Consider the following 47,228-nt stretch of genomic DNA (forward strand, 5'->3'; position numbering starts at 1 on the left):
ACAAGTCCAATTAAAATAAGAATGAAAATATAGGCAGCTGCAAGTTGCCAAATTTGGAGTTCAATAACGCCCTTCAACAGAGAGCACTTCCTTTCTAGTTGCACCGTTTGCTTTACTAATCTCAATAATGTCGTCTGCAATTTCTTCTGGAAGTTGTTGTGAGTGTGTGATGAAGATAATTGTTTTTTTCTTTTTTCGTGCTAGTCCAGTAAATTGTTTCATAACGCGGCGTTCTGTATCACTGTCTAATGCTGAAGTAGGTTCATCTAATAAATAGACAGGCGGATCCATAAGTACGATACGTGCAAAGGCAAGTCTTTGTTTTTCACCGCCAGATAGTGAGGAGGCGCTATCTTCTAATTGCTTGTCTAAGCTAACGGTTTGTAATGCACTCCGCAGGGCATCATCATTTGGAAATGGTTTTTCAGAAAGACGAAGTCCCATTAATAGGTTGTCTTTAACGGTTCCATCAAAAATAGGTGGAGTTTGCCCAAGCATAACTACGTCACGACGTAATTGAATAGGGTGATAATCAGAAATTAATTTTCCATTATATTCAATTGTGCCGGATGTTGGAGATTGTAAATCGTTTAACATGCGAAGCAACGTGCTTTTTCCGCTTCCGCTTTCACCGATAATGCAAGTAATCTTTTCTTTTTGAATCTGTAAATAAGGAATGTATAGTATATCTTTATATATAACGTTTTTTAATATAAACATAAATCGCTCCTTTCTGATTCTAGTTATATCGTATCAAAAAAGAGAAGATAACGGTTATAAAGAGCAACGTTTTTTCTTCGTCTTGAGTTTTATTAATAAGTTAAGTAAACGATCTAATTCTTGGCTGAAAGAAATCACTTTATCATGAGTCAATCCGTATCGTTCAACGAGATAGATTAACTCTTTCTTTTTCGCTTCTATTCGATTGTTTAGTTTCGATAAGTTCATAAGTGGAATGTAATGCCTCCTACAAAAGTATTTATCACATAAAAAATAAGACCGAATGAATTCGGTCTTCAAGGAAATAATAAAACAACTTACAAATAGCATACAATGTTTATCAATATTTTTTAATATAAAAATGAAAAATAAATCATTATAAATATTGAGAAAGATGTGTCTGATAATTTTTAAAAACTGATGCAAAGAGGCTGCCTACATAGTAGACAGCCTGTAAAGTATTAACCTTTATGATATTTGTACATCCAAAGAAGACCAGATTTTAATAATCTCGGTACACGCCCCATTAATGGTTGGTTTGCGAGTAAACCGAATCCATGCTTCTTACCAAGAGATCCTAGAACACCTTTTAATTTAATAACAGGTAGTTCATCCGGGAGTGGTTCATTATTCCAACGTTTTAATAATATTTGGACAATTTGTTCTCCTTGACCTTCAGCAAGTTGGGCAGATGGTGCATGTGGAAGTGCTGCGCAATCTCCTACAACATACACGTGCTCGTTGTTTGGAATATTGTGATATTTTGTTAAAACAACCCGTCCGCTACCATCTTGTTCAACTGGAAGGTTTCGAACAACTTCATTTGCTTGAATACCAGCTGTCCAGACGATTGCATCACATTCAAGTGGTTCATCGTGGTTGTACACAATATTTGGTTCTACTTTTGTAATGTTAGAGTTTCGTATAATGTTAACTTTATGCTTTACAAACCATTCTTCTACATATCTACTTAATTTCTCTGGATATGGGAATAAAATTCTATCTTTTCGATCAAATAAATAGATTTTTAAATCAGAACGGCTTTCACGAAGTTCACTTGCTACTTCAACGCCACTTAAGCCAGCACCAACAACAGCTACTGTTGCATTTGGTTCTAGACTATTTAATTGTTCATAGGTTTTACGTGTTTGTTCAATTGATTGTAGACTATGTGTATATTCCCTAGCCCCAGGAACGTTATGATATTTATCTTCACAGCCAAGTCCGATAATTAAGTCATCATATTGGATTGCTTCGCCGCCATCGAGATGAACAGCTTTTTCTTCGAGGTCAATATTTGTTATTGTGCCGTATTGAATATTGAGGCGTGGGTGTTCAGGAAACGGTATACGAATATGCGTTTCTGAAATAGTACCCGCAACTAATGCATAATATTCAGTTTTGAAGCAATGATATGGTACTTTGTCGATTAATGTCACTTGTACATCATCTGGAAGTTGGTTGCTTGGAAGTAGCCTTTGCAGAATTCTCATTCCACCGTAGCCGCCACCTAGTATTACGAGGTGTTTCATGATGGATTACCCCTTTTCTGTTGAAATATCCCCTAATCATAAAATTTTATATTAATAAAATATTTTGACTTTACTCAATCAAATTATATCGAATTTGTGAACAAATAACAATGCATGAATGAATACTCTGTTGTACAATAAGAAGAAAAGTAAAATAAACTGTTTTTCCTTTGTAGTTACTATTTCATTGGAAGTAGCATGTTATATAGAAGAAGTCATCTACTTTGAAGTGAAGTAATGAAGTAACTAAATAGTTTAGACTGTGTAACGAAAACAACAAGAAACAGCTTAGTTTTCTTCTTATAGATAAAGTGAAAAGGTAATTTGTTTTGTAGTACAGGGGGGAGAATTTTGATTAAACCATTAATTGAATTTTGTGTAGGTAACCTTGCAAGTGGTTCACAAGCAGCTCTAGAAAAATTAGAAAAAGATCCGAATTTAGATGTAATGGAGTACGGTTGTCTAGGGTATTGTGGTATTTGTTTTGAAGGACCGTTTGCACTTGTAAATGGTGAAGTTGTACAAGGTGCAACAGTAGAAGAGCTTGTTAATAATGTATATGAGTATTTGGATGAAAATCCAATGTTTTAAGGTGTTGCGAATTAGCAGCACCTTTTCCATTAGATAAAACTTTATTTTGTGGGGAAGGCTAATGCTGATTATTAGCCTTCCCCAATTGAAAATAGTGGGATAAATAAAAAAAGGCCCTTTTTAGAAGGGCTTTTTTCTTACACAAATTGTGTAAGAGTGGCTCATCGCCAAACGTTGTCAAATATGAGAAACGGGGGACATTCATATTGTGTTCTAAAAGCATGCATTTTATACTTAACATAACAAATTATTTTTGGAGTGAATATAAATGAGCCAATTTTCTTTTACAAAAATGCATGGTCTTGGCAATAGTTATATATATGTAAATATGTTTGAAGAGCAAATTCCTGAAGAAGATTTAGCCCTTGTGGCCGAAAAGGTTTCAAATATTAATACTGGTATTGGAGCAGACGGGATGATTTTAATTTGCCCTTCAGACGTAGCTCCGGTGAAAATGCGCATGTTTAATAATGATGGTTCTGAAGGAAAGAGCTGTGGTAATGGTTTGCGCTGCGTAGCGAAATATGCGTATGAGCATAAACTAGTAGAAGAAACAGTTTTCACAATTGAAACGTTAGCTGGTATTGTAACGGCTGAAGTAACAGTAGAAGATGGTGTCGTGACATTAGCGAAAATCGATATGGGGGCACCGCGTCTAACACGTGCAGAAATACCGATGCTTGGTGAAGGTGAAACGCCATTTATTCGTGAAAACTTCTTATATAATAATCATCGTTATGCATTTACAGCTGTTTCAATGGGAAATCCGCATGCGGTTATTTTGGTTGATGATGTAGAAAAAGCACCTCTTACAACACTTGGACCAGTCCTTGAGACACATGAAATGTTTCCAGAGCGAGTAAATGTTGAGTTTATCGAAATTTTGAATGATGACGAGATGAACTTCCGTGTTTGGGAACGTGGATCTGGTGTAACGCAAGCTTGCGGAACAGGAGCGTGCGCTGCAGTTGTAGCTGCTATTTTAAATGGAAAGATGGAACACGGTAAGGAAATTACTGTTCATTTAGCTGGTGGCGATTTAATGATTGCGTGGACTGAAGAAGGAAACGTGTTGATGAAAGGACCTGCGGAAGTAATTTGCCGCGGAGTGTATGAGTACAAGATAGAAGCGTAAAGATGTATAATGGACTAAGAACAGAAAGGAAGGTGTATTTCATGATTGAAGTAACAGAACAAGCAGCTTTTCAAATTAAAGATATGTTAAAAGATGCTGAAGATGGAGAGAAGTATGTGCGCCTTGCTGTACACGGCGGCGGATGTAGCGGTCTTTCTTACGGCTTAGGATTTGAAGTAGAACCAAAAGAAGACGACACAGTTCTTGAGTTTTTCGGTGTTGAATTTGTTATCGATACAGAAAGTGCTCCAATTGTTAAAGGAGTAAAAATTGACTATAAACAATCTATGCTTGGCGGTGGATTCACAATCGACAATCCAAACGCAATCGCATCATGCGGATGTGGATCATCTTTCCGTACAGCGACGAATGCTGGTAAACCAGAAGAGTGCTAAGTTTTTAGACGAAATAGAAAAGGCCTTTTTAGCGATGGAATAAAATCGTTAGAAAGGTCTTTTCTTTTGGCATTAAAACAGAAAATGCATGTAAAGTTACTTTGGAATTTAATTTAAATGTTATTATATATAGGATATGTGATTTATATTGTGAATTCCAGTTTCATATTGCTCGTTTTAAGATAAGATTTCGTAACGGAAATGTAAATAAATAGAAGAAATATACTATTTATTAGTTGTATTTAATGTTAATATTTGTAACGAAGATGATTGGCGATCGTGTTCGGACTAGCTGTAGTTTCACCGGTTATTACTAATAGGTAGATTTATCCCATAAAAGCCCGATTGGTGAGGGCTGATTAAAGTTTCACTTTATATAAAAAAGGTGTATGAGGGAGAAGGCTATAGCAAATTGTATAGAACTGAATAGTTCCGTATTCATTAAAATACGTTGATTACTAGATATTAAAAAACACCGGGGGGATTAGAATGAAGTTATTTAAGAAAGTACTTATAGTAGGGGTGGCGTTGACTACAGTATCGATTTTGGGGGCTTGTTCTAGCGATACAGACGTATTAACAAAAGTAGGAGCAAAGCAACCAGCGAAGTCGGAAGGTGACGTATTAAAAGATCAGAAGAAAACACCTATGACCACGAGCAAACGTGAAAGTATTAAAAATGAGGACGCTCCATCATCAAAGAAGCGTTATATTTCTCATGATGAATCTCAAAAGATTGAGGAAGGTATGACGTATACGGATATTCTTAATACGATTGACTACGGTGGTGAGAATATAAAACATTATAATAACAATGAAAAACGCGTATTTTATACTGAAAAAGATACGGATGGTACATATGAAATTATGGTTGAATTAAATACATATGGTTACGTTGTGAATATTGAACGTACTGCTATAAAGGATACAAATAAAGATAAAGATAAAGATAAAGAGAATCGGGTATCTACGAAACGTATTGAAGAGCCTGTAAAGGAATATGAAGAAAAAAACGATCGTGTACCGTGGTATAAAGATGTAAATAACAATTCGGCAGCAGTAATTTACAATCACTATTTGAAAATAAAAAAAGGTATGCCCGCGAATCAGGTAAAAGCTGCAATTGGACAGCCACATGTGATTGAGAAATATAAATCTTATTCAGTATATGATTATACTGGTTATGGTGGAGAAGGATCATTACGTGTAATTTTTGAACCGAATGGAACTGTTACGGATGTAGTGGAAGACGGTTTACCACGATAATAAATTAGTTACGGGAAGAGTTGTAGTAAAGTTGTCTTTGATTTTATAAATTTTTTGGGAGCATCTCCGAATATAGGTGGAAAAATAATTCTCTTAGCCATGTTATAGTATTAGTATTTACCGAAGTTTCTTCCAAATTCAATAGCGTTATTGTGGATGTTGTTGTCGTATTATTTTTGTTGATATATACCGCAGTAGGGCAGCAATTGTAATTGGACGTAAAAGGACGCGGAGGAGTAGCAGTTTCCTTTTTGAAAAAAGGAGGGAAATATGGTGGAGGATATTCTTGAATTCATAAGGAGATACGTAATTAAACCTGTTATTAATTTAGTAAGATATCTTGTAATAGAGATTATAATTGAGGGCATAATAGAAGGCGTAATAAATGGTATAAGGAAATTACGTGATAAGTGGCGAAATTGGCGTGAAAGACGTTATTGGCGGTAGTGTAGCTGATGAACGTGCGAAACAAAAACGTTATACAGAAGTTATGAAGAAGTTTAATGAAATGATAGCAAACCACCCGCATTTAGAATCTGTACTCGTTCCAATTGGTGATGGAATGACAATTTCTAAAGTGAAGAAATAATTATTATCTTACAAAAGTGTAATGTTCATGTCATGTTTTTGAATTTCTTCTTTAAGCTCTGGGCTTTAAGATAAGAATATAAGAAAAAACATATGAGGTGAAGGAAATGAAAAGATACATTGCACTATTTAGTATTTTAGTTGTATTCGCAAGCTTGTTAGTTGGTTGTGATTTAAACCGTATGGGTAAAGATGAGTACTACGTTCAAATTACAGTAGATGGAAAAGAAGTTCATAGTAAAGCTGATAATGGTCAAAAATTTAAAGATTATGAATATAAGTTGACTGGCTTTGATAAAGACGGTAAAGAGAAAGAATTAGAATTTACAGCTCAAAAAAATCTTCGTAAAGAAGCATTCCTACGCGTATATCACTCAGATAAAAAAGGTGTATCAGCTTGGGAAGAAGTAAAGAAAGACGAGCTTCCAGCGAAAGTGAAAGAAAAATTAGGCGTGAAATAAGACAGATAGAAAAGGAATTGACGAACAGGGTCAATTCCTTTTTTTGCTTTCAAATTCTTCTTCTGAAATGACTTTAAATCCGTGTCTTTTAAATAAAGCAGTTGTCACTCCGAAACCAGTTTGCTTATTGCCGTTAAATTCTCCAGTGTAAATCGTAGAACTACCACAAGATGGGCTGCGTTCCTTTAAAATAATATATTCTGGGTGTAAATTTTTAATTTGTTCTAATGCTTTATAAGCGCCATTTACGAAAGCTTCTGTAACATCTTCACCATCTTTTGTCATCACTTTCGCTTTTCCGTCTAAAACGTCGTCGCCATTCCCGCCAATAATTTCAGCTGAGGGGCGAGGTGTTGGTAATCCCCCTAATATTTCAGGACAAATGAGGACTGTATCTTCTTTTTGCAAAAGCTCCTCTATTTTTGAAACGAGATTGTCATTTCCATCATACCGACAAGCGATACCACCTAAACAAGCACTAATTACGATCATATTTTCATCTCCAATAAAAAAATATTAACTATCACGCCAATTTTTCTTCCTGCCTCTTATTTATAAGTGAGGTGATAAAAATGGGAAGCTTATATAATTTAATGAAACCATATAGTGAATTTCAAAGTAAAGAAGAGTTTAATACATATCAAAAACAAGTTTTGAAACATTATCGATTTCAATTAAATAAAACGGATGCTACCATTATTCATTTTTTAGGAAAGTATGCAGTGAATGAGAAACAGAAAACAGTGGGGGTTGCTTGTCCATTAATGGAGACGATTGCTACAAATGTTGGAAAGAGTATTCGTACAGTACGCCGCTCTATTGCAAAGTTAGAGGAACTAGGAATTATAAAGCGTGTTGCGACAAAAGAAAGACATAGGCGCGGCGGATATAGTGCGAACTTATATGTATTTCTTACATCTGCAATTGACCGCATGGATGACCGTATGAAAATGTCCGCATGTGAAAGTGAGGATCGTGCATCTGGCTGTAGTAAAAATGTACAAAAAAATGAGGGTGAAACAATTCTTTCTAAAAACATTCCACAAATAAAAGAGAATAGAAAAGAAACGTACGAGCTTGATGAGACGTATTGCCGTCACGATATACCAAAGCCTTTTATATACGCACTGGTGCCGATGACGAGTAATCCGAAGAAAATTAATATATTTTGGAGTAAGGTCGAGCTTGCATATAAAAAGAGCGGGTTACTAGAACAAGGTGTTTTACTAGAGCAAATATTAGCTGACGAAGAAATGTATGGAAATTTAATTTGGCGTGTGAAAAGTGTTGTAAGAGCATATAAATATGGGGAAATTCGTAAAGACATTGGGGCACTTTTATACAGTACAGTGCGAGATTTATTTTTAGAGATTGGATTAGAATGGGGAGCAGCTGTGAGAAGAAGTAAGGGGATAGCGTTATTTGATCCATTTAAAAAAGAGCCATGCGTATAATACATGACTCCAAGTAGCTAGTCGAACTTTCTTACAACTGGAACACGAATCGCTACAAATAGTACGAAGACGATAACAGCTATTGCACCACTTTTCATAACGGTTACGATTGGAATTCCTATTGCAAGTGCAATGGATGTGAATGCATAAGAGAGCGGGATAAAGCCCATTGATGATAGCATAAGTAAGCTCATTACGCGTCCCATCATTTCCTCTTTTACTGTCGATTGAATCATCGCCATAAGCGGAACGATAGCCATTGCAATTGTAATACCATAAAACATGCCGGCTAATAATGCTTGCCAAAGTACGGTGCTAAAGTTGATGGATAAGAAGAATACACCAGACAGTAGCATCATGATAATGCAAAATAGTCCGCGTCTACGATTAATATTTTTTAAACCGACAATGACAGCGCCTATTGCCATTCCGCCGCCTACAGATGCTTCTAAGTAACTGAAATGGAGCGAGTCACCGTGCAGAACATTTTTAACGAAAAGCGGGAAACCGACTTGCATCGGACCGATTAAAAATAAGTTTAAAAAAGCGCTACAAATAAGGAAAGTTGAAAGGAATGGCGATTCCTTTACATATAAGATTCCTTCTTTAATGGAAGTGAACATACCTTTATCTGTATCTTTTTGTTCTGGCATCGTAAATTGTATTTTTTGAACGAGTATGGCAGCGACAATCAGTAATAAAATCGTAATGGAAAAGATTGTCTCGTAGTTCGTAAATTTAATGAGAATTCCGCCAAGTACAGGGCCTAAGATGACCGATGCTTGGTTCGTCATTTGTGTAAGTGAATTCGCTTGTGTTAACCGGCTTTTTTCTACCAATTCCGGTAAGATAGATCCATCTGCTGACCAGAAGAAAGCATCAGCAAGTCCAAAGAATAAAGCGAATAAAGCAAATGTATATAGCGTTACATCACCAACGATAAACCATGTGAGAATGGTTGCGACAAGAATCGCTCGAATGATATTGGAGTAAAACATAATATTTTTTTTCGGGAATTTATCAGCTACAGCGCCGCCGACAATCATAAAAATAAGCCTTGGAACACTAAGGGCTACGAAAACAACACCGAGTGAAGCTTCAAGGTTTAATGTTTTTGCTATGTACCACGTTTGTGAAAAAGTAAAAAAGGCTAAAGCAAAGCTTGAAAAAAGAGTAGCTGCCCAAAGAAAAAGGAAATTCGTATTTTTTAATAACGGTTTTCCGCTTCCTTCTAAAGCAGTTTTATTTTGTTGTAGTTCCTCCATATTGCTTCCTTTCTATGTGACAAATTTAAACTAAAAAACCAGTAAACGCCCGATTGGTGAGGGCTAATACTTAATGGGAGATGCCCCCACTGATTATAGTTTCACTTTATACAGTTTCTAATATTTCTATACTGCACTTTCTCATTGTAGACAATAATAATGAATTTGCCCAGTAGCTATTTAACGACAAAAAAAGATGCCGAATGGGCATCTTTTTTTAGGCTAACGCAATATAAATATCCAATTGTGCATGATTTGGGTCTAATGCTCTTTCGTCGTAAAGCTCGAAGTCTGTTGTGAAGGCACGTTTATTTTCTTTCGACCATTGCCAAATATATTCCCAAGCTTCGCAAACGACTTCAGCAACTGGTCCCTTTCTCGTTGTAAATACCGCATACGTAGCGGCAGGTATTGTTAAAGTTGTCATATTTTCAGGAACATCTTCTAATGAAGAAACGGGCATACCGATTGTAAATGTATATGTACCAGTTTCATCTGATTCGTAGTTGGAGTAGAAAGCGAATGTTTCTTTCGTTTGTTGATTTGGGATGTGATGCATCATTTGTTCTTGAAAGTATTTGTTCCAAAGCCCGGGGATTTTTCCTTCAGGAGATGCCTCTATTTCATTAGTTGTCGTAACCGAAACGCCGATTGCTTGGAAAGCTTCTTTTTTTACGATAATGGGTTCGTTTATCATTACAAATTCCTCCTTTAAAATAAGAACATACGTTCTTTAATAATATAACATATTTTTACATGTAACGGTTATTGTTTTTTGAAAATTTTAATCATAAACAACAAACTGAAATAACTAAAAAATGGTAAAAATTCTATTGTATGTATGAATAGGTTAGGGAGTATGTTAAGATTTTTATGTATCCTTTAACTGTTATATAAGCCTATGCAGTAGAACGTTTTTACTATATTAAAAATGGTAAAGGTTTGTATAAGTGTCCGGTATATATGCTATTTTTGATAAATTAAAATAGTAATATTCTATGAGATTTATATTGTTGACATTGGGATTTCAACGATACATTTTCGTAGGACGGATTGTTGCGAGTGGATATATATTGCTATGTATACGGCTACGAAATTAAGTAGACGGATAGCAAGTATATAGAAAGGAGAAAGGTAGAAAATATGAAGCAAGTATTGAAGTGTTTTAATGTCGTAACGATGATCACACTTCTCCTATCCATCATATTGCCTTCACCCAGTGCTTTTGCTACAGAGATAAATAAAAAAAGCTGGGATGAGTTACAAGGAAATGATGTGAAAATTAAGGCAGAGCAAGTAAATGCTGAAATATATAAGGGAGAAGTAGCGGAGAGGGAGCACGTATTTCAATATACGATTGAAAATACGGGAGCTACACCAATTCAAGAATTGGTGCTTAAACAAAATAATGAAAATGAAATTACGTTCCCTTCGCAATCTGTGAAAGTAAACGGAGAGAAGTTACCTGAAAATAAGGTAGCGGATTTCTATGTAGAGGAAAAAGATAAGGGAGGAAAGGTTCTTTCTTCTAATCTTAAAATTAAAGATTTAAAATCACATGAAAAAATGACTGTGTTAATAAAAGCTCGTCGTGCACAACATTTTAATAAAGAGTATAAGCAAAAAATTAGTGTGCAAAAGGATCAACTACAAATAGGAAACATGTCTGTAGATGTTGAAGGGATTCCTTCTGAAGACAAGGTTGAAGCTAATACCGATGATGAGGCTGACAGTAGTAAGAAAGAAATCGGATCACCAGCTGATGCTAAATCAAAAGAAGTGGATGGAAAATTAAAAGTATCTGCAGGAGATAAAAATAAACCTACAGCGAACACGGAACTAGTGAAGCAGCCAGTAGATAAAGATGAGAAGAAACTAGAAAAAGAAGCGGAAAATCAGAGCGATGCAAAAGTACAAGCTGCATCAGAAAATGCTTCGAAGGTTCAAATCCAAACAGGAGATAAACAAGGGTTTGGAGATCCACTGTATTCTACAACTGCTGCTGGTAATTTAGTACAGACTGGTAATGTGACACTTGGTTTGACGACCGATCATTATGGCAGACAAAGTCTGGGGTATAAGACGAATAAAATGACTGTGGACGTTGATAACGATGATAGTACTTTTAATTCGTCAACAGGAGCTTTTCCTAACATTCCTGCTGGAAGTAAAGTGAAAAAGGCTTACTTATTCTGGACAGCAGCAATGGGGTTACCAGGAAATATTGCTGATAGAAAGGTTACCGAGGATCAAGTAAGGCAACCAGTCAAAATGAAAATGGGAAATAAAGAATATGCAGATGTAACTGCTGATAGCATACGAAAAGCGGATAGCTTACCTTTTATTTCCAATTACTCAGGTGCTGGTGCTGGTTATGTTGCATATGCGGATGTAACAAATGTAATTGCGCAGCAAGGGATTTCTCAAACTTTGACAGTTGCAAATGTGCCACAAATTAAAGATGTAACAGGTGGCGGCTATTACTGGGGTAACTGGAATCTTATATTAGTTTATGAAAACTATAAAGAAACAGTAAAAGACATGAAGATTTGGGAAGGGCTAGTCTCTCAAAAAAGTACAGCCTGGACAGATATTAGTGTTAATAAAATAAATACACCCAAAGAAGGTACTTTTAAGGCGAAATTTAGTTATTTTTCATCGCAAGGTGATCCAGCTGAGAAAGATGGATATGCATATGATTATGGAGAATATGATTTTGGTGCTGGATATATAAAGATAAAAAATATTAACGGTAAAGATAATGATGCGAATGATTCGTCTATGACAGAAGTACAAGTAGACGGTACTAACGAGTTTGTTACGAAAAAATATCCAGGATATAATCCGGATTGGACGAATTCATTCAGTACTGACATTCATACGTATCATCTTGAAGGACCGAATCAAGTAAAAAATGATTTAAAAGAAGCAAAAATGCGTTTTAGAGCAAATAGTGGCTATGGTGATATTTACGTATTAAATAACGCTACATTTGTTACAGAACATAATGCTCCAAACTTACAAGTTGATAAAAAGGCGTTAGATAGTGCCGGAAAAGAAATTAAGGACATTAAAGCTGGTGAAGAGTTTACGTATCAAATTGAAGTGAAAAATGATACGAAAAATAACCAAGCACCTGTATCTAATGTAAAAGGTTTTGATAAATTAGATGATCGTTTAGAGTATGTTCCGGAATCTATACAATATATTTCTGGAAGTAATAAAGGAAATAAAACAGATAATGCAAGCGATGATGAAGCAGAGTTTGTAAATAATCAAATTGATTTCCGTATGGGTGAAGGGGCAGATGCTAAAGACGGCGGTGTTTTAAAACCTGGTGAGAGTGCTATTATTACATTTAAAGTAAAAGTGAAAGCTTCTGTACAATCAGATACAACAATAAAAAATATCGTTGCGGTAAAGGGAAAAGATAGTACCGAGGTAAATTATGAAACTGCAGATGATGCAAATGTTACGGTTACGCTTCCAAAAGAAGTTCCGGGAGAAATAGAGGCGAGAAAAATAGCTTCTAATAAAACACCGAAGTTAGGTGATGAAGTAGAGTATCGTATTACATTTAAAAATACGGTAAAAGATGGACGTCTAGATGTATTGACAATTGAAGACGAATTACCAAGTAGTCTTGAATACGTGAAAGATAGCTTGAAAGCAGAAGGTGCAAAACCAGAGCCAGTAGAGCTGAAGTTTGAAAATGGTAAAGTAATGGCAAAGTATCCAGAAATTACGGATACAGAAAAAAGAAGTATTGTTTTTAAAGTGAAAGTAAAAGATTCGGCAAAAGTAGGGGAGGCAATCGTAAATAAAGCAATTGCAAAAGATCCGAAAAATGAACCTGTTGAATCGAAGGTTGTTATTACACCGCAAAGTAAAAAAGGTGAAATTGCTGCTACAAAGGTAGTTAATAATAAGAAACCGAAGCTAGGAGAAGAAATCGAGTACCGCATTAGTTTTCATAATACGGTTGAGAACGGAAAACTAGAAGAGGTGCGAGTGGAAGATACAATTCCAAAAGGTCTTGAATATGTAGAAAATAGTATCAAGGCCGAAGGAGAAGCACCTGGACCAGTAGAATTAGCTGTTGAAAATGGAATAGTCAAAGCTAAGTATATCGATATTATGGATATGAAAGAAAGAAGTATCGTCTTTAAAGTAAAGGTGAAGGAAGAAGCAAAAGTAGATAAAGAGATTGTCAATAAAGCAATTGTTGATGATACGAAAAATCCACCGATTGAGCCGGAAGAAAGAATTACTCCGCAATATAAGGATGGAATAATTGATTCGAAGAAGACAGTAGATAATCCATCACCAAAACTAGGAGACGAAGTAGAATACCGAATTAGCTTTAAGAATACGGTAGAAAACGGAAAACTAGAAAAGGTAACGATAGAGGATACAATTCCTAACGGTTTAGAGTATGTAAAAGGCAGTGAAAAGGCTGAAGGTGATAAACCAGCTCCATTAAAGTTAAGTGTGAAAGATGGAAAAGTCATTGCTGAATACGAAAATATTACGGATATGAAAGAAAGAAGTATTGTCTTTAAGGTAAAGGTGAAGGAAGAAGCGGAAGTAGGTAAGGAAATCATTAATAAGGCAACTGTTGATGATATGAAGCATCCGAAAGAACCAGAAGCAAAAATTACACCATTACACAAAGATGGAAAAATTAAAGCGAAGAAAAGCGTAAATAATGAAACACCGAAGTTAGGAGAAGAAGTAGAATACCGAATTAGTATGAAAAATACGGTTAAGTACGGAGAGCTAACAGACGTGATAATAGAGGATACTCTACCAGAAGGTTTAGAGTATGTAGAAAATAGTTTGAAAGCAGAAGGTGCCGGAACAGATTCAGTAGAGCTGAAATTTGAAAATGGTAAGGTAATGGCAAAATATCCAGAAATTATGGATACAGAAGAAAGAATTATCGTTTTTAAAGTGAAAGTAAAAGAAGGAGTAACAGTCGGTAAAAAAATCATTAATAAAGCAACTATTGATGATTCGCAAAATAAGCCAGTTAATCCGACAGCGGAAATTATTCCTCAGTATAAAGATGGAAAAATTGAAGCGAAAAAGATGGTAAATAATGAAACGCCGAAGTTAGGAGAAGAAGTGGAATACCGAATCAGCTTTAAAAATACGGTAGAACATGGAAAGCTAACAGAGGTAATAATAGAAGATTATTTACCAAATGGATTAGAGTATGTGAAAGATAGTGTAAAAGCAGAAGGTTCTAAGCCAGATCCAGTGGAATTGAAATTTGAAAACGGTAAGGTAATGGCAAAGTATCCTGAGATTACAGATACAAAAGAGAGAAGTATTACCTTTAAAGTGAAAGTAAAAGGTAAAGTGAGCGATTCAATTGTTAATGAAGCGATTGTGAGCGATACGAAACATCCGCCAGAAACACCGACAGCAGAAATTATTCCGCAACATAAAGACGGAAAAGTGAAAGCGAAGAAGACGGTAAATAATGAAACGCCGAAGTTAGGAGAAGAAGTAGAATACCGAATTAGTTTTAAAAACACGGTAGAAGACGGAAAACTAGCAGAGGTGAAAATAGAAGATACTTTACCAGAAGGTGTAGAGTATGTAGAAAATAGTGTAAAAGCAGAAGGTTCTAAGCCGGATCCAGTAGAATTGAAAGTGGAAAATGGTAAGGTAATGGCGAAGTATCCAGAGATTACGGATACAGAAGAAAGAAGTATCACTTTTAAAGTGAAAGTAAAAGATGAAGTGAAAGTCGGTAAAAAAATCGTCAATAAAGCAATTATTGATGATACGAAAAATGAGCCAGAAACAACGACGGCAGAAATTACTCCACAGCATAAAGACGGAAAAGTGGAAGCGAAGAAGACGGTAAATAATGAAACGCCGAAGTTAGGAGAAGAAGTGGAATACCGAATCAGTTTTAAAAACACGGTAGAAAACGGAAAGCTAGCAGAGGTAACAATAAAAGATGATTTACCAAATGGATTAGAGTATGTGAAAGATAGTTTACGAGCAGAAGGTTCTAAGCCAAATCCGGTAGAACTGAAAGTGAAAGATGGAAAAGTAATCGCAAAATATCCAGAAATTACGGATCTAGAAGAAAGAAGTATCGTCTTTAAAGCAAAAGTAAAAGAAGAATTTAAGGTTGGTGAAGGCATTGTCAATAAAGTAGTTGTTGATGATACAAAAGATCCAACAACTTCAGAAGTAACAATTACGCCAGAATATAAAGACGGTAAGCTTAAAGCGGAGAAATTTGTAAACAATAAAAAACCGAAATTAGGAGAAGAAGTAGAATACCGAATTAGTTTTAAAAACACGGTAGAAAACGGAAAACTAGTAGAGGTTACAGTAGAAGATGAAATTCCAGCTGAATTAGAGTATGTAGAGAACAGTTTACAAGCAGAAGGATCTAAGCCTAGTCCAGTAGAATTGAAATTTGAAAACGGTAAGGTAATGGCAAAGTATCTAGAAATTACCGATACAAAAGAAAGAAGTATTATCTTTAAAGTGAAAGTAAAAGAAGAGGTAGAAATAGGTAAGGAGATTGTTAATAAAGCAATCGTAGTAGATACAAAAAATAAGCCAGAAGAGCCTCATGTGGAAATTACTCCGCAATATAAAGATGGTAAAATTGCTGCGCAGAAAGTGGCAAATAATCATAAACCGAAACTAGGAGAAGAAGTAGAATATCGAATTAGTTTTAAAAATACGATAGAAAACGGAAAACTAGCAGAGGTAAATATAAAGGATGCCTTACCAAATGGTTTGGAGTATGTAGAAGGCAGCATCACAGCAGAAGGTTCTAAACCGAAACCAGTAGAGCTACAGGTGAAAAATAATAAGGTAATGGCAAAGTATCCAGAAATTACAGATACAGAGGAAAGAAGTATTGTCTTTAAAGCGAAGGTAAAAGAAAGCGTAAAAGTGGGAGAAGAAATCGTAAATGAGGCAATTATAGATGATACAAAGAATCTGCCAGAAGAGCCTTATGTACCGATTACACCACAATATAAAGATGGGAAAATTGAGGCAAGAAAAGAAGTAAGTAATCATGAACCGAAGTTAGGTGAGGAAATCGAATATCGAATTATTTTTAATAATACGGTGAAAGATGGAAAACTAGCAGAGGTAAAAATAGAAGATGAAATTCCAGCTGGATTAGAGTTTGTAGAAGGAAGCGAAAAGGCTGAAGGTGAAGAGCCAAAACCAGTGGAGTTGAAAGTAGAAAATGGTAAGGTAATGGCAAAGTATTCAGAGATTATGGATACGAAAGAAAGAAGTATCGTCTTTAAAGTGAAGGTGAAAGATTCAGTTGCAATAGGTAAAGACATCACAAATAAAGCGATTATCCATGTTGATGATCCGAACCATCCAGTAATTGATCCGACAGCAAAAATTACACCGCAATATAAAGACGGTAAAATTGCTACTCATAAAAAGGTGAATAATCATAAACCGAAGCTAGGGGAAGAAATCGAATACCGAATTTCATTTAATAATACGGTGAAAGATGGAAAACTGGCAGAGGTGAAAATTGAGGATGAAATTCCGTCTGGTTTAGAGTATGTGAAAGATAGTCTGGAGGCCGTAGGTGATAAGCCTGTGCCTACAGAACTTAAAGTAGAGAATGGAAAAGTAACAGTGAAGTATCCAGAAATTACGGATACGAAAGAAAGAAGTGTCATCTTTAAAGTAAAGGTAAAAGAAACAGCAAAAGTTGGAGGAGAAATAACAAATAAAGCGATTATTGAAGTGGATGATCCGAAACATCCAGTTATAGAACCGACAGCGAAAATAAAGCCAGAATATAAAGATGGTAAGTTAACAGCAGCGAAGACAGTAAGTAATAAAGAGCCAAAGCTAGGAGAAGAAGTAGAATACCGAATTAGCTTCAAAAATACGGTGGAAAACGGAAAACTAGATGTAGTTACAATAGAAGATGAAATTCCAGCCGGTTTAGAATACGTGCAAGGTAGTATTAGATTTGAAGGGGCTGAGCCAAATCCAATAGAGTTAAAAATGGAGTTTGGAAAAGTAATCGCCAAGTATCTAGAAATTACAGATACGAAAGAACGTAGTATTATTTTTAAAGCGAAGGTAAAAGAAGCGCCGAGTAAAGGGATAACAAATAAAGCAGTAGTGGACGATAAAATAAATCCGCCACTTGAGCCTACAGTTACAATTTTACCGAAAACAAAAGAAGATTTTAAGATACCAGAAGATCCGAAAGATCCGAAAGAGCCGAAGGAGCCAGAAGTGAAACCGGAAGATCCGAAAGAACCGAAGGAGCCAGAAGTGAAACCGGAAGATCCGAAAGAACCGAAGGAGCCAGAAGTGAAACCGGAAGTAAGATTGGAAAAATTAATTAAAGAGCCGCAAGTAAAAACAGAAAGAGAATTACCGAAAACAGGGGCAGCGTCTCCATGGATGATGTCAGTTGGTGCTGGAATTTCATTCTTAGTTGGCGGAGTATTATTCGTATTAGGTAGAAGAAGAAAACAATAATTTTTTTAGACGAAAAGCACACTGAGTTCGATAGTTTATCGAATTCAGTGTGCTTTCGTGGTATATAAAATAAAAGCTCCTTCCACGTATGGAAGGAGCTTTTATTTCTACATATTAAAACATGCTTGAGCTATGCATTGGTTGAAGTTTTGCATTTGGATCGAAGTAAGCTTTTGCATTGTTTACTGCTGTTGGTGCTTCACCGAAGCCGCAAGCAATGAGTTTTACTTTTCCTTCATATGTACAAATGTCACCAGCAGCGTAAATGCCAGGAATATTTGTTTCCATTTTTGAATTTACAAGGATGCTGTTTTTTTGTATATCTAAGCCCCAGTTTTTAATTGGGCCAAGAGAAGAAACGAAGCCATAGTTTACAATTACGTCATCAACATCGATGATAACTTTTTCTTCCGTTTTTACGTGCTGAAGAACGACTTGTTCAATTTTGTCATCACCAATGAGTTCAACTGGAACATACGGTGTACTTACTTCTGCACGAGAATTCATTAAGTTTTCGACGCTATGTTCATGCGCACGGAATTTATCGCGGCGATGAACGATTGTAACTTTTTCAGCGATCGGTTCTAACATCATTGTCCAATCAACAGCTGAATCGCCGCCGCCAAATACTACGACGCGCTTACCGGCAAATTTATTCATATCATCAACGAAATAATGTAAGTTTTTCTTTTCATACTTTGCTGTACCTTCTAATTCTAAGCGGCGTGGTTGGAAAGCACCATTGCCAGCAGTAATAATAACTGATTTAGAATAGTGAGTTTGCTTATTCGTAACAAGTTTAAATATACCGTCAGCTTGTTTCTCAAGCGTATCGACAGCTTCTTCTAAACAAACGGTTGGGTCAAATTTCTTCATTTGCTCTTTTAAGTTATCAACTAATTCTTGTGCGCGCACTTTTGGGAATCCAGCTACATCATAAATGTATTTTTCAGGGTAGAGTGCGGATAATTGTCCTCCAAGTTGAGGTAAGCTTTCAATGATTTTTACACTTGCTTGTCTCATACCGCCATAAAATGCTGTGAACAGCCCTGTTGGACCACCACCAATAATTGTTATGTCGTAAACTTTTTGATTTTCTGCCACTTTCATTCCCCCTATAGATGGAATTTTGATATTGATTTCATATATTGTTCATATGTACACGAAAATCCTGCAAATGATGACACTTTCAAATAAATGATAGCATATTTGAGTTCATAATACTTCTGAAAACGACTGAATTGTGTGTAAGTTTTCGCATAGGTTCTTTTTTATTGTATAAAATATACAGAAAGGAAAATACATGAAAAAAAGTCTAAAAAACCCTTGAAAACGCTATGTTATTTTAAAATATTGATAATTCTCCAGACGCTTGAATTCTGGAATAAAACCGACTAATATAGGGAAGTATTATGTTAAATTTCTATGACAAAATTCGTACGATTTTTTGACTGCGTTTTGTTATGATATAGAATGTGATAAATTCCACATTCTTGACAAATAGAGTTTTTAGTACTTGGTATTATTTCTCATTACTATTATATAAAGAAAAGGGTTGTGATTTGGTGAAGACTCCAAAAATCGTAGTTTTAGGTGCAGGTTATGGCGGGATGATTACGACTGTTCGTCTGCAAAAAGCATTATCTGTAAATGAAGCTGAAATTACGCTAGTAAACAACAACAGCTATCACTACCAAGCGACTTGGTTACACGAGAGCGCAGCTGGTACATTACAAGATGAAAAAATCTGTCTAGATATTCAAGACGTTATTGATACAAATAAAGTAAACTTTGTACAAGACACAGTAGTAGAAATTAAAGCTGCTGAAAAACGCATTATCTTAAAAGACGGCGAGTTAGAGTATGACTACTTAGTAATTGGTCTTGGTTTCGAATCAGAAACATTCGGAATTACAGGATTAAAAGAGCATGCATTCTCAATCGCTAACATTAATGCAACTCGTGAAATTCGTGAGCATATGGAAGCTAGTTTCTCTAAATATGCAACTGAACAACGCGATGAGTTAGTAACAATCGTTGTTGGTGGTGCTGGATTTACTGGTATCGAGTACGTAGGTGAGCTTGCAAACCGTGTTCCTGAACTTTGCAAAGAGTACAATGTACCACGTGAAAAAGCACGTATCATCTGTGTAGAAGCTGCTCCAACAGCACTTCCAGGTTTCGATCCAGCGTTAGTAGAATACGCTGTAAAACAACTTGAGAAAAAAGGTGTAGAATTCCGCATCGGTACAGCAATTAAAGAAGCAACTGAAGAAGGTATTATCGTTGCGAATGGCGATGACACTGAATTAATTAAGTCTGAAACAGTAGTTTGGGCTGCAGGTGTTCGTGGTAACGGTATTGTGGAAGAGTCTGGATTTGAAGCAATGCGCGGACGTGTAAAAGTTGATGAGTACATGCATGCTCCAGGATACGAAGATGTATTCATGGTTGGTGACGCAGCGTTAATCATTAATGAAGAAATTAACCGTCCATACCCACCAACAGCACAAATCGCAATTCAACAAGGTTACAATATTGCACACAACTTAACTGTATTAGTTCGTGGTAAAGGTGAAATGAAAAAATTCGCATTTGATAATAAAGGATCTGTATGTTCTTTAGGTCATGACGATGCAATGGGCGTTGTTATGGGTAAAAAGTTAACAGGTTGGAAAGCTTCCTTCATGAAGAAAGTAATCGATAACCGTTACCTATTCTTATTAGGTGGACCTTTATTAGTTCTTAAAAAAGGTAAATTAAAGTTCTTTTAATATATAGTAGAAAAAGCAGAAACGGCTAAGAGCTGTTTCTGCTTTTTTCATATTAAAAATATAGTATAATATAAAAAGAAAGAATATTCTGTCCGTTCTGAAAGAGGAGGTTATTACATCATGGAGAAACGAGGGAAGGTATGGCTAGCTGTTAGTGGTTTAGTAGCTACAAAAGATGGTAGGTGGCTATTTGTTAAGAAGAAATACAGTGGATTAAAAGGGAAATGGTCTTTACCGGCTGGTTTTGTAAATGAAGGTGAGACGGTTGATGAAGCTGTGAAACGCGAAGTGTTAGAAGAGACAGGCATTGTCGCTCATGTGAAGGGGATCATTGGTGTTCGATCGGGTGTTATTCGTAATGAGATTAGTGATAATATGATTATTTTTCTTTTGGAGCCTGAAGGAGAAAATATTGTTATACAGGAGAAAGAATTGTCTGAAGTGGCGTTCTTACATCCGGATAAGATTGTAGACGATCCGAATACGTCTGTGCTTATTAAATATTTGTTAGAAGGAAGATCAGAACTACATCTTGAAGTGGACAAAACATTAAATCCAGGCGAACCATTTGGTTATACAGCTTATCACGTATTTACGGCACGTGCGAAGGAGAGGGGAAAAGAGTGAGTATACCGGTACTACTTATTTCAATGATGTTATTCTTTATTTTGTTCTTTGGAATTGGATTTTTACTCAACATGATTTTGCGAGCTACTTGGGTAATGGTTATTGTGTATCCGATTGTTTGTATGCTTATTATTAATAAAGCGAGTATGTGGGATTATTTTTCAAAACCGAAAGAAACATTTTCTTCATTTGGGACAAGTGTATCGCACTTAGGACAAGCAGACGTATTTATTCTATCTACTGGATTAGTAGGGGCTGCTTTAGCAGGAGTCGTAATCAAGAAACTTCGGAAAAGCGGATATCAAATGTTTTAATCTCCAATTAAGTTGGAGATTATTTTTTTGCATATTCCTTCATGGTATAGGGAATGATTAACGATGAAGGAGTGTGGAATATAAAAATGTTAAAACGATATTGTATTCGCATTATGATGACTTGTTTACTTGCAATTGCATTATGCGTAACATGGAATGCTTTCACAGGAGTTTCTTTATTAGAGATTGTAAAGAAGTATGAGGGAACGAGTGCAAAAGAAGTACATGCAGCAGAAGTTAAGAGAAATGTTGCTCCGAGTAAAGAAGTGATAAATGCTTTAGAGCAGGCAAACGACTGGTCTAAATATCGTTCAATTGAAATGACTGCAACAGGTTATACATCGGGGATTGAGTCAACTGGTAAGAGGCCAGGGCATCCAGAGTATGGTATTACATATTCAGGTGTTAAAGTGAAAAGGGATTTATATTCCACAATCGCTGCGGACTTACGCGTATTCCCAATTGGAACAATTTTATTCGTACCAGGTTATGGGTATGGTGTAGTAGCTGATAAGGGCGGTGCAATAAAAGGAAACCGTCTTGATCTATATTATGATACGGTGAAAGATGTTTATAGCCAATGGGGTAAGAAAAAAGTAAATGTGTACGTAGTAAAAGTAGGAAATGGTAAGTTTACAGAAGAAGAGTTAACGATGTTAAATCAAGACGAAACGATGCAAGTGTTTCGTGGTCAATATTTAAAACAAAGATAGTCTAGTCGTAATTACGCTAGACTTTTTTTCTTGGCTTATTTCATAATAGAGGGGATTTTACACGTCATATAACTGTAGTTAGAATTGTCGCATTTTATCGAAAATAAAGTTATAATGGTGGTAGAGAAATTTAGGGGGTCTGAACATGTTTCAAGTACAAAAAGAATTAGCAGGTCATGAAGCAGTAATTGTTGCTTTATTTGAAGAAGAGAAAATGAGTAGTTTTGTACAAGAACTGGACAAAGCGTTTGAAGGACAATTACAAGTTTTACTAGAAGAGAAAGAATTATCTACGAAGAAAAAGGCCATTTCGAAAGTGCATAGCTTAGGAAAAACAAATGTGAAACGTTATTACTTTGTTGGTTTAGGCAAGAAAGAGTCTTACACGACAGAAACGTTACGTGCGGCTCTTGGTAAGGCATTTAAAACACTGCAATCAGCAAAAGTACAAGATGCAGCAATCTTACTTGATTCTTTCGTAACAGAGAAATTAGACGCGATTGATGTCGCTCATATTGCAGCAGAGGTACAAGGCCTTGGTACATATGAATTACAAACGTATAAATCAGATAAAAAGGATCGTGTAGAGTTAGAGAAGTTCACGGCTATTACAGCGGAAGATGCACAAGAAATTGAAGCCGCATTAACAGTTGGCTACGTACATGGACGTGCAACAAATTCAGCTCGTACACTTGTAAATATGCCGCCAAACGTATTAACAGCGACAAAGCTTGCTGAGTATGCTGTTGAATTAGCGGAGAAGTATGATATGGACTATAAAGTTCTTGAGAAAGAAGAGATGGAAGATCTTGGTATGGGTGCGTTACTTGCAGTAAACCAAGGTAGTGTAGAGCCACCGAAAATGATTGCTCTTATTTATAAAGGAAAAGAAGAGTGGACAGATGTCATTGGATTCGTTGGAAAAGGTATTACATACGATACAGGTGGTTATTCTTTAAAACCACGTGAAGGCATGGTCGGTATGAAAGGTGATATGGGTGGTGCAGCTGCTGTATTAGGTGCGATGGAAATTATCGGTGAACTTCGCCCAGAACAAAATGTGATCGCTGTTATTCCTTCAACTGATAACGTTGTAAGTGGTACGGCATTTAAGCCAGACGATGTAATTACATCTATGAGCGGAAAAACAATTGAAGTATTAAATACGGATGCAGAAGGTCGTCTAGCTTTAGCTGACGGTATTACGTATGCGAAAAAACTTGGTGCAAACTACCTTGTTGATGTTGCAACATTAACAGGCGGTGTAATTGTTGCACTTGGAAACTATACGACAGGCGCAATGACAAATAATGAAGAGTTATTTGAGCAAGTGCTAGAAGCTTCTATGGAAACAGATGAGCCAATTTGGCAACTACCGATTTTTGATCGTGATAAAGAACGCGTTCGAAACAGTAAGTTTGCTGATTTAAATAACTCACCAGGCCGTGAAGGACATGCGGTTATGGCAGGTACATTCTTAGGCGAATTCGCTGAAGATACACCGTGGGTACACTTAGATATCGCTGGAACATCAGAAACAAAAGGCGCGCACGACTTAGGTCCAGCTGGAGCAACTGGTGCAATGGTACGTACACTTGCAACACTTGTGGAGCGTTTTGGAGAAGAATAAGAGTATAAGTGAAGACTGTTCCAATATTTTAGAACAGTCTTCTTTTTATAGGTTTGTTTACCCCGCTATTTGCCGGGTAGTAAGACTCGCACCCAAAAATTCAGCGAAAGCAAAGCAGTTAGGTGGGGTTGTCGTAAAAGCCCGATTGGTGAGGGCTGATTAAAGTTTCACTTTATAAAGAAATCGTATACAAAATCCCGTTTAAAGCAAAAGAAGTACGGCCCGTTTCTTCAGAGACAACTAATATAAGTGCATCACTCTTTTCTGATAAGCCAATTGCAGCTCTGTGACGTGTTCCTAGCTCAGGATCAACTTCTGTACTTTTCGTTAAAGGAAGAATATTAGCAGCTGAGACAATATGATTATTTTTTACGAGAACGGCACCGTCATGAAGAGGGTTACCTGGATAAAATATTGATTCGAGTAATGGCGCAGTTAAATGAGCGTTTAATGTCGTTCCAGTTTGAATGAGAGCTTCAAGCGTCTCGTTTCTTTCTACAACGATAAGAGCACCATGTTTTCTGGCGCTTAAATGTTGGATAGCTGTTGTAATAAAAGATGAACTTTCCGTATAAGGTGATAAATATGCCTGAATATAGTATGTAGCTGCCAATGTTTGTACATTTGCTAACATATGATGAATATCTTCCATTTTGCATAAAATACATTCGTCTTCTTTATCGATTGCGTTCCTCATAATCGATAGTTCTTTTTCAGCAATTTCAATCATTTGCTTTGTTTGTATTTTGAGCTCTTCTGACAAGCCCCATTCGTGCATAATCCTCATTCCCTTTAGTGGAGTATTTAACAATAGTGTATACAAATATTCCTAGTAAAATCCTGCTAGATTTTATAAAATATTGAGATACAGCATGTTTTTTTCATATAATAAAGGTATGACGAGCGAGAGGAGAGAGAAGAATGAATTGGAAACAAGAATTTAGTCGCTGGCTTTCTTACGCACAATTAGATGCAGAATTAAAAGAACAGCTAGAAAATATGAAGCAAGATGAGAAGAAAATCGAGGATAGCTTTTATAAAAATCTAGAGTTTGGCACAGGTGGTATGCGTGGTGAACTTGGTGTTGGTACGAACCGTTTAAACGTATATACAGTTCGTAAAGCAACAAAAGGATTAGCAAGCTTTATTGAAAAATTAGGTGAGGAAGCGAAAAAACGCGGTGTTGTTGTAGCCTATGATTCTCGTCATAAATCACCTGAGTTCGCAATGGAAGTTGCTGCTACACTTGGGGCACGCGGTATCACAACATATGTGTTTGAAAGCTTACGTCCAACGCCAGTACTTTCTTTCGCAGTTCGTCATTTACATACAGTAAGTGGAATCGTTCTTACGGCAAGCCATAATCCACCTGAATATAACGGATACAAAGTATACGGTGAAGATGGTGGACAGTTACCTCCAAAAGAAGCAGATGAGTTAATTAGCTACGTAAATGCAGTAGAAGATGAATTAACAGTTGAAGTCGCTGATGTAGAGCAATTAAAAGCTGACGGTTTATTACATATTATTGGACAAGAAGTAGATGATGCATATGCTGCAGAATTGAACAATGTCATCATTAATAAAGAAATGGTGCAAAAGGTCGGCAAAGACTTAAAAATCGTCTTTACACCATTGCACGGAACATCAAATATTTCTGTACGCCGTGGTTTAAAAGAAGTTGGATTTACAGATGTAACAGTTGTAAAAGAGCAAGAGTTACCAGATCCAAACTTCTCTACAGTAAAATCACCGAACCCAGAAGAGCACGCAGCGTTTGAGTATGCCATTCGTGACGGTGAAAAGGTAGGCGCAGATGTATTAATCGCAACTGATCCTGACGCAGACCGCCTTGGTGTAGCAGTGCGTAATCATAATGGTGAGTTCCAAGTATTAACAGGAAACCAAACAGGTGCATTAATGCTTGATTACTTACTATCTCAAAAGAAAGAAAACGGAACGCTTCCAGAGAACGGTGTCGTATTAAAAACAATCGTAACGTCTGAAATTGGTCGTACAATTGCAAAAGCATACGGTTTAGATACAATTGATACGTTAACTGGATTTAAATTTATCGGTGAGAAAATTAGACAGTATGAAGAAAGTGGACAATATGAATTCCAATTCGGTTATGAGGAAAGCTATGGTTATTTAATCCGCCCATTCTGCCGTGATAAAGATGCAGTACAATCTGTTCTATTTGCATGTGAAGTAGCTGCATACTACAAATCACAAGGGAAAACGTTATATGACGGTCTATTAGAAGTATTTGAGAAGTACGGCTTCTTCCGTGAAGACCTTGTATCGTTAACGTTAAAAGGAAAAGATGGAGCTGAAAAAATCCAAGAGATGATGGCAACGTTCCGTGAGAATCCTCCGAAAGAAGTGGCGGGCTTAACAGTCGTAGCAGTGGAAGACTATAAAGCAAGCATCATTACATCTTTACAAGATGGACATAAAGAAGAGATTCACTTACCGAAATCAAATGTGTTAAAATATCAATTAGAGGATGGTTCATGGTTCTGCCTACGCCCATCTGGAACTGAGCCGAAGATTAAGTTTTACTTTGGTGTAAAAGATAGTTCTTTACAAAATAGTGAACAAAAGTTACTTACTATTAAAGAAGACATTATGAATCGTTTATAATACAAAGTAATTTTAAGTAGTAAGGAACAAAAGGGAGCGAAATCTCCCTTTTGTTTTATGTAGGAAATGCTTGCTATTGATTCCGACAGGAGAGAGGGTATTTTGTGATGAAAAAAGTAAGAAAAGCGATAATCCCAGCAGCTGGATTAGGAACACGTTTTTTACCAGCAACGAAAGCAATGCCGAAAGAAATGTTACCGATAGTAGATAAACCAACGATTCAATACATTGTGGAAGAAGCAGTGAAATCGGGAATCGAAGATATTATTATTGTTACTGGTAAAACAAAGCGCTCTATCGAAGATCATTTTGATAACGCATTTGAACTAGAACAAAACTTATTAGAGAAGAAAAAATATGAGTTGCTTGAAAAAGTACAAGCTTCTTCAAAAATGGTAGATATTCATTACATCCGTCAAAAAGAGCCGAAGGGACTAGGACATGCTGTTTGGTGTGCGCGTAAATTCATTGGTGATGAGCCGTTTGCAGTGTTACTAGGTGATGATATTGTCCAAGCTGAGAAACCGTGTTTACGTCAATTAATGGATGAGTATGAAAAAACACTTTCTTCTGTTATTGGTGTACAAACTGTTCCAGAGTCGGAAACACATCGCTATGGAATTATCGATCCATTAGAACAAGAAGGTCGTCGTTACCAAGTTCGCAATTTCGTTGAGAAACCAGCGCAAGGTACAGCTCCTTCAAACTTAGCAATTATGGGCCGTTACATTTTAACGCCTGAAATCTTTATGTTCTTAGAACAGCAACATGTCGGTGCTGGTGGTGAAATTCAATTAACAGATGCAATCCAAAGCTTAAATGAAATCCAACGTGTATTTGCTTACGATTTCGAAGGAAAGCGCTACGACGTAGGTGAAAAGCTAGGATTCGTTCAAACGACAATTGAAATGGCCCTGCAACACCCAGAATTACGTGATGACATGGTTGCAATGATGAAGAAAATTTTAGAAGAACAAGCGAATCAAGAGTCTTAATATAAAAAAAGAGTTATTGCAGCAAGCTGCAATAACTCTTTTTTATTATGAAATCGTCGAATGAGAATGCTGATAAGCAGAGCGACGCACAGCATAGTATATGCGAGGTGCGATAATAGCACCGATAATTGTAAATGCAATATCTTTTACTGCAAACCACATCATAATCATCCAAGCAGCTTTATAGCTCATATTACCGCCCATAAAGAGATTGACTGCTCCGTACATGTAAGTAGTACCGATTATATAAGTTAAAATAATTCCAGTGAAAGAGGCAATTGCAAATGTAATGAAAGTTGGTCTTTCTTTTTGTTCTACTAGTTTTCCTGATACGTAAGCAACGATAATAAAGGCGATAATAAAACCACCAGTAGGATCTAAAAGTGCTCCAAATCCAGCTTTGAAGTTAGCGAAGATTGGTGCGCCGGCTAAGCCAACGAGCATATATACAGTCATGGATAAGGCACCAAGTCTACTTCCAAGAAGAAGACCTGCTAAAATTGCGAAAAATGGTTGCATAGATAATGGGATGCCTGCTACTTGTAAGAAAGGTGCCCAAGATACAATATTTGCACCGATGGCCATAAGAGCAACGAACATGGCAGCTAATGCTAAATCTAAAACATGAAATCTTCTCATAATGTTAACCTCCTGTTGTTTTTAGGTTAACATTATCGTAGCGAAAATATTTACTTGTTGTCAATCAAAATATTTTGATAAGAAGGCTTTAAATAGTCTCTTAGCAACGTATATGGAATACGAAATTGCGGAATTCCACTTGAATAGGGAGCAATCTCATATAAAGGGAAATAAATGACGAGATTGTCTGGCTCTAAAAAGAAGTGAAATTTTTTCATACTCATTACTTTTTCAGTTGCATCAGGAAAATAAATGCTTTCATTTTGTTTAATTTGTCGTACAATCTCTGCACGGATTACATCTTTATATTTATCCTTTTGTTGAAATAAATCGTCTAAGTGCAGCACCTTTTTTTCGTTTAAATCAAATGTATTTGCCTTCCACGTATAAAGACCGTGTGCTCCGCCAGTATATTGATAGTAATTCACATATAGGCTAAGAAAAGGTGGTTTGTTTAAAGAGACTTTATAATCAACATTTGCTACGTACGGATGAAAGGGTGTACTAGATCCTGCGGTCTCTTTATAATATTTTTTTGCTTCTTTTTCTAATTTGTTTTTAAATTTGTCAGTGGATTTTTTGTAGTATAAATTGAGTTTATTTTGAAATTTAGAATCAGAAAAGTTGTGAAAAGAAGGCCTATTTATTTGATATTCTATATAAGGTTTCTTACCTTTTTGCGTTACAGTCTTAACATCGATTGTCAGGTTAGATGCTTTGGCTGTTATTGCACAATTTGGTACAATAGTCAGCAAGGAGAACATAAGCAGTAATATACAAAATTTCTGTTTCATTTAGGTGAAGCCTCCTTATATAAGTGTTATAAGTAGTTTGAAAATAAATAGGTAAAATTATACATTTAATTAAAGTAAGAGAAGGGGGAAGCGATATGGCAAAAACTTTAATGGATTCACTTGGAATTGAGTTGTTAGAGATGACAGAAGATAAGGTAGTTGCTACGATGCCTGTTGATGAGCGTACGCATCAACCGTTTGGATTTTTACATGGAGGTGCATCGGTTGCATTAGCGGAAACAGTGGCAAGTGTTGGTTCATATAATTTAATTGATCAAGAAAAATGTATTTGTTTCGGATTAGAAATTAATGCAAACCACATTCGCTCAAAGAAAGATGGAATTGTAACGGCGATCGGAACACCGATACATAGAGGACAATCGACAATGGTTTGGGATGTTCGTATTATTGATGAAAATGATGATTTACTATGTATATCAAGATGTACAGTAGCAATTAAAGAAAAACGTGAAAAGTAAAAAAGAGGCGCTCTTACGAGCAGCCTCTTTTTCTTATAATTAGAACTGGATTTTCTTCTCTAAGAAACCTTTTAGTTCGCTAATTGGCATACGAACTTGTTCCATTGTGTCACGGTCACGTACTGTAACAGCTTTGTCTTCAACTGAGTCGAAGTCGTATGTGATACAGAATGGTGTACCGATTTCGTCTTGACGACGGTAACGTTTACCGATAGAACCAGTTTCATCAAAGTCTACCATGAAGTCTTTAGCTAATTCTGCGAATACTTCAGTAGCACCTTCAGATAGCTTCTTAGATAATGGTAAGATAGCTGCTTTGTATGGTGCTAAAGCAGGGTGGAAACGAAGAACTGTACGAGAATCGTTTTCTAATTGCTCTTCTTCATATGCATCACATAAGAATGCTAATGTTACGCGGTCTGCGCCTAAAGATGGCTCGATGCAGTATGGCACGTAACGCTCATTCGTTTGTGGATCAATATAGTTAAAGTCTTCGTTTGAATGTTCCATGTGACGTTTTAAGTCGAAGTCTGTACGAGATGCAACGCCCCAAAGTTCGCCCCAACCGAATGGGAATTTGAATTCAATGTCAGTTGTTGCATTACTGTAGTGAGATAACTCTTCTTCACCGTGGTCACGAAGACGCATGCTCTCTTCAGACATACCAAGTGAAAGTAACCAGTTTTTACAAGTTTCACGCCAGAATGCAAACCACTCTAAATCTTCACCAGGCTTACAGAAGAATTCAAGTTCCATTTGTTCGAATTCACGTGTACGGAATGTGAAGTTACCAGGCGTGATTTCGTTACGGAAACTCTTACCGATTTGGCCGATACCAAATGGAAGCTTTTTACGCATAGAGCGTTGAACGTTTTTGAAGTTTACGAAAATACCTTGTGCTGTTTCAGGACGAAGGAAGATTTCGTTTGTGCTAGACTCTGTAACACCTTGGAATGTTTTGAACATTAAGTTGAACTGACGGATTTCAGTGAATTCTTCACTACCGCAATCAGGACATTTTACTTCATGTTCTTTCATTAAGTCAGCCATTTGGTCGAAAGTAAGACCGTCAACAACCATTTCGATGCCTTTTGCATCTAAAGCATCCTCAATTAATTTGTCAGCACGGTGACGAGCTTTACATTTTTTACAGTCAATCATTGGATCGTTGAAGTTACCAACGTGACCAGAAGCGATCCAAGTTTTAGGGTTCATTAAAATAGCTGCGTCTAAACCAACGTTGTGTGGAGATTCTTGAATGAATTTTTTCCACCAAGCTTTTTTAACGTTATTTTTTAATTCGATTCCAAGTGGACCGTAATCCCAAGTGTTTGCAAGACCACCGTAAATTTCAGAACCAGGGAAAACAAAACCGCGATGTTTCGCTAAGTTTACAACTTGTTCCATTGAATACATAAGAAAATCCTCCTTTTGAAAGTTAACGTATTGGCGATGACATACTCTGATACTTTGGAAACGAGCAGTATATGCTAAAAAGAACATAAAAAAACGCTCATCCCAAGGCTTATTTGCCTAGGGACGAGCGTTTGCCCGCGGTTCCACCCTAGTTGATACACAAAAGGTGCATCCACTTTATCATGTATTGCTCGGGACTGCCGTTTCCTTGCGGCTTCAGGCTTTCACTATCCCTGAATCGCTTTTTATGCAAGTACTTATAAGTCCGTCATCGCTACTTATATTAATAATAATGAACATATTCTAACACGTTCTTTTTTAAATCTCAATAGAGGAACGCGTCTATCTATGATAGAGTCTCACCTATTTTTTCATTATTTATTCCGTAATTTTGCTTAATATGCTTAATTGCTTCACGCTTACTTAATGGAGCGAGCTCATTGTTTTGAACGTATTCCCAAACAACATCCGGATTTGTTTTTGCATATTCACGAAGGACCCAGCCAATCGCTTTTTGAATGAAAAATTCTTTTGAAGAATGTAGTTGTCCAATAATCCAGAAAAGAAGTTCTTCATCCATCTTTTGTTTATATTTTAGTTGGAATAAAATAGCGGCACGTTGTAACCATATGTTATCTGATGCAATCCATTTTGGAATATAGGCAGAAATTAATTCTGGATGTTTTAAAAAGATATCGCCTAAAAATGTAGGGACGATGCTATCGACAGAGTCCCACCAAGATTTTGTGACAATCAGTTCTTCTAAGAAGGGGATATGAGTTTCGTTTATATGCTTTTTATATTTTTGCATAATATCAAGTGCGGCCGCTTGGAATTCACGTTCTGGTAAGTCCCAAAGCTCACGTATGATAATTTGGAAGTTTTTTTGATCTGGGAGAGTATGTATTTGAATGATGTCTTTTAATAATTGGCGTCTTTCCGGTGTTTGAATACCTAGAAATGGGAAGTGATTTTTCATATAACGAGCCATAGGTTCTGCTTTTTCAGGATTTTGATGAGCTGTGAAATGCTCTTGTAATGCTTTTACAAATGGATGCATAAGTGTTGCTCCTCTCTTATTCTCTTTCTTCTCTTATTATACAAAGAGTTTGGATAAATTTTAAAACATAACTTGCAATGTAATGAAATATGTTGAAAGTAGAGAGGAGAGGATAAGATGGAGGATCAAGGCGTATTAGCAGGTTTCTTTGCTCTTAGTTTTGCGTTTATTCTTGTTATATTGATTTGGGCAATTATTTCATATTTGTTAACGGCTTTTGCACTTTATTCGATGGCGAAAAATGATGGTGCAACGGACGGGGTGCTTGCGTTTATTCCGTTTTTGAATAGTAAGACATGGGGTGACTTAGCGAAAGATAAATTACCAGATTTTTTGAAAGAAGAAGCAGGGTGGAAAGTATTCGGTATATACGTTGCATGTTTTATTTTTAATTTCGTACCAATTATAAGTTTACTAGCAACAGCTGTATCGATTGTATTGTCCATTTATCTTATCTACGCTATTTTAGACAGATACGGAACGAACTCTATATTATTTACGATTATTCATGTAATCACATTTTCAGTGTTCTTACCGATTCATTTATTTATCATTCGAAATGAACCGGTCAGATATAAAGAGTAGATTTTTCTTTTTTGTTGATAAGTCGATATATTTTAGATATAAGTAAAAAAGCGCCCTGATTATCAGAGCGCTTTTTTTACTACATAAGGTAGCGTAAATAAATATAAATGTGAGAAATGATTAATGAAACGATCATAATTGGGAAACCGACTTTTAGGAAGTCCATGTAACTAAATTTATGTCCTTCGCGGCTCGCGATACCTGCAACGATTACGTTAGCAGAAGCTCCGATTAATGTTCCGTTTCCGCCCAGACAAGCACCTAGTGCTAATGCCCACCATAATACATCGATTTGTGCGTCAGATGGTGATAAGCCTAGCCCAACTGCCATATCGTTAATAAGTGGAATCATTGTTGCAACGAATGGGATGTTATCAATTGTTGCAGAGGCGATACCAGATACCCATAAAATAAGGATGGATGCGTAAGAAATATCTCCGCCTGTTATACCAATTACTTTTTGAGCTAACATTTTGATAAGACCGATATCGATAAGTCCTCCAACAAGTACGAATAGCCCTGCGAAGAAGAAGATTGTTACCCACTCTACACTTGCGAATACCTCTTCAATTTCATGTTCTTTCACACCAATTAACATAAGTACAGTAGCACCAGTTAAGGCGATAATAGCGGCATCAATATGGAAAATAGAATGAGTCATGAAACCTACAATTGTAAGTCCAAGTACCGTTAAAGATTTTTTCATTAATACTGGATCTTTAATGTATTGTTTTTCATCTAAGCTCATTAATTTTTTAACTTGTACAGGATCGGCAATTAATTGTTTACGGTACATGAAGTAAAGTATTGTTGCTGTAACTGCAATAATAATAATTACGATTGGTGCTAGATTCAATAGGAAAGCATTGAAGTCTAAATGCTTATTTGCAGAACCAATCATAATGTTAGGTGGATCACCAATTAATGTTGCTGTTCCTCCAATATTTGAAAAAATAATTTCAGAAAGTAAATAAGGAACAGGATTTACTTGCAGTATGCGCGTAATAGATAAAGTAACTGGAACAACAAGAAGTACAGTTGTAACGTTATCTAAAAATGCGGAGCCAAGCGCGGTAAGTAGGGAAAGGGAAATTAAAATTTTAATTGGATTTCCTTGTGCCCCTTTTGCTGCTTTAATGGCAACGTATTGGAAAACACCTGATTTACTCGTAATGTTCACCAAAATCATCATACCGATGAGTAGCGTAATCGTTCCCCATTCAATATGTTTCGTAAAGGCGTTATGTAAATCGACGACCCCCACAATTACCATGAATGCTGCACCGAGAAGTGCGATGACAGCGCGATTAATTTTTTCAGAAATAATAATGGCATATGTAATTAAAAAGACTGCGATAGCAAAATAATACTGCCAGTTAGCGAGTTCTTGCGTTGTTTCGTGCAAAAATCTCATCTCCTTTCATTCATTTTTCTTAGTGTGTCAAATATTAACTAGATGAAACACACATAACGTCATTATAAAGTAGAAAAACTGCGGATGTAAATGAAAGGAGAGATTTTGTCATATTTTCTGCATAGGTCATTTTTTCTTATTTTTTAAAATATTTGTGGGCATTTGACATATATATAAGATACATCCAATCTGAATATTTAAAATGGAATTAGCATTCGAGCTTGTTCGTGTAGGAGTGTCAAATAGAAAGGAATGACAAAAATGATAAGGAAGGGATCGTATGGATGAACAACGATTTTTATTTTTAGACTTTGAGTTTACGATGCCCCAGCATAGAAAGAAACCGAAAGGATTTTTTCCAGAGATTATTGAGGTAGGACTCGTTTCAGTTGCTGGCTGTAAGGTAGAAGATACGTATTCATCACATGTCAGGCCGAAAACATTTCCTTCTTTAACGGATCGATGTAAGAAGTTTTTAGGAATAAAACAAGAAGTCGTGGATAAAGGGATTTCATTTCCTGAACTCGTTAAGAAGCTTGCAGAATACGAAACGAAATGTAAACCGACAATTGTAACGTGGGGAAATATGGATATGAAAGTGCTGAAACATAATTGTGAAATGGCAGGGATAGCTTTTCCATTCTTCGGACAGTGTCGTGATTTATCGCTTGAGTATAAGAAGTTTTTTGGAGAAAGAAATCAAACAGGATTATGGAAAGCAATTGAGGCGTATGGAAAAGTAGGGACAGGGAAGCATCATTGTGCGCTTGATGATGCGATGACGACGTACAATATTTTTAAACTAGTAGAAAAAGATAAAGAGTATTTAGTAAAGCCAGCACCTCCAACATTAGGAGAACTTGTTGATTTTTCAAAAGTGTTAAAGAAAGTGAGCACACAGTAACGACCAAATTGCACATTATGTAATTTGGTCGTTTTGTTTTTTAGAGTTTGTAGTCTTTCTTTAACTGTTGTAATGTTTCTAGACTACGCTCTGCAAAAGGTGAATCATCTTCAGAAAATGAATTCATTTGAGTTTCTAATGCTAATTTTAGTGACTCGGTATAATTCGGAATTTCTCCTTCATATTTTTTCACCATTTGCTCTGGAATGTTCGTCTGTTCACGGAAAGCTAAAGCGCGTCTTTCATGGAAAAATGGTACGTCAGCTTGTTTTACGTTATGTAAGTCACCTTGCACCGGATGTTTTAAAACAGCTAATACTTTTACGACGTAACTGCCAGGGCGGCTATTTGTAACTTCGCCGATGTATTTTCCTGTTTTATAAATACCAGTAACGATTTCGCCAATTTCAAATGTTTCTCTCATATTTTTCACCTCAAGTTTATAGTAAGGAAAGTAGGAGAAGGAGTCAAAGAAATCATTTGCTTTCAGAACGCCCCTTGAGAATATGGATAGGTTCCACTATAATTTAAAATGATATAACAGAAAATTCTGATGTTTTATAAATCCTATAATAAGGAGTGTTCTATATGATGCCTTTATATTTTCCGGAAGATAAAACAGAATATATTATTCCAGGGATTGTTTGCGTTCTATTTATTATCGGTGCTATTGCCACGTGGCGTATGTTTATTCGTGTATCAAAAAGAGAAGCAGAGCGATTGCAGAAAGTTGAAGAAAAACTATTAGCTGAAAAGAAACAGTAATGCATTTTTGTATGTTTCCCTCTATGCTCGGACAATCTAAGGGCAGAATATATTTTGGAGGGAATAAAATGAAGAAACGGCTTTTTTTCAGTTGTTGTTTATTATTTCTGATGGCAGGTTGTGACCAAGGAAAGCCGAAAGAAATTGAAGTGAAATTACATAATGCTTCAGGAGATGAAGTAGGGACTGCGAAAGTAGTGCAGCAAACAAGTGGCGTGAAAATTACGATTAAAGGAGAAGGTTTCACGCCAGGACCACACGGACTACATGTACATGAAATTGGAGAGTGTAAGGCACCTCGTTTTGAATCATCCGGGAATCATTTTAATCCTGATGATAAAAAACATGGTCTTCTTAATCCGAAGGGTGCAGAAAACGGTGATTTACCGAACGTAGTTGCAGATGGTTCTGGAAAGATTAAAGCGGAAATCGATGCACCTCACATCACACTTGAAGAAGGAAAAACGACGATTCATAGAAAAGATGGAGCGTCTATTATTATTACAGAAAACCCTGATGATGGTATGACTCAACCGACAGGTAAATCAGGGGATCGAATTGCTTGTGGCGTAATTGTAAAAAAAGCATCGGATATGAAGAAAAAGTAAAAGCTACCGTGAATGGTAGCTTTCTTTGTGAAATGTAATTGAAAATATATCAGCGATTATTGGAATATATCGACTGTAACTCAAATTATATCGGCGATTATTGGAATATATCGACCGTAACTTGAAATATATCGACTTACCGACAAAATATTACAAAGGAGTCTGTCCAAGAATGATTAGGGGGACAGACTCCTTTCTTATTATGAAAACGTATGACGCAGTCTGTTTAAAATTTCTTCTAAAACAGATCGTGGACAGCCGATATTAATTCGAATATGTTCTTCGCCACCTAACCCGTATTTCTCACCAGGTTCAACAATGATTTTTCCTTTTTCCTCAAGTAATGCAGTACGCTCGTTTTGAGAAAGCTTTAGACGAGAACAATCAATCCATAATAAAAAGCTACCTTCTGGCTTCGTTACGGAAAGAGCAGGTATGTGAGTTTTAATATATTCACAAGCAAATTGAGCATTATCTTCTATATATAATCGAATTTCGTTTAGCCAATCATTACATTCTGTATAGGCACTTTGCATCGCTGTATAAGCGAAGATATTTAATCCGTGGAAGCCTTGTCTATATTGGATAGATGTAAAGGCTTGACGGAGTTTTTCATTTGGAATGATAATAATCGATGCTTGTAATCCAGCGATATTAAATGTTTTACTTGGAGCCATACAAGTAATCGTGCGAGCTGCTAATTCTTCAGATAAAGAAGCGAACGGTGTATGTCTATGATCTGCGTAAATAATATCGGAATGAATTTCATCCGCCACAACGATTACGTTATATTTAGTACATAACGATCCGAGCTGCAAAAGTTCCTCTTTCGTCCAAACGCGCCCGATTGGGTTATGAGGGCTACAAAGAAGCATGAGTTTGATTCCTTGCTGAAACTGCTTTTCTAAATGCTTGAAGTCTATCACATATGTATCATTTTGTTTCTGTAATGGACTCACGTATAACTGTCTGTTGTTTGTTGTGACCATTTCGAAAAATGGAGGATAAATAGGTGGTTGTACGAGAACGGATTCGTTTTCTTTTGTGAAAGCCTGTATGCTCGTACTAAGAGCTGGAACGATTCCGGCGCTAAAGACAATCCATTCTTTTTGAATATCCCAGTCGTATTGTTGTTTTGTCCAGTTACAAATAATATTCCCAATATTTTCGGGAGGAAGTGTATAGCCAAAAATCGGATGTTCGATTCGTTGTTTTAAGGCAGTTTGAATTGGTTTTGGTACTTCAAAATCCATATCAGCAATCCAAGCATGGATAAGTTCTTCGTTTTTATATGTATCCCATTTTATACTATGCGTTCCACGTCGATTGATTGCTTTATGAAATAGTTGCATAAGTTTGCTCCCTTCTTCTGTAAAACCAATAAGTTATGAAAGTTCTCTCTCTTCTTATAGAATAGCGGATGTGATAGGATAAAGAAAAGTATTAAAAAGTGAAAAGGCGGGAAGCGAATGGGTACATATGAAAAGATGATAGAGGTTGTGAAGAATTGGGATCCGTTTCAAATGGGACCGGAGTTTTATGAAACAGAAGCGAGCGATGTCGTGAACGTCATAAGTGTGTTTGACGATCCAAAATACATCGCAAAGAAGATTCAACATATATACTTTATGTCTTTTGAGGAAGTACCTGCGCTTGAAAAATGTGAGAAATTAGCTATGGAATTACTTGTAATAAAAGAAGGTGGAAGCTGTTCATTATAGGCTGTCGGAATTTCCGACAGCCTTTTTTATATTATCCCGCTATTTTCCGGGCAGTAAGACCCCGACCTCAAAATTCAGCGGAAGCAAAGAAGTTAGGTGGGGACTGATTAAAGTTTCATTTTATTGCGCGGAAAAAGCGATAATTTCTTCATAAACATGTTCAGGCTTTTCTTCAGGTAGTAAATGTCCTGTATTTTCATAAGAAATAAATTTTGAATTCGGTAAATCTTTGTGTAGACGATGACCTACATGTACAGGGACGACGCGGTCTTTTTCACCCCAAATGAGTAGGATAGGTGTTTCGATTTTTTGTAATTCAGTTGAAGATAAGTCACCTTCACGGTCTCGTATCATGCGAGTTAAAGCGGGAAATATACGGTTGTCATAAAAAGGAGCGGAGTAACCTTTTTTCATTTCATCGTCAATTAATGAGTGATCATGAACGACATTCATTAAGTTATGAACAATGCCGCGCCGTATAATCCAGTTCTTTACGTATAAATGAAAGAACGGTAAATAAGAAGAGTATAGTAAAGGTAAGGTTGCGCGCGCTAAATAGCTCGAGCTACATAGTAAAATCGTCTTTGAAATGAGTTCAGGACGTATACGGTTTACATAGAGAGAAATTTGCCCACCCATAGAATGCCCAACTAATACAATGTTTGAGAGAGATAAATGTTCAATTAAATCAATAATAATCGTTGCTAAATTGTGATAAGAATACTTAAACAGATGAGACTTATCACTTTTTCCGAACGGTGGTAAATCAAGAGCAATGACTGTTCCTTCCTTCGCTAGTAAAGGAATGAGACGGCGGTAACTGAATGAGGAAGATAAAAAGCCGTGAACGAGTACGAAAGTAGGGCGTTCTGTTTTATTATCATGTTCATACAATTCGTAATGAACAGTAGTGCCGCGAGTGGAAAAAGTGAAATAAGGACAAGTATATTTATGATTCATTTTTTGTCACTCCATTGATTTTTGTTCATATCATCTCCAAGGAAGAAGAAAATATGTTAACAAAAAAAGGCAAGATGACGATGTCATCTTGCCTTTCGTTTATTCAGTATTACCCGCGCACAATATTAGGCGGTGTTTTTCCTTGTAATCCTGCAACTAAATTTTCAGCGGCGGTCATGGCCATTTGCTGACGAGTTTTTAATGTTGCAGATCCGATGTGCGGTAAAGTCACAACATTTTGTAATGATAAGAGTGGATTATCTTTTTGAATTGGCTCTTGTGTAAAAGTATCGATGCCTGCTGCAAAGATTTTCTTTTCTGTTAAAGCATGGATTAACGCTTCTTCATCTACTGTTTTCCCCCGAGAAGCATTAATGAAGATTGCTGTTTCTTTCATTAATGAAAATTCCTTTTCTCCGATAAGGTGATATGTTTCATCTGTTAATGGAGTAAGAAGAACAATAAAGTCAGACTGCTTCAGTAGCGTCTGTAAATCAAAATATGTAGCATCGAATTTTTGTTCAGCTTCTTCTTTACGACGGCGGTTATAGTAAAGAACATTCATATCAAATCCGAATTTTGCTCGTTTTGCAACGGCTTCTCCAATTCGGCCCATACCGATAATACCAATTGTGCTATGGTGTACATCTAGTCCGAAGTGTTCTTTTCCGATTTCAGCGTTCCATTCACCATTTTTTACGTAAGAATCGAGTTCGCAAACGCGGCGCCCAGCTGATAGCATAAGGGCGAAAACGAGATCAGCTACTGTATCATCTAATACGTATGGTGTATTCGTTCCGATAACCTTTCGATTTTTCATCGCTTGTAAATCAAAATTATCGTAACCAACAGAAATGTTGCTCACTACTTTTAAGTTAGGAGCCACTGTCAGTAATTCTTCATTAATAGCAGATCCGAAATTTAATAACCCATCTTTATCTTGTATTTTCTCTAATAGAACATCACGAGGTACTTTCTCATTTTGATCCCATTTTTCATAATCACAGTGTTCTGATAAATAGTTTTCTACAAATGTCGGAACTGGTTCAGCAATATAAATTTTTGGTTTCACGGTTCCATCCCCTTTCGCTTTATCACGCATTTTTCCGCTGATTAAAGTTTCACTTTATTTTGACATAATTCAATAGAAAAATCTTCTTTTCAAACTGGAAAGGGTATTTGTATAATTTAGACACAAACGAAAAGGAAGGATGATTTATATGGTGACAGAAAAAGAATTAGAATTATTAGCTTGTCTTGAAAAGAGTAGTCGATTATCTGTAGATACATTAGCGAAGCTGTTAAATATAGAAGTAGAAGAAGTAAAGAAGATGGTTGCGAGATTAGAAAATGAAAAGATTATTGTGGATTATGTAACACATATCGATTGGACGAAAGTGAAAGAACATACAGGTTTAACGGCAATGATCGATGTGAAAGTTACGCCAAAGCACGGCGTTGGGTTTGATGCGGTTGCTGAGCAAATTTATCGTTATTCAGAAGTGAAATCCGTTTATTTAATGTCAGGGACATATGATCTTTCTATTACATTAGAAGGTAAAACGATGGGGGAAGTAGCGATGTTTGTTTCTGAGAAATTAGCAACAATTGAATCTGTCGTTTCTACAACTACTCATTTCATTTTGAAGAAGTATAAACATGAGGGCGTTATTTATGAAAAAAACGATGATGATAAGCGAATTGTGGTGACACCATGAAGCAATTTGAACTATCTAGATCAGCAGAATCTTTAAAACCATCTGGTATTCGAAAATTTTTTGATTTAGCAGCAAATATGAAAGGTGTTATTTCCCTCGGGGTAGGAGAGCCGGATTTTGTTACCCCTTGGAATGTAAGGCAAGCATGTATTCGTTCTTTGGAACAAGGGTATACGTCATATACAGCAAATGCAGGATTATTGGAGCTCCGTCAAGAAATAGCAAAGTATCTAAAAAAACAATTTGCAGTATCTTATGATCCAAGTGATGAAATCATTGTTACAGTTGGAGCGAGCCAGGCGTTAGATGTAGCGATGCGTGCCATTATAAATCCTGATGATGAAGTGCTCATTGTTGAACCAAGCTTCGTTTCTTATGCACCACTTGTGACATTAGCTGGAGGAGTTCCGGTTCCTGTGGAGACTAAGCTAGAAAACGAGTTTAAAGTACAACCAGAACAAATTGAAGCAGCTATTACAGCGAAAACAAAGGCGATTTTACTTTGTTCACCAAATAACCCGACAGGTGCAATGCTAAATAAATTCGAGCTTGAAGAAATAGCAGTGATTGTTGAGAAGTACAATCTAATTGTATTATCTGATGAAATTTATGCAGAGCTTGTATACGACGAAGCATATACAAGTTTCGCGAGTATTAAAAATATGCGCGAGCATACGATTTTAATTTCAGGATTTTCAAAAGGATTTGCGATGACAGGATGGCGTCTCGGTATGATTGCAGCTCCTGTTCAGTTTTCAGAATTGATGCTCAAAATCCACCAATATTCCATGATGTGTGCACCGACGATGTCTCAGTTCGCAGCACTTGAAGCGTTACGTGCGGGGAATGATGAAGTAATTCGGATGAGAGATAGTTATAAGAAGCGTCGTAATTTTATGACGACATCTTTCAATGAAATGGGCTTAACGTGTCATGTGCCGGGCGGAGCATTTTATGTTTTCCCTTCTATATCTTCAACAGGATTATCTTCAGCGGAATTTGCAGAACAGTTATTGCTGGAAGAAAAAGTAGCTGTTGTCCCTGGTAGCGTATTTGGCGAAAGTGGTGAAGGGTTTATTCGTTGTTCTTATGCGACGTCGCTTGAACAACTTATGGAAGCAATGAAGAGAATGGAACGGTTTGTTGAAAATAAAAAAAGGACAAAACGTAATACGTTTTGTCCATAAAAGGGGGGGAATACTAGAAAGCCATGTGTTAGTAGTCTATCCCAATATTGGAGAATTATACTTCTTTAAGGGAAATTTTTCATGAATTTTGAATGAGTTCTGTCATAGTGGTATAATTTACTAATATAAGGTATGCGCATTCTAGATATTGTTATCTAGAATGCGTACTAACCAATCGGATATTTAAAATAAATATATCTGCTTTGCTCTCTATAATTGTAGAGAGAATGGTAAACGTATGGGAGTGTTTCATATGTCAGAACAATATACAACAGGAGTGGTTGTAACAGGGAAAGTGACTGGAATTCAAGATTACGGTGCGTTTGTAGCGTTAGATGCAGAAACACAAGGACTTGTGCATATATCTGAAATTACAAATGGATATGTAAAGGATATTCATGACTTTTTAAAGGTCGGCGATACAGTAGAAGTAAAGGTACTTTCAATTGATGAAGAGCACAGAAAAATGAGTTTATCGTTAAAAGCGGCGAAAAGAAAACAAGGAAGGATTCTTATACCGAACCCATCTGAAAACGGATTTAATACGCTGCGAGAAAAGTTGGCAGAATGGATTGAAGAGTCCGAGTTAACAAAGTAAAAGAGGAACGCATATGAGCGTTCCTCTTTTACTTTATCTTATGATATATATTTGCAAATATGATTGCATGCAATCATATTCGTATGTCGGAGGTGAAAGGACATACTGATTATCGAATTTCGTTTGTTTCTGGGTGCGTACCAAGATTTTCAGATGGTTTAAACAGTAAACCAAGGTTGATAAGCCCAGATATACCAACGATGCCGTAAATAATACGTGCAAGAGCTGAATTTTGTCCACCGAAAATGGCTGCTACTAAGTCAAACTGGAAAAAACCGATTAGTCCCCAGTTCACAGCGCCAATTACAGTAAAGACTAATGCGATACGTTGCAAAGTACTCATGAAAAAGCCCCCCTTAATTGTGAAGCATGAGCAAGCGATGAGTTAATTAACTCTTTTATAGAATGGGGTAGTTATGTTGTTTTTATACATAAAAAATGTTTGGAAAGGGATGTATATACATCTATACCGAAAAATGCGAATTTTTATGCAAAAAATGAACTTTTTCTAAAAAATATATATTGGTTACGTTTACAATTGCCTAATCGCTTGATTTACAACTTCAGTTTCGCTAAAGTGAATACAGAAATACATATCCATAATTGGAGGGAAAAAGATGAGTACACATGTAACGTTCGACTATTCTAAAGCGTTATCCTTCATCGGTGAACATGAAATCACTTATTTACGTGATGCAGTGAAAGTAACACATCACGCAATCCACGAAAAAACTGGAGCTGGGAACGATTTCCTTGGGTGGGTAGACCTTCCGCTTCAATATGACAAAGAAGAATTCGCTCGCATTCAAAAATGCGCAGAAAAAATTAAAAATGACTCTGACATTTTACTTGTTGTAGGTATTGGTGGTTCTTACCTAGGAGCACGCGCAGCAATCGAAATGTTAAACCATTCTTTCTACAACACGCTTTCTAAAGAACAACGTAAAACTCCACAAGTGCTATTTGTTGGACAAAACATTAGCTCCACTTACATGAAAGATTTAATGGACGTATTAGAAGGTAAAGACTTCTCTATTAACGTTATTTCCAAATCAGGTACAACAACAGAGCCGGCACTAGCATTCCGTATCTTCCGTAAGTTATTAGAAGAAAAGTATGGAAAAGAAGAAGCTCGCAAACGTATTTATGCAACTACAGATAAAGCGCGTGGTGCATTAAAAACATTAGCTGATAACGAAGGTTACGAAACATTTGTTATTCCAGATGATGTTGGAGGTCGTTTCTCTGTATTAACGCCAGTTGGTTTATTACCAATCGCAGTAAGTGGCTTAAATATTGAAGAGATGATGAAAGGTGCAGCTGCTGGTCATGATGACTTCGGAACATCAGAACTAGAAGAAAATCCAGCTTACCAATACGCAGTAGTTCGTAACGCTTTATACAATAAAGGAAAAACAATTGAAATGCTTGTTAACTATGAGCCAGCACTTCAATACTTCGCTGAGTGGTGGAAACAGTTATTTGGTGAAAGTGAAGGAAAAGATCAAAAAGGTATTTTCCCATCTTCAGCAAACTTCTCAACTGATTTACACTCATTAGGTCAATACGTTCAAGAAGGGCGTCGTGACTTATTTGAAACAGTTCTTAAAGTAGGTAAATCTACACATGAACTAACAATCGAATCAGAAGAAAACGATTTAGACGGATTAAACTACCTTGCTGGTGAAACTGTAGACTTCGTAAACACAAAAGCATACGAAGGTACATTACTTGCACATAGCGACGGGGGAGTACCAAACTTAATCGTAAATATTCCTGAATTAAATGAGTACACATTCGGTTACCTTGTATACTTCTTCGAAAAAGCATGTGCGATGAGCGGCTACTTATTAGGCGTGAATCCATTTGACCAACCTGGAGTAGAAGCATACAAGAAAAACATGTTTGCTTTACTTGGTAAACCAGGATTTGAAGAATTAAAAGCAGAATTAGAAGAGCGTTTAAAATAATAAAAAGCGACCGGATTCCGGTCGCTTTTTATTATTTTATCGAAAAGTCCATCAGTATATTCAAACTAAAGTGGGTATGCTAAAGGAAAAGTCTAGGAGGGATGGGCTTGATTCCGATTCAATCAAATTTAGAAGGACGTACATATGCGTTATATAAGTTAGAAGAGATTATGAAACCACTTGGATATAGCATTGGTGGTAATTGGGATTATGATAAAGGATGCTTCGATTACAAAATTGATGAAGAAGATGGGTATCAATTTTTACGAGTTCCATTTACAGCCATTGATGGAGAACTAGATGTACCAGGCGTAATAGTTCGTCTTGGAACGCCGTATATTCTTTCGCACGTATATCAAGACGAACTAGATGATAATGTGAATACTTTAACAGCTGGAACGAGTGGAATGGATCAATTTGCTGAGCCGAAAGATCCAGATGGAGATGTGAAAAGAAAATATATCAATATTGGGAAAGTGCTCATGCAAGAATTAGAGCGTCATTTTACTAATGGTGAATAACAATGAGTATGTCGCTTTCAATGAGAACAAAGGAATGAACTGGATTAATCATATATTGTTCGTCGCGCTTTATACCTAGTAAGAGAATGTTTTGCTTTAAAAGAGTATAGCTACAATTGGCAAAAGTTTGTCCGGTGCAGGACGATGGAAGCTCCATCAGTTGTAATTTATTATCAGAGATTTCGTCGTAAAGTGAAAATAGTACACCTGAAATGGAAGGGAATAAAAGAGAAGCGGTAAATACATAGCTCGTTAATTTATTTCCTTCTATAATTTCTGACACGCCAGCTCTCGTTGCATTTTGTATTTGTTCAGAAGTAAGAAGTTCAGCGATGCAGTGAATGTTTGGGTTGAGCCCTTTTGCAGTTAAAATATTTAAAATGGACTGTGTATCCGCTAAGCTTTCGTTTTTTTCTTTATCAGCTGTTATTAATATGGTGTGTGCCGTTGCAATATTGGCCTTTAATAAAGTTTGATCGTGATGCGGACAACCTTTTATAAATTCTAAATGATGAAATGGTTTTGGGAGTAAAGAAAGTGTTTCATCAATTAAAACGATATCAAGGTTTGGTTGTAATACGTGCATTTGCTTTACAACATGTTTTGCGCGCTCATTCCAGCCAACGATAATCATATGACCGTTAGAAGTAGCGGCTTCTTCACCTTTAATTTTCATATATTGTTTATTAATCATTTCAGTAGCAAACAGCACCATATAATAAGAACAAAAGCCAGTTCCTAATAAAATAATACTTATACCTATTAGTTTTCCTATCTTCGTATGGGGAGAAAAGTCTCCATATCCAACTGTAAAAATGGTAACGATTGACCACCAAATTCCGTCAAACCATGTAGTGAAATGAAAAGGTTCTAATCTATGTATAAGAAAACCGGAAAAAGCAGTCAGTACAATAATAAAACAAATTAAACGAAAAATAATGGAATCACGAAATGTATCTACTAAATTCGGACGGGATTTCAATTGCCTATTCCTCCTTACTTTGTAGGACTACATTCATTGTTGCCATTATAGAAAAAAGAAAAACTCTCTAATTAAAGAGAGTTTGTTTTATGTTACATACTTTCTACTTCAGTTTGTTGGACATTTTCAAGATGCTGGAGAGCATAGTAAACATCAGCAGTATGTCTTTTTTGATCAATGGATAGTTTAAGATGTAAATAGTGAGAACCGTTTTCTAATGTTTTAAGCTTCATATTCTTAACTTTTATATCCATTTCTTTTATTTCTTCAATTACGATTGGGATATTGTCCATATTTCGTACAACAAGTTTCACAGCGATATCACGTTGACGAAATGATCTAGGGCCTACATATTTCATCGCGAGTGGTATAAGTTCGACACTAATCATAAGGAAACACATTCCGAATATCGCTTCAATATAGAATCCGGCCCCAACAGCAATACCAATACCAGAAGCACCCCAGATCATAGCGGCAGTCGTGAGCCCTGCAATGCTATCGTTGCCTCTTCTTAAAATTACGCCAGCACCTAAAAAACCAATTCCTGATACAATTTGAGCGGCAAGTCGAAGTGGATCCATATTCATATGTTCGGTATGTGGTAAGTTATAAGCTGCTTTAATAGAAACAATCGTTAGGAGGCAACTAATAATAGAAATAACTAAACACGTTTTTAAACCAAGTGGTTTCCGTTTTAATTCGCGTTCTAAACCAATGGCAAATCCTAAAATAGCCGAGAGACCTAGTTTGATTAATAAATCGGTATAGTCCATATATATTCCTCCTTGTATGATATGCTATATGAATAAAACGTTTATTATAGAAAGAAACGTCTTTTGATAGAGTAACTTTATATAAAATATATGTAGGAATTGCTCATACATGAAAGAGATATTTCGTTTAAGTATATGATATAAAAAAAGAAATGTGGGCAGTTTTAAAAAAAGTTTATAAAAGGTGTTGCATTTCATTTTTCACCATGATATATTAATAACCGTCGCTGATGCGGAAACGCAGAAAACGACAAAAAAGAAATTGAAAAACTTAGTTGACATCGAAAAACGAAGATGTTAACATAAGGGAGTCGCAAATGAGCGACCAAGTAGTTCTTTGAAAACTGAACGAAACAAACAACGTGAAACGTCAATTTTTATTTTAGATGCTAGACAAACTAAGTTTATTGGAGAGTTTGATCCTGGCTCAGGATGAACGCTGGCGGCGTGCCTAATACATGCAAGTCGAGCGAATGGATTAAGAGCTTGCTCTTATGAAGTTAGCGGCGGACGG

47 protein-coding genes and 1 rRNA gene (1 of these 48 cut by a window edge) are annotated in these 47,228 nt (G+C 36.4%); 27 read left to right on the forward strand and 21 right to left on the reverse strand.

What is annotated here, in order from left to right; translation table 11 throughout:
* From ACUN13_RS20765 to ACUN13_RS20780, 4 genes are all read right to left on the reverse strand, one after another.
* Positions 1 to 77 carry the 5' portion of an ABC transporter permease gene (locus ACUN13_RS20765; RefSeq protein WP_025690010.1) on the reverse strand. 721 nt of this gene lie to the left of the window's left edge, so 77 of the gene's 798 nt are visible here — the first part of the coding sequence; the start codon lies at positions 75 to 77; its stop codon lies beyond the left edge, outside the window.
* Entirely contained in the window at positions 61 to 720 is a 660-nt protein-coding gene (locus ACUN13_RS20770; protein ID WP_445423935.1) for an ABC transporter ATP-binding protein, read from the reverse strand. Before ACUN13_RS20770 ends, ACUN13_RS20765 begins: the two co-directional genes overlap by 17 nt.
* 54 nt (positions 721 to 774) lie before the next feature.
* Complete coding sequence (locus tag ACUN13_RS20775; protein WP_001054091.1) at positions 775 to 948, reverse strand: aspartyl-phosphate phosphatase Spo0E family protein; 174 nt, start codon at positions 946 to 948, stop codon at positions 775 to 777.
* A gap of 233 nt (positions 949 to 1,181) precedes the next feature.
* Positions 1,182 to 2,252, reverse strand: a complete 1,071-nt coding sequence (locus tag ACUN13_RS20780) for an NAD(P)/FAD-dependent oxidoreductase (protein ID WP_000682068.1) — start codon at positions 2,250 to 2,252, stop codon at positions 1,182 to 1,184.
* A gap of 351 nt (positions 2,253 to 2,603) precedes the next feature.
* Between ACUN13_RS20780 and ACUN13_RS20785 the strand changes: the two genes are divergently transcribed.
* The 6 genes from ACUN13_RS20785 to ACUN13_RS20810 all read left to right on the forward strand — a co-directional run bounded on the left by ACUN13_RS20785 (position 2,604) and on the right by ACUN13_RS20810 (position 6,688).
* A complete protein-coding gene (locus ACUN13_RS20785; protein ID WP_000595026.1) occupies positions 2,604 to 2,843 on the forward strand; it encodes a YuzB family protein in 240 nt (79 codons plus the stop codon).
* 268 nt (positions 2,844 to 3,111) lie between these two features.
* Entirely contained in the window at positions 3,112 to 3,978 is an 867-nt protein-coding gene (dapF, locus tag ACUN13_RS20790; protein WP_025686937.1) for a diaminopimelate epimerase, read from the forward strand.
* A gap of 41 nt (positions 3,979 to 4,019) precedes the next feature.
* Positions 4,020 to 4,373, forward strand: coding sequence for a HesB/IscA family protein (locus tag ACUN13_RS20795; protein ID WP_000573826.1), 354 nt, complete (start codon positions 4,020 to 4,022; stop codon positions 4,371 to 4,373).
* Positions 4,374 to 4,862: 489 nt separating this feature from the next.
* The gene (locus ACUN13_RS20800; protein ID WP_445423936.1) at positions 4,863 to 5,639 is read left to right on the forward strand and encodes a hypothetical protein; all 777 of its coding nucleotides are present in this window, start codon (positions 4,863 to 4,865) and stop codon (positions 5,637 to 5,639) included.
* Positions 5,640 to 6,042: 403 nt separating this feature from the next.
* A complete protein-coding gene (locus tag ACUN13_RS20805; RefSeq protein ID WP_050844650.1) occupies positions 6,043 to 6,228 on the forward strand; it encodes a methyltransferase in 186 nt (61 codons plus the stop codon).
* Between the two features lie 106 nt (positions 6,229 to 6,334).
* Positions 6,335 to 6,688, forward strand: coding sequence for a YxeA family protein (locus tag ACUN13_RS20810; protein ID WP_000833148.1), 354 nt, complete (start codon positions 6,335 to 6,337; stop codon positions 6,686 to 6,688).
* A 30-nt stretch (positions 6,689 to 6,718) separates the two neighbouring features.
* On the opposite strand, the gene ACUN13_RS20815 is transcribed toward ACUN13_RS20810, so the two are convergent.
* A complete protein-coding gene (locus ACUN13_RS20815) occupies positions 6,719 to 7,180 on the reverse strand; it encodes a DUF523 domain-containing protein (RefSeq protein ID WP_000635481.1) in 462 nt (153 codons plus the stop codon).
* A gap of 80 nt (positions 7,181 to 7,260) precedes the next feature.
* Between ACUN13_RS20815 and ACUN13_RS20820 the strand changes: the two genes are divergently transcribed.
* Positions 7,261 to 8,142, forward strand: a complete 882-nt coding sequence (locus tag ACUN13_RS20820) for a helix-turn-helix domain-containing protein (RefSeq protein WP_088346158.1) — start codon at positions 7,261 to 7,263, stop codon at positions 8,140 to 8,142.
* Positions 8,143 to 8,159: 17 nt separating this feature from the next.
* Here ACUN13_RS20820 and ACUN13_RS20825 read toward each other — a convergent pair whose 3' ends face one another.
* Both ACUN13_RS20825 and ACUN13_RS20830 read right to left on the reverse strand, forming a co-directional pair.
* Positions 8,160 to 9,407, reverse strand: a complete 1,248-nt coding sequence (locus tag ACUN13_RS20825) for an MFS transporter (protein WP_025686933.1) — start codon at positions 9,405 to 9,407, stop codon at positions 8,160 to 8,162.
* Between the two features lie 217 nt (positions 9,408 to 9,624).
* Complete coding sequence (locus ACUN13_RS20830; protein ID WP_088346159.1) at positions 9,625 to 10,104, reverse strand: GyrI-like domain-containing protein; 480 nt, start codon at positions 10,102 to 10,104, stop codon at positions 9,625 to 9,627.
* A gap of 446 nt (positions 10,105 to 10,550) precedes the next feature.
* Here ACUN13_RS20830 and ACUN13_RS20835 point away from each other — a divergent pair, with 446 nt between their 5' ends.
* Positions 10,551 to 17,921 carry an isopeptide-forming domain-containing fimbrial protein gene (locus ACUN13_RS20835; RefSeq protein WP_445423937.1) on the forward strand — a complete coding sequence of 2,457 codons (7,371 nt, stop codon included), beginning with the start codon at positions 10,551 to 10,553 and terminating at the stop codon, positions 17,919 to 17,921.
* Between the two features lie 114 nt (positions 17,922 to 18,035).
* On the opposite strand, the gene ACUN13_RS20840 is transcribed toward ACUN13_RS20835, so the two are convergent.
* Positions 18,036 to 19,025 carry an NAD(P)/FAD-dependent oxidoreductase gene (locus ACUN13_RS20840; RefSeq protein WP_000829785.1) on the reverse strand — a complete coding sequence of 330 codons (990 nt, stop codon included), beginning with the start codon at positions 19,023 to 19,025 and terminating at the stop codon, positions 18,036 to 18,038.
* 461 nt (positions 19,026 to 19,486) lie between these two features.
* Between ACUN13_RS20840 and ACUN13_RS20845 the strand changes: the two genes are divergently transcribed.
* The 5 genes from ACUN13_RS20845 to pepA all read left to right on the forward strand — a co-directional run bounded on the left by ACUN13_RS20845 (position 19,487) and on the right by pepA (position 23,979).
* Positions 19,487 to 20,695: an NAD(P)/FAD-dependent oxidoreductase gene (locus ACUN13_RS20845; RefSeq protein WP_000856612.1), complete on the forward strand. Its 1,209-nt coding sequence runs from the start codon at positions 19,487 to 19,489 to the stop codon at positions 20,693 to 20,695.
* A gap of 120 nt (positions 20,696 to 20,815) precedes the next feature.
* A complete protein-coding gene (locus tag ACUN13_RS20850; RefSeq protein ID WP_025686930.1) occupies positions 20,816 to 21,322 on the forward strand; it encodes an NUDIX hydrolase in 507 nt (168 codons plus the stop codon).
* Positions 21,319 to 21,636, forward strand: coding sequence for a YuiB family protein (locus ACUN13_RS20855; protein WP_000027016.1), 318 nt, complete (start codon positions 21,319 to 21,321; stop codon positions 21,634 to 21,636). Before ACUN13_RS20850 ends, ACUN13_RS20855 begins: the two co-directional genes overlap by 4 nt.
* 86 nt (positions 21,637 to 21,722) lie before the next feature.
* Complete coding sequence (locus tag ACUN13_RS20860) at positions 21,723 to 22,349, forward strand: 3D domain-containing protein (protein WP_000920103.1); 627 nt, start codon at positions 21,723 to 21,725, stop codon at positions 22,347 to 22,349.
* Between the two features lie 145 nt (positions 22,350 to 22,494).
* Positions 22,495 to 23,979 carry a cytosol aminopeptidase gene (gene pepA, locus ACUN13_RS20865; protein WP_000487950.1) on the forward strand — a complete coding sequence of 495 codons (1,485 nt, stop codon included), beginning with the start codon at positions 22,495 to 22,497 and terminating at the stop codon, positions 23,977 to 23,979.
* A 172-nt stretch (positions 23,980 to 24,151) separates the two neighbouring features.
* Here the strand turns inward: pepA and cdaS are convergent, their stop codons facing one another.
* On the reverse strand, positions 24,152 to 24,757 hold the full coding sequence (cdaS, locus tag ACUN13_RS20870; protein WP_000545252.1) for a sporulation-specific diadenylate cyclase CdaS: 606 nt from the start codon (positions 24,755 to 24,757) through the stop codon (positions 24,152 to 24,154).
* A 143-nt stretch (positions 24,758 to 24,900) separates the two neighbouring features.
* Here cdaS and ACUN13_RS20875 point away from each other — a divergent pair, with 143 nt between their 5' ends.
* Positions 24,901 to 26,625, forward strand: a complete 1,725-nt coding sequence (locus tag ACUN13_RS20875) for a phospho-sugar mutase (RefSeq protein ID WP_445423938.1) — start codon at positions 24,901 to 24,903, stop codon at positions 26,623 to 26,625.
* Between the two features lie 107 nt (positions 26,626 to 26,732).
* Positions 26,733 to 27,620, forward strand: coding sequence for a UTP--glucose-1-phosphate uridylyltransferase GalU (gene galU / locus ACUN13_RS20880; RefSeq protein WP_002097988.1), 888 nt, complete (start codon positions 26,733 to 26,735; stop codon positions 27,618 to 27,620).
* A 45-nt stretch (positions 27,621 to 27,665) separates the two neighbouring features.
* Here galU and ACUN13_RS20885 read toward each other — a convergent pair whose 3' ends face one another.
* Together ACUN13_RS20885 and ACUN13_RS20890 are read right to left on the reverse strand one after the other, a co-directional pair.
* Complete coding sequence (locus ACUN13_RS20885; protein ID WP_001252150.1) at positions 27,666 to 28,259, reverse strand: biotin transporter BioY; 594 nt, start codon at positions 28,257 to 28,259, stop codon at positions 27,666 to 27,668.
* A gap of 50 nt (positions 28,260 to 28,309) precedes the next feature.
* Positions 28,310 to 29,053, reverse strand: coding sequence for a DUF3298 and DUF4163 domain-containing protein (locus tag ACUN13_RS20890; protein WP_000810326.1), 744 nt, complete (start codon positions 29,051 to 29,053; stop codon positions 28,310 to 28,312).
* A 95-nt stretch (positions 29,054 to 29,148) separates the two neighbouring features.
* On the opposite strand from ACUN13_RS20890, the gene ACUN13_RS20895 reads away from it, so the two are divergent.
* Positions 29,149 to 29,532: a hotdog fold thioesterase gene (locus ACUN13_RS20895; protein ID WP_001140612.1), complete on the forward strand. Its 384-nt coding sequence runs from the start codon at positions 29,149 to 29,151 to the stop codon at positions 29,530 to 29,532.
* Between the two features lie 39 nt (positions 29,533 to 29,571).
* On the opposite strand, the gene ACUN13_RS20900 is transcribed toward ACUN13_RS20895, so the two are convergent.
* Both ACUN13_RS20900 and ACUN13_RS20905 read right to left on the reverse strand, forming a co-directional pair.
* Entirely contained in the window at positions 29,572 to 30,948 is a 1,377-nt protein-coding gene (locus tag ACUN13_RS20900; protein WP_000287147.1) for a glycine--tRNA ligase, read from the reverse strand.
* Positions 30,949 to 31,294: 346 nt separating this feature from the next.
* A complete protein-coding gene (locus ACUN13_RS20905; protein ID WP_000553311.1) occupies positions 31,295 to 32,008 on the reverse strand; it encodes a DNA alkylation repair protein in 714 nt (237 codons plus the stop codon).
* A gap of 117 nt (positions 32,009 to 32,125) precedes the next feature.
* Here ACUN13_RS20905 and ACUN13_RS20910 point away from each other — a divergent pair, with 117 nt between their 5' ends.
* Positions 32,126 to 32,593, forward strand: a complete 468-nt coding sequence (locus ACUN13_RS20910; RefSeq protein WP_000390061.1) for a hypothetical protein — start codon at positions 32,126 to 32,128, stop codon at positions 32,591 to 32,593.
* Between the two features lie 79 nt (positions 32,594 to 32,672).
* Here ACUN13_RS20910 and ACUN13_RS20915 read toward each other — a convergent pair whose 3' ends face one another.
* Complete coding sequence (locus tag ACUN13_RS20915; RefSeq protein ID WP_000545209.1) at positions 32,673 to 33,998, reverse strand: ArsB/NhaD family transporter; 1,326 nt, start codon at positions 33,996 to 33,998, stop codon at positions 32,673 to 32,675.
* Between the two features lie 289 nt (positions 33,999 to 34,287).
* Here ACUN13_RS20915 and kapD point away from each other — a divergent pair, with 289 nt between their 5' ends.
* Positions 34,288 to 34,911, forward strand: coding sequence for a 3'-5' exonuclease KapD (gene kapD / locus ACUN13_RS20920; RefSeq protein WP_000344356.1), 624 nt, complete (start codon positions 34,288 to 34,290; stop codon positions 34,909 to 34,911).
* 40 nt (positions 34,912 to 34,951) lie between these two features.
* On the opposite strand, the gene ACUN13_RS20925 is transcribed toward kapD, so the two are convergent.
* The gene (locus ACUN13_RS20925) at positions 34,952 to 35,335 is read right to left on the reverse strand and encodes a kinase-associated lipoprotein B (RefSeq protein WP_445423939.1); all 384 of its coding nucleotides are present in this window, start codon (positions 35,333 to 35,335) and stop codon (positions 34,952 to 34,954) included.
* 164 nt (positions 35,336 to 35,499) lie between these two features.
* Here ACUN13_RS20925 and ACUN13_RS20930 point away from each other — a divergent pair, with 164 nt between their 5' ends.
* Together ACUN13_RS20930 and sodC are read left to right on the forward strand one after the other, a co-directional pair.
* Positions 35,500 to 35,676: a hypothetical protein gene (locus tag ACUN13_RS20930; RefSeq protein WP_000982757.1), complete on the forward strand. Its 177-nt coding sequence runs from the start codon at positions 35,500 to 35,502 to the stop codon at positions 35,674 to 35,676.
* Between the two features lie 68 nt (positions 35,677 to 35,744).
* Entirely contained in the window at positions 35,745 to 36,284 is a 540-nt protein-coding gene (gene sodC / locus ACUN13_RS20935) for a superoxide dismutase [Cu-Zn] (protein WP_000746520.1), read from the forward strand.
* A gap of 200 nt (positions 36,285 to 36,484) precedes the next feature.
* On the opposite strand, the gene ACUN13_RS20940 is transcribed toward sodC, so the two are convergent.
* Positions 36,485 to 37,636: a MalY/PatB family protein gene (locus ACUN13_RS20940; RefSeq protein ID WP_025686924.1), complete on the reverse strand. Its 1,152-nt coding sequence runs from the start codon at positions 37,634 to 37,636 to the stop codon at positions 36,485 to 36,487.
* Between the two features lie 117 nt (positions 37,637 to 37,753).
* On the opposite strand from ACUN13_RS20940, the gene ACUN13_RS20945 reads away from it, so the two are divergent.
* On the forward strand, positions 37,754 to 38,005 hold the full coding sequence (locus tag ACUN13_RS20945; RefSeq protein ID WP_000537638.1) for a YugE family protein: 252 nt from the start codon (positions 37,754 to 37,756) through the stop codon (positions 38,003 to 38,005).
* A 120-nt stretch (positions 38,006 to 38,125) separates the two neighbouring features.
* On the opposite strand, the gene ACUN13_RS20950 is transcribed toward ACUN13_RS20945, so the two are convergent.
* Positions 38,126 to 38,965 carry an alpha/beta fold hydrolase gene (locus ACUN13_RS20950; RefSeq protein ID WP_001015860.1) on the reverse strand — a complete coding sequence of 280 codons (840 nt, stop codon included), beginning with the start codon at positions 38,963 to 38,965 and terminating at the stop codon, positions 38,126 to 38,128.
* 109 nt (positions 38,966 to 39,074) lie between these two features.
* Positions 39,075 to 40,067, reverse strand: coding sequence for a 2-hydroxyacid dehydrogenase (locus ACUN13_RS20955; RefSeq protein WP_025686923.1), 993 nt, complete (start codon positions 40,065 to 40,067; stop codon positions 39,075 to 39,077).
* A gap of 118 nt (positions 40,068 to 40,185) precedes the next feature.
* On the opposite strand from ACUN13_RS20955, the gene ACUN13_RS20960 reads away from it, so the two are divergent.
* From ACUN13_RS20960 to yugI, 3 genes are all read left to right on the forward strand, one after another.
* Entirely contained in the window at positions 40,186 to 40,683 is a 498-nt protein-coding gene (locus ACUN13_RS20960; protein WP_025686922.1) for an Lrp/AsnC family transcriptional regulator, read from the forward strand.
* On the forward strand, positions 40,680 to 41,870 hold the full coding sequence (locus ACUN13_RS20965; protein ID WP_000808536.1) for an aminotransferase: 1,191 nt from the start codon (positions 40,680 to 40,682) through the stop codon (positions 41,868 to 41,870). The genes ACUN13_RS20960 and ACUN13_RS20965 overlap by 4 nt, the downstream gene beginning before the upstream one ends.
* A gap of 253 nt (positions 41,871 to 42,123) precedes the next feature.
* Positions 42,124 to 42,468, forward strand: coding sequence for a S1 domain-containing post-transcriptional regulator GSP13 (yugI, locus tag ACUN13_RS20970; protein ID WP_000003764.1), 345 nt, complete (start codon positions 42,124 to 42,126; stop codon positions 42,466 to 42,468).
* A gap of 109 nt (positions 42,469 to 42,577) precedes the next feature.
* Here yugI and ACUN13_RS20975 read toward each other — a convergent pair whose 3' ends face one another.
* Positions 42,578 to 42,811, reverse strand: a complete 234-nt coding sequence (locus ACUN13_RS20975; protein WP_000105788.1) for a DUF378 domain-containing protein — start codon at positions 42,809 to 42,811, stop codon at positions 42,578 to 42,580.
* Positions 42,812 to 43,085: 274 nt separating this feature from the next.
* On the opposite strand from ACUN13_RS20975, the gene ACUN13_RS20980 reads away from it, so the two are divergent.
* Both ACUN13_RS20980 and ACUN13_RS20985 read left to right on the forward strand, forming a co-directional pair.
* The gene (locus ACUN13_RS20980) at positions 43,086 to 44,438 is read left to right on the forward strand and encodes a glucose-6-phosphate isomerase (protein ID WP_000103654.1); all 1,353 of its coding nucleotides are present in this window, start codon (positions 43,086 to 43,088) and stop codon (positions 44,436 to 44,438) included.
* Between the two features lie 107 nt (positions 44,439 to 44,545).
* A complete protein-coding gene (locus ACUN13_RS20985; RefSeq protein ID WP_000612334.1) occupies positions 44,546 to 44,959 on the forward strand; it encodes a YugN-like family protein in 414 nt (137 codons plus the stop codon).
* Here ACUN13_RS20985 and ACUN13_RS20990 read toward each other — a convergent pair.
* Together ACUN13_RS20990 and ACUN13_RS20995 are read right to left on the reverse strand one after the other, a co-directional pair.
* Positions 44,946 to 45,941 carry a potassium channel family protein gene (locus ACUN13_RS20990; protein ID WP_445423940.1) on the reverse strand — a complete coding sequence of 332 codons (996 nt, stop codon included), beginning with the start codon at positions 45,939 to 45,941 and terminating at the stop codon, positions 44,946 to 44,948. The genes ACUN13_RS20985 and ACUN13_RS20990 overlap by 14 nt on opposite strands.
* 92 nt (positions 45,942 to 46,033) lie before the next feature.
* The gene (locus ACUN13_RS20995; RefSeq protein ID WP_060851620.1) at positions 46,034 to 46,714 is read right to left on the reverse strand and encodes an MgtC/SapB family protein; all 681 of its coding nucleotides are present in this window, start codon (positions 46,712 to 46,714) and stop codon (positions 46,034 to 46,036) included.
* A gap of 404 nt (positions 46,715 to 47,118) precedes the next feature.
* Between ACUN13_RS20995 and ACUN13_RS21000 the strand changes: the two genes are divergently transcribed.
* Positions 47,119 to 47,228, forward strand: a 16S ribosomal RNA gene (locus ACUN13_RS21000); the annotation flags it as partial.

It is taken from the genome of Bacillus cereus group sp. Bce041 (assembly GCF_052646455.1).

Excerpts from the sequence above, each read along its gene's own strand:
- cdaS (WP_000545252.1), bottom strand. The coding sequence starts at position 24,757 with ATGCACGAATGGGGCTTGTCAGAAGAGCTCAAAATACAAACAAAGCAA.
- ACUN13_RS20895 (WP_001140612.1), top strand. The coding sequence starts at position 29,149 with ATGGCAAAAACTTTAATGGATTCACTTGGAATTGAGTTGTTAGAGATG.
- ACUN13_RS20820 (WP_088346158.1), top strand. The coding sequence starts at position 7,261 with ATGGGAAGCTTATATAATTTAATGAAACCATATAGTGAATTTCAAAGT.
- ACUN13_RS20910 (WP_000390061.1), top strand. The coding sequence starts at position 32,126 with ATGGAGGATCAAGGCGTATTAGCAGGTTTCTTTGCTCTTAGTTTTGCG.
- ACUN13_RS20940 (WP_025686924.1), bottom strand. The coding sequence starts at position 37,636 with ATGCAACTATTTCATAAAGCAATCAATCGACGTGGAACGCATAGTATA.
- ACUN13_RS20945 (WP_000537638.1), top strand. The coding sequence starts at position 37,754 with ATGGGTACATATGAAAAGATGATAGAGGTTGTGAAGAATTGGGATCCG.
- ACUN13_RS20835 (WP_445423937.1), top strand. The coding sequence starts at position 10,551 with ATGAAGCAAGTATTGAAGTGTTTTAATGTCGTAACGATGATCACACTT.
- ACUN13_RS20955 (WP_025686923.1), bottom strand. The coding sequence starts at position 40,067 with ATGCGTGATAAAGCGAAAGGGGATGGAACCGTGAAACCAAAAATTTAT.
- ACUN13_RS20925 (WP_445423939.1), bottom strand. The coding sequence starts at position 35,335 with ATGAGAGAAACATTTGAAATTGGCGAAATCGTTACTGGTATTTATAAA.
- pepA (WP_000487950.1), top strand. The coding sequence starts at position 22,495 with ATGTTTCAAGTACAAAAAGAATTAGCAGGTCATGAAGCAGTAATTGTT.
- ACUN13_RS20950 (WP_001015860.1), bottom strand. The coding sequence starts at position 38,965 with ATGAATCATAAATATACTTGTCCTTATTTCACTTTTTCCACTCGCGGC.
- ACUN13_RS20875 (WP_445423938.1), top strand. The coding sequence starts at position 24,901 with ATGAATTGGAAACAAGAATTTAGTCGCTGGCTTTCTTACGCACAATTA.
- ACUN13_RS20850 (WP_025686930.1), top strand. The coding sequence starts at position 20,816 with ATGGAGAAACGAGGGAAGGTATGGCTAGCTGTTAGTGGTTTAGTAGCT.
- ACUN13_RS20825 (WP_025686933.1), bottom strand. The coding sequence starts at position 9,407 with ATGGAGGAACTACAACAAAATAAAACTGCTTTAGAAGGAAGCGGAAAA.
- ACUN13_RS20995 (WP_060851620.1), bottom strand. The coding sequence starts at position 46,714 with ATGGACTATACCGATTTATTAATCAAACTAGGTCTCTCGGCTATTTTA.
- ACUN13_RS20905 (WP_000553311.1), bottom strand. The coding sequence starts at position 32,008 with ATGCATCCATTTGTAAAAGCATTACAAGAGCATTTCACAGCTCATCAA.
- ACUN13_RS20815 (WP_000635481.1), bottom strand. The coding sequence starts at position 7,180 with ATGATCGTAATTAGTGCTTGTTTAGGTGGTATCGCTTGTCGGTATGAT.
- ACUN13_RS20860 (WP_000920103.1), top strand. The coding sequence starts at position 21,723 with ATGTTAAAACGATATTGTATTCGCATTATGATGACTTGTTTACTTGCA.
- ACUN13_RS20885 (WP_001252150.1), bottom strand. The coding sequence starts at position 28,259 with ATGAGAAGATTTCATGTTTTAGATTTAGCATTAGCTGCCATGTTCGTT.
- ACUN13_RS20890 (WP_000810326.1), bottom strand. The coding sequence starts at position 29,053 with ATGAAACAGAAATTTTGTATATTACTGCTTATGTTCTCCTTGCTGACT.
- ACUN13_RS20930 (WP_000982757.1), top strand. The coding sequence starts at position 35,500 with ATGATGCCTTTATATTTTCCGGAAGATAAAACAGAATATATTATTCCA.
- kapD (WP_000344356.1), top strand. The coding sequence starts at position 34,288 with ATGGATGAACAACGATTTTTATTTTTAGACTTTGAGTTTACGATGCCC.
- ACUN13_RS20975 (WP_000105788.1), bottom strand. The coding sequence starts at position 42,811 with ATGAGTACTTTGCAACGTATCGCATTAGTCTTTACTGTAATTGGCGCT.
- yugI (WP_000003764.1), top strand. The coding sequence starts at position 42,124 with ATGTCAGAACAATATACAACAGGAGTGGTTGTAACAGGGAAAGTGACT.
- ACUN13_RS20980 (WP_000103654.1), top strand. The coding sequence starts at position 43,086 with ATGAGTACACATGTAACGTTCGACTATTCTAAAGCGTTATCCTTCATC.
- ACUN13_RS20770 (WP_445423935.1), bottom strand. The coding sequence starts at position 720 with ATGTTTATATTAAAAAACGTTATATATAAAGATATACTATACATTCCT.
- ACUN13_RS20965 (WP_000808536.1), top strand. The coding sequence starts at position 40,680 with ATGAAGCAATTTGAACTATCTAGATCAGCAGAATCTTTAAAACCATCT.
- ACUN13_RS20775 (WP_001054091.1), bottom strand. The coding sequence starts at position 948 with ATGAACTTATCGAAACTAAACAATCGAATAGAAGCGAAAAAGAAAGAG.
- sodC (WP_000746520.1), top strand. The coding sequence starts at position 35,745 with ATGAAGAAACGGCTTTTTTTCAGTTGTTGTTTATTATTTCTGATGGCA.
- ACUN13_RS20830 (WP_088346159.1), bottom strand. The coding sequence starts at position 10,104 with ATGATAAACGAACCCATTATCGTAAAAAAAGAAGCTTTCCAAGCAATC.
- dapF (WP_025686937.1), top strand. The coding sequence starts at position 3,112 with ATGAGCCAATTTTCTTTTACAAAAATGCATGGTCTTGGCAATAGTTAT.
- ACUN13_RS20795 (WP_000573826.1), top strand. The coding sequence starts at position 4,020 with ATGATTGAAGTAACAGAACAAGCAGCTTTTCAAATTAAAGATATGTTA.
- ACUN13_RS20780 (WP_000682068.1), bottom strand. The coding sequence starts at position 2,252 with ATGAAACACCTCGTAATACTAGGTGGCGGCTACGGTGGAATGAGAATT.
- ACUN13_RS20810 (WP_000833148.1), top strand. The coding sequence starts at position 6,335 with ATGAAAAGATACATTGCACTATTTAGTATTTTAGTTGTATTCGCAAGC.
- ACUN13_RS20960 (WP_025686922.1), top strand. The coding sequence starts at position 40,186 with ATGGTGACAGAAAAAGAATTAGAATTATTAGCTTGTCTTGAAAAGAGT.
- galU (WP_002097988.1), top strand. The coding sequence starts at position 26,733 with ATGAAAAAAGTAAGAAAAGCGATAATCCCAGCAGCTGGATTAGGAACA.
- ACUN13_RS20900 (WP_000287147.1), bottom strand. The coding sequence starts at position 30,948 with ATGTATTCAATGGAACAAGTTGTAAACTTAGCGAAACATCGCGGTTTT.
- ACUN13_RS20800 (WP_445423936.1), top strand. The coding sequence starts at position 4,863 with ATGAAGTTATTTAAGAAAGTACTTATAGTAGGGGTGGCGTTGACTACA.